55 protein-coding genes, 1 other RNA gene and 1 pseudogene (1 of these 57 cut by a window edge) are annotated in these 54,486 nt (G+C 70.6%); 28 read left to right on the top strand and 29 right to left on the bottom strand.

The genetic code is table 11. The annotated features are described in order from the left end of the window. Positions 1 to 266: 266 nt before the first annotated feature. Positions 267 to 797: a DUF1465 family protein gene (locus AKJ13_RS10665; RefSeq protein ID WP_050733323.1), complete on the top strand. Its 531-nt coding sequence runs from the start codon at positions 267 to 269 to the stop codon at positions 795 to 797. A gap of 46 nt (positions 798 to 843) precedes the next feature. Here the strand turns inward: AKJ13_RS10665 and AKJ13_RS10660 are convergent, their stop codons facing one another. Together AKJ13_RS10660 and rpmE are read right to left on the bottom strand one after the other, a co-directional pair. Continuing rightward, positions 844 to 1,623 carry a MetQ/NlpA family ABC transporter substrate-binding protein gene (locus AKJ13_RS10660; RefSeq protein ID WP_050733322.1) on the bottom strand — a complete coding sequence of 260 codons (780 nt, stop codon included), beginning with the start codon at positions 1,621 to 1,623 and terminating at the stop codon, positions 844 to 846. A gap of 446 nt (positions 1,624 to 2,069) precedes the next feature. Further along, positions 2,070 to 2,318: a 50S ribosomal protein L31 gene (gene rpmE / locus AKJ13_RS10655; protein ID WP_007565880.1), complete on the bottom strand. Its 249-nt coding sequence runs from the start codon at positions 2,316 to 2,318 to the stop codon at positions 2,070 to 2,072. A 242-nt stretch (positions 2,319 to 2,560) separates the two neighbouring features. Between rpmE and AKJ13_RS10650 the strand changes: the two genes are divergently transcribed. Beyond that, positions 2,561 to 4,405 (top strand): ABC transporter transmembrane domain-containing protein, encoded by a 1,845-nt coding sequence (locus AKJ13_RS10650; protein WP_050733321.1) that lies wholly within the window; start codon positions 2,561 to 2,563, stop codon positions 4,403 to 4,405. A 45-nt stretch (positions 4,406 to 4,450) separates the two neighbouring features. After that, a complete protein-coding gene (locus AKJ13_RS10645) occupies positions 4,451 to 5,482 on the top strand; it encodes a D-cysteine desulfhydrase family protein (RefSeq protein ID WP_050733320.1) in 1,032 nt (343 codons plus the stop codon). 22 nt (positions 5,483 to 5,504) lie between these two features. On the opposite strand, the gene AKJ13_RS10640 is transcribed toward AKJ13_RS10645, so the two are convergent. The 9 genes from AKJ13_RS10640 to AKJ13_RS10610 form a co-directional block, all read right to left on the bottom strand. Further along, on the bottom strand, positions 5,505 to 6,227 hold the full coding sequence (locus AKJ13_RS10640; RefSeq protein ID WP_050733319.1) for a hypothetical protein: 723 nt from the start codon (positions 6,225 to 6,227) through the stop codon (positions 5,505 to 5,507). A gap of 310 nt (positions 6,228 to 6,537) precedes the next feature. Further along, positions 6,538 to 7,551: a peptidoglycan -binding protein gene (locus tag AKJ13_RS10635; protein WP_050733318.1), complete on the bottom strand. Its 1,014-nt coding sequence runs from the start codon at positions 7,549 to 7,551 to the stop codon at positions 6,538 to 6,540. Next, entirely contained in the window at positions 7,551 to 8,528 is a 978-nt protein-coding gene (locus AKJ13_RS10630) for a MotA/TolQ/ExbB proton channel family protein (RefSeq protein WP_050733317.1), read from the bottom strand. The genes AKJ13_RS10635 and AKJ13_RS10630 overlap by 1 nt, the downstream gene beginning before the upstream one ends. 242 nt (positions 8,529 to 8,770) lie before the next feature. After that, positions 8,771 to 8,902 carry a hypothetical protein gene (locus AKJ13_RS33075; RefSeq protein ID WP_280137109.1) on the bottom strand — a complete coding sequence of 44 codons (132 nt, stop codon included), beginning with the start codon at positions 8,900 to 8,902 and terminating at the stop codon, positions 8,771 to 8,773. A gap of 84 nt (positions 8,903 to 8,986) precedes the next feature. Next, a complete protein-coding gene (locus AKJ13_RS10625; RefSeq protein ID WP_007565887.1) occupies positions 8,987 to 9,805 on the bottom strand; it encodes a TIGR00282 family metallophosphoesterase in 819 nt (272 codons plus the stop codon). A 3-nt stretch (positions 9,806 to 9,808) separates the two neighbouring features. Beyond that, positions 9,809 to 10,426, bottom strand: a complete 618-nt coding sequence (locus tag AKJ13_RS10620; protein WP_050733316.1) for a 5-formyltetrahydrofolate cyclo-ligase — start codon at positions 10,424 to 10,426, stop codon at positions 9,809 to 9,811. Next, positions 10,416 to 10,572: non-coding RNA, 6S RNA (gene ssrS / locus AKJ13_RS29990), on the bottom strand. The genes AKJ13_RS10620 and ssrS overlap by 11 nt, the downstream gene beginning before the upstream one ends. A 99-nt stretch (positions 10,573 to 10,671) precedes the next feature. Beyond that, a complete protein-coding gene (locus tag AKJ13_RS10615; RefSeq protein WP_050733315.1) occupies positions 10,672 to 10,920 on the bottom strand; it encodes a hypothetical protein in 249 nt (82 codons plus the stop codon). A 221-nt stretch (positions 10,921 to 11,141) separates the two neighbouring features. Beyond that, the gene (locus tag AKJ13_RS10610) at positions 11,142 to 12,662 is read right to left on the bottom strand and encodes a hypothetical protein (RefSeq protein ID WP_050733314.1); all 1,521 of its coding nucleotides are present in this window, start codon (positions 12,660 to 12,662) and stop codon (positions 11,142 to 11,144) included. Positions 12,663 to 12,917: 255 nt separating this feature from the next. On the opposite strand from AKJ13_RS10610, the gene AKJ13_RS10605 reads away from it, so the two are divergent. Both AKJ13_RS10605 and AKJ13_RS10600 read left to right on the top strand, forming a co-directional pair. Further along, positions 12,918 to 15,023 carry an exopolysaccharide transport family protein gene (locus tag AKJ13_RS10605; protein WP_050733313.1) on the top strand — a complete coding sequence of 702 codons (2,106 nt, stop codon included), beginning with the start codon at positions 12,918 to 12,920 and terminating at the stop codon, positions 15,021 to 15,023. Between the two features lie 62 nt (positions 15,024 to 15,085). Further along, positions 15,086 to 16,315 (top strand): VpsF family polysaccharide biosynthesis protein, encoded by a 1,230-nt coding sequence (locus tag AKJ13_RS10600; protein WP_244471581.1) that lies wholly within the window; start codon positions 15,086 to 15,088, stop codon positions 16,313 to 16,315. A 44-nt stretch (positions 16,316 to 16,359) separates the two neighbouring features. Here the strand turns inward: AKJ13_RS10600 and AKJ13_RS10595 are convergent, their stop codons facing one another. Then, a complete protein-coding gene (locus tag AKJ13_RS10595) occupies positions 16,360 to 17,604 on the bottom strand; it encodes a cellulase family glycosylhydrolase (RefSeq protein WP_050733311.1) in 1,245 nt (414 codons plus the stop codon). Further along, complete coding sequence (locus AKJ13_RS10590; RefSeq protein WP_050733310.1) at positions 17,601 to 18,788, bottom strand: DUF1972 domain-containing protein; 1,188 nt, start codon at positions 18,786 to 18,788, stop codon at positions 17,601 to 17,603. Before AKJ13_RS10590 ends, AKJ13_RS10595 begins: the two co-directional genes overlap by 4 nt. Positions 18,789 to 18,944: 156 nt before the next feature. Between AKJ13_RS10590 and AKJ13_RS10585 the strand changes: the two genes are divergently transcribed. The 3 genes from AKJ13_RS10585 (at position 18,945) to AKJ13_RS10575 (ending at position 22,629) form a co-directional block, all read left to right on the top strand. Beyond that, a complete protein-coding gene (locus tag AKJ13_RS10585) occupies positions 18,945 to 20,246 on the top strand; it encodes a glycosyltransferase family 4 protein (RefSeq protein WP_050733309.1) in 1,302 nt (433 codons plus the stop codon). Between the two features lie 266 nt (positions 20,247 to 20,512). Beyond that, positions 20,513 to 21,502 carry a sterol desaturase family protein gene (locus AKJ13_RS10580; RefSeq protein WP_050733308.1) on the top strand — a complete coding sequence of 330 codons (990 nt, stop codon included), beginning with the start codon at positions 20,513 to 20,515 and terminating at the stop codon, positions 21,500 to 21,502. Positions 21,503 to 21,504: 2 nt separating this feature from the next. Then, a complete protein-coding gene (locus AKJ13_RS10575; RefSeq protein WP_050733307.1) occupies positions 21,505 to 22,629 on the top strand; it encodes a GNAT family N-acetyltransferase in 1,125 nt (374 codons plus the stop codon). A 76-nt stretch (positions 22,630 to 22,705) separates the two neighbouring features. Here the strand turns inward: AKJ13_RS10575 and AKJ13_RS10570 are convergent, their stop codons facing one another. After that, on the bottom strand, positions 22,706 to 24,007 hold the full coding sequence (locus AKJ13_RS10570) for a hypothetical protein (RefSeq protein WP_050733306.1): 1,302 nt from the start codon (positions 24,005 to 24,007) through the stop codon (positions 22,706 to 22,708). A gap of 150 nt (positions 24,008 to 24,157) precedes the next feature. Continuing rightward, positions 24,158 to 25,312 carry an aminotransferase class V-fold PLP-dependent enzyme gene (locus tag AKJ13_RS10565; protein WP_050733305.1) on the bottom strand — a complete coding sequence of 385 codons (1,155 nt, stop codon included), beginning with the start codon at positions 25,310 to 25,312 and terminating at the stop codon, positions 24,158 to 24,160. Positions 25,313 to 25,458: 146 nt separating this feature from the next. On the opposite strand from AKJ13_RS10565, the gene glp reads away from it, so the two are divergent. Together glp and AKJ13_RS10555 are read left to right on the top strand one after the other, a co-directional pair. Further along, the gene (glp, locus tag AKJ13_RS10560; protein WP_050733304.1) at positions 25,459 to 26,697 is read left to right on the top strand and encodes a gephyrin-like molybdotransferase Glp; all 1,239 of its coding nucleotides are present in this window, start codon (positions 25,459 to 25,461) and stop codon (positions 26,695 to 26,697) included. Between the two features lie 66 nt (positions 26,698 to 26,763). Beyond that, complete coding sequence (locus tag AKJ13_RS10555) at positions 26,764 to 27,639, top strand: 4-(cytidine 5'-diphospho)-2-C-methyl-D-erythritol kinase (RefSeq protein ID WP_050733303.1); 876 nt, start codon at positions 26,764 to 26,766, stop codon at positions 27,637 to 27,639. Between the two features lie 17 nt (positions 27,640 to 27,656). On the opposite strand, the gene AKJ13_RS10550 is transcribed toward AKJ13_RS10555, so the two are convergent. Further along, positions 27,657 to 29,471, bottom strand: a complete 1,815-nt coding sequence (locus AKJ13_RS10550; RefSeq protein ID WP_050733302.1) for a chloride channel protein — start codon at positions 29,469 to 29,471, stop codon at positions 27,657 to 27,659. A 151-nt stretch (positions 29,472 to 29,622) separates the two neighbouring features. On the opposite strand from AKJ13_RS10550, the gene AKJ13_RS10545 reads away from it, so the two are divergent. The 3 genes from AKJ13_RS10545 to AKJ13_RS30335 all read left to right on the top strand — a co-directional run bounded on the left by AKJ13_RS10545 (position 29,623) and on the right by AKJ13_RS30335 (position 31,572). Continuing rightward, a complete protein-coding gene (locus AKJ13_RS10545) occupies positions 29,623 to 30,051 on the top strand; it encodes a helix-turn-helix domain-containing protein (protein WP_050733301.1) in 429 nt (142 codons plus the stop codon). Positions 30,052 to 30,094: 43 nt separating this feature from the next. Then, a complete protein-coding gene (locus AKJ13_RS10540; RefSeq protein ID WP_050733300.1) occupies positions 30,095 to 30,973 on the top strand; it encodes a methyltransferase in 879 nt (292 codons plus the stop codon). 212 nt (positions 30,974 to 31,185) lie between these two features. Continuing rightward, entirely contained in the window at positions 31,186 to 31,572 is a 387-nt protein-coding gene (locus tag AKJ13_RS30335) for a helix-turn-helix domain-containing protein (protein ID WP_082316914.1), read from the top strand. Here the strand turns inward: AKJ13_RS30335 and AKJ13_RS10530 are convergent. After that, on the bottom strand, positions 31,479 to 32,498 hold the full coding sequence (locus AKJ13_RS10530) for a polyprenyl synthetase family protein (RefSeq protein ID WP_050733298.1): 1,020 nt from the start codon (positions 32,496 to 32,498) through the stop codon (positions 31,479 to 31,481). The two genes, AKJ13_RS30335 and AKJ13_RS10530, sit on opposite strands and share 94 nt — an antisense overlap. Before the next feature lie 168 nt (positions 32,499 to 32,666). Between AKJ13_RS10530 and AKJ13_RS10525 the strand changes: the two genes are divergently transcribed. Together AKJ13_RS10525 and AKJ13_RS10520 are read left to right on the top strand one after the other, a co-directional pair. After that, a complete protein-coding gene (locus AKJ13_RS10525; RefSeq protein ID WP_050733297.1) occupies positions 32,667 to 32,891 on the top strand; it encodes a DUF2007 domain-containing protein in 225 nt (74 codons plus the stop codon). Continuing rightward, positions 32,888 to 33,637 carry a methyltransferase gene (locus AKJ13_RS10520; protein WP_050733296.1) on the top strand — a complete coding sequence of 250 codons (750 nt, stop codon included), beginning with the start codon at positions 32,888 to 32,890 and terminating at the stop codon, positions 33,635 to 33,637. Before AKJ13_RS10525 ends, AKJ13_RS10520 begins: the two co-directional genes overlap by 4 nt. Here the strand turns inward: AKJ13_RS10520 and AKJ13_RS10515 are convergent, their stop codons facing one another. Further along, positions 33,638 to 33,949 carry a hypothetical protein gene (locus tag AKJ13_RS10515; RefSeq protein ID WP_007561941.1) on the bottom strand — a complete coding sequence of 104 codons (312 nt, stop codon included), beginning with the start codon at positions 33,947 to 33,949 and terminating at the stop codon, positions 33,638 to 33,640. A 35-nt stretch (positions 33,950 to 33,984) separates the two neighbouring features. Next, positions 33,985 to 34,671: a hypothetical protein gene (locus AKJ13_RS10510; protein ID WP_050733295.1), complete on the bottom strand. Its 687-nt coding sequence runs from the start codon at positions 34,669 to 34,671 to the stop codon at positions 33,985 to 33,987. 300 nt (positions 34,672 to 34,971) lie between these two features. Between AKJ13_RS10510 and AKJ13_RS30330 the strand changes: the two are divergent. After that, positions 34,972 to 35,605, top strand: a pseudogene (locus AKJ13_RS30330) (IS5 family transposase). 3 nt (positions 35,606 to 35,608) lie between these two features. Here AKJ13_RS30330 and AKJ13_RS10505 read toward each other — a convergent pair. Together AKJ13_RS10505 and AKJ13_RS10500 are read right to left on the bottom strand one after the other, a co-directional pair. Then, on the bottom strand, positions 35,609 to 36,055 hold the full coding sequence (locus tag AKJ13_RS10505) for a hypothetical protein (protein WP_144426229.1): 447 nt from the start codon (positions 36,053 to 36,055) through the stop codon (positions 35,609 to 35,611). A gap of 968 nt (positions 36,056 to 37,023) precedes the next feature. After that, complete coding sequence (locus AKJ13_RS10500) at positions 37,024 to 38,016, bottom strand: SDR family NAD(P)-dependent oxidoreductase (protein ID WP_050733293.1); 993 nt, start codon at positions 38,014 to 38,016, stop codon at positions 37,024 to 37,026. A gap of 117 nt (positions 38,017 to 38,133) precedes the next feature. On the opposite strand from AKJ13_RS10500, the gene AKJ13_RS10495 reads away from it, so the two are divergent. The 4 genes from AKJ13_RS10495 (at position 38,134) to AKJ13_RS10480 (ending at position 40,711) form a co-directional block, all read left to right on the top strand. After that, on the top strand, positions 38,134 to 39,063 hold the full coding sequence (locus AKJ13_RS10495) for an AraC family transcriptional regulator (protein ID WP_050733375.1): 930 nt from the start codon (positions 38,134 to 38,136) through the stop codon (positions 39,061 to 39,063). A gap of 91 nt (positions 39,064 to 39,154) precedes the next feature. Then, complete coding sequence (locus AKJ13_RS10490) at positions 39,155 to 39,952, top strand: heme ABC transporter permease (protein ID WP_050733292.1); 798 nt, start codon at positions 39,155 to 39,157, stop codon at positions 39,950 to 39,952. A gap of 10 nt (positions 39,953 to 39,962) precedes the next feature. Further along, the gene (gene ccmD, locus AKJ13_RS10485) at positions 39,963 to 40,106 is read left to right on the top strand and encodes a heme exporter protein CcmD (RefSeq protein WP_050733374.1); all 144 of its coding nucleotides are present in this window, start codon (positions 39,963 to 39,965) and stop codon (positions 40,104 to 40,106) included. Next, positions 40,103 to 40,711 carry a DsbE family thiol:disulfide interchange protein gene (locus AKJ13_RS10480; protein WP_050733291.1) on the top strand — a complete coding sequence of 203 codons (609 nt, stop codon included), beginning with the start codon at positions 40,103 to 40,105 and terminating at the stop codon, positions 40,709 to 40,711. The genes ccmD and AKJ13_RS10480 overlap by 4 nt, the downstream gene beginning before the upstream one ends. Positions 40,712 to 40,714: 3 nt before the next feature. Here the strand turns inward: AKJ13_RS10480 and AKJ13_RS10475 are convergent, their stop codons facing one another. Then, on the bottom strand, positions 40,715 to 41,329 hold the full coding sequence (locus tag AKJ13_RS10475) for a septation protein A (protein WP_050733290.1): 615 nt from the start codon (positions 41,327 to 41,329) through the stop codon (positions 40,715 to 40,717). 87 nt (positions 41,330 to 41,416) lie between these two features. On the opposite strand from AKJ13_RS10475, the gene AKJ13_RS10470 reads away from it, so the two are divergent. Together AKJ13_RS10470 and AKJ13_RS10465 are read left to right on the top strand one after the other, a co-directional pair. Then, positions 41,417 to 41,677: a type II toxin-antitoxin system VapB family antitoxin gene (locus AKJ13_RS10470; protein WP_050733289.1), complete on the top strand. Its 261-nt coding sequence runs from the start codon at positions 41,417 to 41,419 to the stop codon at positions 41,675 to 41,677. Further along, on the top strand, positions 41,674 to 42,069 hold the full coding sequence (locus tag AKJ13_RS10465; RefSeq protein WP_050733288.1) for a type II toxin-antitoxin system VapC family toxin: 396 nt from the start codon (positions 41,674 to 41,676) through the stop codon (positions 42,067 to 42,069). The genes AKJ13_RS10470 and AKJ13_RS10465 overlap by 4 nt, the downstream gene beginning before the upstream one ends. On the opposite strand, the gene ftsY is transcribed toward AKJ13_RS10465, so the two are convergent. Beyond that, the gene (ftsY, locus tag AKJ13_RS10460) at positions 42,066 to 43,421 is read right to left on the bottom strand and encodes a signal recognition particle-docking protein FtsY (protein WP_050733287.1); all 1,356 of its coding nucleotides are present in this window, start codon (positions 43,419 to 43,421) and stop codon (positions 42,066 to 42,068) included. The genes AKJ13_RS10465 and ftsY overlap by 4 nt on opposite strands. Positions 43,422 to 43,580: 159 nt before the next feature. Between ftsY and AKJ13_RS10455 the strand changes: the two genes are divergently transcribed. Next, positions 43,581 to 44,255, top strand: a complete 675-nt coding sequence (locus tag AKJ13_RS10455) for an RNA pseudouridine synthase (protein ID WP_050733286.1) — start codon at positions 43,581 to 43,583, stop codon at positions 44,253 to 44,255. Positions 44,256 to 44,419: 164 nt separating this feature from the next. Here the strand turns inward: AKJ13_RS10455 and mtaB are convergent, their stop codons facing one another. Next, positions 44,420 to 45,646 (bottom strand): tRNA (N(6)-L-threonylcarbamoyladenosine(37)-C(2))-methylthiotransferase MtaB, encoded by a 1,227-nt coding sequence (mtaB, locus tag AKJ13_RS10450; RefSeq protein ID WP_050733285.1) that lies wholly within the window; start codon positions 45,644 to 45,646, stop codon positions 44,420 to 44,422. Beyond that, complete coding sequence (dapF, locus tag AKJ13_RS10445; protein WP_050733284.1) at positions 45,646 to 46,533, bottom strand: diaminopimelate epimerase; 888 nt, start codon at positions 46,531 to 46,533, stop codon at positions 45,646 to 45,648. Before dapF ends, mtaB begins: the two co-directional genes overlap by 1 nt. Before the next feature lie 198 nt (positions 46,534 to 46,731). Between dapF and AKJ13_RS10440 the strand changes: the two genes are divergently transcribed. From AKJ13_RS10440 to tam, 5 genes are all read left to right on the top strand, one after another. Next, positions 46,732 to 47,475 (top strand): GyrI-like domain-containing protein, encoded by a 744-nt coding sequence (locus tag AKJ13_RS10440; RefSeq protein ID WP_050733283.1) that lies wholly within the window; start codon positions 46,732 to 46,734, stop codon positions 47,473 to 47,475. Between the two features lie 313 nt (positions 47,476 to 47,788). Then, entirely contained in the window at positions 47,789 to 48,550 is a 762-nt protein-coding gene (locus AKJ13_RS10435; RefSeq protein ID WP_050733373.1) for a Fe-S cluster assembly protein HesB, read from the top strand. Positions 48,551 to 48,643: 93 nt separating this feature from the next. Continuing rightward, positions 48,644 to 49,708 (top strand): tryptophan--tRNA ligase, encoded by a 1,065-nt coding sequence (gene trpS, locus AKJ13_RS10430; RefSeq protein WP_050733282.1) that lies wholly within the window; start codon positions 48,644 to 48,646, stop codon positions 49,706 to 49,708. After that, the gene (locus AKJ13_RS10425) at positions 49,705 to 50,406 is read left to right on the top strand and encodes a haloacid dehalogenase type II (RefSeq protein ID WP_050733281.1); all 702 of its coding nucleotides are present in this window, start codon (positions 49,705 to 49,707) and stop codon (positions 50,404 to 50,406) included. The genes trpS and AKJ13_RS10425 overlap by 4 nt, the downstream gene beginning before the upstream one ends. Positions 50,407 to 50,431: 25 nt before the next feature. After that, positions 50,432 to 51,214: a trans-aconitate 2-methyltransferase gene (gene tam, locus AKJ13_RS10420; protein WP_050733280.1), complete on the top strand. Its 783-nt coding sequence runs from the start codon at positions 50,432 to 50,434 to the stop codon at positions 51,212 to 51,214. A 171-nt stretch (positions 51,215 to 51,385) separates the two neighbouring features. On the opposite strand, the gene AKJ13_RS10415 is transcribed toward tam, so the two are convergent. From AKJ13_RS10415 to AKJ13_RS10400, 4 genes are all read right to left on the bottom strand, one after another. Then, on the bottom strand, positions 51,386 to 52,039 hold the full coding sequence (locus AKJ13_RS10415; protein ID WP_007561889.1) for a pyridoxamine 5'-phosphate oxidase family protein: 654 nt from the start codon (positions 52,037 to 52,039) through the stop codon (positions 51,386 to 51,388). Positions 52,040 to 52,210: 171 nt separating this feature from the next. Beyond that, entirely contained in the window at positions 52,211 to 53,230 is a 1,020-nt protein-coding gene (gene ilvC / locus AKJ13_RS10410) for a ketol-acid reductoisomerase (protein WP_050733279.1), read from the bottom strand. 35 nt (positions 53,231 to 53,265) lie between these two features. Continuing rightward, positions 53,266 to 53,931, bottom strand: coding sequence for a TetR/AcrR family transcriptional regulator C-terminal domain-containing protein (locus AKJ13_RS10405; RefSeq protein ID WP_050733278.1), 666 nt, complete (start codon positions 53,929 to 53,931; stop codon positions 53,266 to 53,268). Positions 53,932 to 54,009: 78 nt separating this feature from the next. Beyond that, a protein-coding gene (locus AKJ13_RS10400) for a glutathione S-transferase N-terminal domain-containing protein (protein WP_050733277.1) crosses the window boundary here: on the bottom strand, positions 54,010 to 54,486 show its 3' portion. It continues 168 nt past the right edge of the window; only the last 477 of its 645 coding nucleotides appear in the window; its start codon lies off the right edge, out of view — the gene reads right to left on this strand; the stop codon is at positions 54,010 to 54,012.

The raw sequence follows: 54,486 nt of genomic DNA, 5'->3' as shown, positions 1-54,486 counted from the left end.
GTTGAGGGCGGGCAGACCCCGCGCGCAAGCGGTTCCAAGATCGGCCGGAGGCACCGCGTATTCGGCGGTGTCGAGGTCTCCTTTCGAATGCTTGCACGCGACGACGGGCGCCATATCTTAACCATCGGCCCGGTCGTTAAGGTTAAAAAAGATCTAACCCTGATGCGGCCGCGGTTCGGCGCTAGGATTGCTGCGTCGTCTGGGAGCCATGGCCGGAATGTCCCGGTCCGGGACGGCTAGGCCCGTCGGCGGCACAGGAGAGGCACATGAACGGCTTCGATGTCACGTTCCGGGACGATCGGGACTGGGTCGATTTCGGCAAGACCTACGTCAATTCCGTGGCGTTCAAGACGCTGTTCCGCGACGGCATGCTGCTCGTGGAGGAGACGGCGGCCTATCTCGACGGCGAGGGCCGGGACGAGTCGCGCCTCGTCTCCCGGGACGCGACGCTGAGCTACGCCGCAGAGAGCATGCGGTTGACCACGCTGCTCATGCAGATCGCGTCGTGGCTGCTGGTCCAGCGCGCGGTCGCCGAGGGCGAGATGACCCCGGCGGAGGCGCTGCAGGAGAAGCACCGGGTCAAGCTCGGCAAGGCCGAGCCGCCGAAACAGTCGGATTTCAACCTGCTGCCAGTGCGCCTGCAGCAGCTGATCATGCGGGCGCGGCGCCTGCACGCCCGCATCCTCCACCTGGACTCGCTGATCGCGGACGACCGCCCGACGCCGGTGCCGGTCGAGAGTCCGGTGGCGGCCCAGCAGGGGCTGCTGCGCATGGCGTTCCGCCTGGGCGAGGGCTGAGAGCGGCCGCGCGGCCGGACGGAGGGTCCGACCGCGGGCGCAGGGCTCAGAAGGCCGGCAATTCGCCCGGCCGGTTCTGCATGATGTAGGCCCGGATCGTGTCGTTCTGGTAGGCGTGGACGAGCTTGGGCACCCAGGGGGCGTTCTTGTCCGTCTCCCGCACAGCGATGAAGTTGTTGTAGGGATTGTTGACCGACGACTCGATCGCGATCGAGTCCTTGCCCGGCTTCAGGCCGGCTTCGACGGCGTAGTTCGTGTTGATCACCGCGGCGTCCAGATCGTCGAGGCTGCGCGCCAGCTGGGCCGCGTCGATCTCGCGGAACTGCAGCGTCTTCGGATTGGCGGTGATGTCGAGCACCGTGGGCAGGATGCCGACGGCGTCCTTCAGCGTGATCAGCTTCTGGGCCTGCAGCAGCAGCAGGGCGCGACCGCCATTGGACGGGTCGTTCGGGATGCCGATCGCGGCGCCGGTCTTCAGGTCGCCGACCGCCTTCACCTTTCGGGAATAGAGGCCGATCGGCGAGACGATCGTGTCGGCGACCGGCACGATCTTGTAGCCCTTGGCCTTGATCTGGTTCTCCAGGAAAGGCTTGTGCTGGAAGGCGTTGGCCTGGATGTCCCCGGCATCGAGGGCGGCGTTCGGCACGAGGTAGTCGGAGAACACGACGAGGTCGAGGTCGAGCCCATCCTTGGCGGCGATCGCCTTCACCTTCGCCCAGACATCCTCGGAATCGCTCATGATGCCGACCTTGATCTTCTCGGCCGCGAAGGCCGGGGTGGCAAAGGTGAGCAGGATGGCGAGGGCGGACGACAGCCAGCGTTTCATGAAAGGCGACCCCGAAAACGGCGCTCGCAGCTTTCGAGCGCCTGAGATGGTTTTGGGTCTCTCGGCGGACGCTTCGAAGACCGTCCGACGATCACCCGGGAAGAACGACCGCGACCGGATCGATAGGCGATCGGGACGGCCGATGATCGTTGCGCGGTCCGATCATCGACGGAAGCGGACATTACGACGGCGCGGCTTGGCCGGGAAAGAGGACCCTCGCGCACGCCAACCCAGCGAGAACCATCGCAGCCCGTCTTATCGAAAGACTATTTTCTTCGACGGGTGATCATATGGACCAAACCCCCCGCCCGGCCGGAAAATTTGCGATAGGATTTCGCGGGAAAAAACCGCCCCAGGCGGGGCGGCGTGACAAGCTCGCAAACAGAAACGGGCGGCCCCGCCAGGGACCGCCCGTTTTGATTCGGGTCCGCCTGATCCGTCGTGGATCAGCGCTTGCCGAGATTGCCGAACCGCGAGTTGAAGCGCGAGACGCGCCCGGCGCGATCGAGCATCTTCTGCTCGCCGCCGGTCCAGGCCGGGTGGGTGAGCGGATCGATGTCGAGGTTGAGGGTGTCGCCCTCCTTGCCGTAGGTCGAACGGGTCCGGTACTCGGTGCCGTCCGTCATCACGACCTTGATGAAGTGGTAGTCGGGGTGCTCGGTCCCCTTGGCCTTTGCGGCCGCGTCCTTCGCCATGACCTGTCGTTCCTGTTCTGGCACGCCGGCGGGGAGCGCAGGAGGCGCCGCCCGGCCCGGAATGCGGAAGGTGTCAGCGGTTGCACCGAACCGTAGGTTCGTGGCAACGGCACGTCCAAGCCGACCGTGGTGGCGGCCCGCGGCCATTGAACACGCGCAATCGGATGAGGGGCGGCGTATATCGCAGGCTCTCTCCCGGAACAAGCGCCGTGGACCGGGTGGGAAGAGACGCGTGAGGCGTGATGGCCCGTAAGACGAAAGCGGCCGCTTCCAGCCGGCCCAAGGCACCGCTGAGCGCGCTCCGGCCGCTCCTGCCCTTCGCCCTGCGCTACCGCGGGCGGATTGCCGCCGGAATCCTCGCCCTGATCTGCGCCTCGGCCTCGACCCTGGTGGTGCCGATCGCCATGCGGCGGGTGATCGACCACGGCTTCACGGCCGACGGCGCCAACGTCATCGATGCCTATTTCCTGGCCCTGCTCGGGGTCGTGGCGGCTTTCGCGCTGTCGAGTGCGGCCCGGGTCTATACCGTGGTCACCCTCGGCGAGCGCGTGGTCGCGGACCTGCGCAGCGCAGTCTTCGCCCGGCTGACGATCCTCGATCCCGCCTTCTTCGACCGCTCGCAATCCGGCGAGATCGTCTCGCGGCTCACCGCAGACGCGACGCAGATCAAGTCGGCCTTCGGCGTCTCGGTCTCGATCCTGCTGCGCAACCTGTTCCTGTTCGTCGGCGCGACCGCCATGATGGTGATCACCAGCCCGCGGCTCTCCGTGATGGTGCTGGCGGCGATTCCCGTCATCGTGTTTCCGCTGATCGTCTCGGGCCGCGGCGTGCGGCGCCGCTCCCGAGCCGCGCAGGACCGGCTGGCCGACGCCTCCGCCTACGCCGCCGAGGCGGTCGGGGCGGTGCGGACCATGCAGGCCTTCGGGCGCTCGGGCACGACGGCCGCGAAGTTCGGCGCCGCCTCCGAGGAGGCCTATGCCGCCGCCCGCGATTCGATCCGGGCCCGCGCGCTGCTGACCGGCGTGGCGATCTTCCTGATCTCCGCCTCGGTGGTCGGGGTGATGTGGTACGGCGCGCAGGGCGTCCTCAACCACACCATGACCGGCGGCGAGCTCTCGCAATTCGTGCTTTACGCGGTGTTCGGCGCGGGCGCGCTCGGCCAGCTCTCCGAGGTCTACGGCGACCTCGCGATGTCGGCGGGCGCGGCCGAGCGGCTCACCGAGATCCTGGCAGCCGAGCCGGCGATCCGCACGCCCGTCCCGGCGTTGCGGCTCCCCGAGCCGGCGCGCGGCGCCGTGACCTTCGAGGCCGTGCGCTTCGCCTATCCGACCCGCCCCGGCCACGCCGCCCTCGACGGGCTGAGCTTCGCGGCCGCTCCGGGCGAGCGCATCGCCATCGTGGGCCCGTCCGGCGCCGGCAAGTCGACGGTGCTGCAGCTGCTCCTGCGCTTCTACGATCCGCAGGGCGGCCGCGTTCTGGTCGACGGTACCGACATCGCCCAGGTCGACCCGGAGGCCCTGCGCGCCCGCATCGCCCTGGTGCCGCAGGACCCGGTGGTGTTCTCCGGGACCGTGTCCGAGAACATCCGCTACGGACGCCCGGAGGCCGGCGAGGCCGAGGTGCGGCGCGCCGCCGAACTCGCCAACGCGCACGGCTTCGTCACCGCCCTGCCGCAGGGCTACGACACCCAGGTCGGCGAGCGCGGCGTCACCCTCTCCGGCGGTCAGCGCCAGCGCATCGCCATCGCCCGGGCGATCCTCAAGGACGCCCCGATCCTGCTCCTCGACGAGGCAACCTCCGCGCTGGACGCGGAATCCGAGAGCGCCGTCCAGGCCGCCCTGGACACGCTGATGCGCGGGCGCACCACCCTGGTGATCGCCCATCGGCTCGCCACGATCCGCGCGGCCGACCGCATCCTTGTCCTCGACGACGGCCGCATCGTCGAGACCGGCACCCACGAGAGCCTGCTGGCCCAGGGCGCGCTCTACGCGCAGCTCGCGAGCCTGCAGTTCACCGACGCGCTCGACGAGACCGCCCGGGGCAAGGAGCCCCGCATCCGGGGCGAGCGTCTTCCGGCGGCCGAGTAAGCCAAGCCCGGGACAGAAATCGCGGCGTGGTGTAGACAGACCGCCATGCCGACGCTCGATCTCGCCCGCTTCCCGCGCCTGCCGCTGCTGGCGCTTCCGACCCCGATCGAACCGCTCGACGGGCTCACGGCCCATCTCGGCGACGCGCTCAATGGCGTCCGAATCTTCGTGAAGCGCGACGACGTGGCCGGGATCGGCCTTGGCGGCAACAAGCTGCGCAAGCTCGAATACCTGCTCGGCGCCGCAAAAGCCGCCGGGGCCGACACGGCCATCACCGTGGGCGCCATCCAGTCGAACCATGCGCGGCTCACGGCGGCAGCGACCGCCCGGGCCGGTCTCGCCTGCGAGTTGTTCCTGACCCGCAGCGTGCCGCGCCAGGATCCCGACTACACCGGCAACGGCAACCGCCTCCTCGACGATCTGTTCGGCGCCACGGTCCACGAATTGCCGGGCGAGGCCGATTCCCTCGAGGCCGCCGAGGCGCGGGCGGACGCGCTGCGGGCGCAGGGCCGGACGGTCTACACCTTCCCCTCCGGCGGCTCGAGCCCGACCGGCTGCCTCGGCTACGCAAACTGCGCCGCCGAGATCCTGGCCCAGGCGGAAGACCTGGGCGTGACCTTCGCGCAGATCGTCACCGCCAACGGCAGCGCCGGCACCCATGCCGGGTTGGTCGCGGGGCTCTCCGCGATGGGCCGCGACCCGCGTCTGGCAAAATCCTTCGCGGTGCTCGCCGAGGAGGTGCGCGCCCGGGCAGAGGTTCTGGAGAAGGCCAACGCGACCCTTGCGCTGATCGGAACGGAGCAGCGCGTATCGCCGGAGGACATCAACCTCGACGGCGGCCATCGCGGTTCTGGCTACGGGATCCCGACCGCCGGCATGCTGGAGGCCGTCCGGCTGATGGCGCGAACCGAGGGCAAGCTCCTCGATCCGGTTTATAGCGGCAAGGCCTTCGCGGGCCTGCTGCACGACGTCCGGGCCGGGCTCTACCCGGCTGGGTCGTCGGTGCTGTTCTTGATGACCGGCGGCACGCCCGGGATCTTCGCCTACAAGGACACGCTGGCCGGTCGCGGAGCCTGATACGGTCCCGGCTCCCGATGGCTTAGGCGGCGCGAATGCTGCTGCCGAGGCGGTAGGTCCGGCCGGACGACGGTTCGGGCCGGGGCGACTCCGGCCGCGCCGCCATGGCCGCCGGCGAGGCCGAGGCCGCGCTGAGCGCCCGGATCGGGTCCGCGATACCCTCGATACCGGACCAGTCCTGATCGGGCGCACCCGCGACCCGCGGCGCCTGGACCGTGATCGCCTCCGATACCGCCGCGGCCTCCTCGGACAGTTCCCTCGCCCGGGCGGCAGCCACCGCGAAACCCCCACCTGCCTGGGCGGCCGCGAGGGTGGCTCTCAGCGCGACCACGCTCGCCTGCGCGGTCATCTCGGCGAGCGACTCGATCGTGTCAGCGGATGTCGGCTGGGCCGGCTGAACACTCAGTGTGACCAGCCCATCCTGAAAGATCCGTACCGCCTCCGCGACCGCGTCGGCCTCCCCATCCTGCCGGAATGCGATCACCGCCCCGGATTCGTCCAAGCGCAGGCCATGCAGGTCGATCAACCCAACGTCAGAGGCGGCGGCAGACCAGAACCGCGCAAGCACCCAACCGCCGATCATCGCCAGGGCCAGAGCGATCGGGCCGGCAAGGACGCTCGGCTCGAACGTGGCTGTTGCGGACGGTGATGGCCGCCCCCAGCCGGGCCCGGCGGCGAGCAGGGCGCCGAGCACAGCGAAGATCGCGACGAGAGACGCGCATCTGGAAAGGGTCAGCTTGGACATCGGTGGAATTATCCCCGCCTCGCCGCCACGATGCGTCAAAATGGCTAATCTGCCGTTAAATGATCTGACTTTCGGTCAAATTCAACCGATCATTATTCGCGATCGTCGATCAAATAAACAATAGTTCTGCGAGCCTGTATTAAATATCGGGCGAGTCACGATGACTGCACGACTATCCTGAACGCGGAGTTGGCGATTCAAGACTGGGGCGCGGATCCTTAATTACGGATCCGGCAAGGGTCGTTCCCCGCCCGGGGCCTGACCTCACCGGTTACCAGGGCGGCCGATGGAAAGCGTCGGGCCGCTGATCCTACCGCTCCGTGAGCTTCATCTCGATCCGGCGGTTCTTAACGTAGGCCTCCTCGGTCGTGCCGCCGTCGAGAGGCTGGAACTCGCCGAAGGCGCCGGCCAGGAGATGCTGGGGCGGGATGCCCTTGCCGGCGAGGTACTGCACCACCGCAATGGCCCGGGCCGCCGAGAGCGCCCAGTTCGAAGGGAATTGCGACGTGTTGATCGGCCGAGCATCGGTGTGGCCGTCGACCCGCAGGACCCAGGGCAGGTCCGCCGGGATTTGCCGGGCGAGGTCGGCGATGGCCCCGGCGATCCGGTCGAGTTCGGGGCCGGCCTCGGACTTGAGCGTCGCCGAGCCGCCGGGAAACAGCACCTCGGATTGCAGCACGAAGCGGTCGCCGACCACCCGGATGTCGGGGCGGTTGCCGAGGATCTGGCGCAGGCGCCCGAAGAAATCCGAGCGGTAACGGGCCAGTTCCTGGACCTTCTGGGCCAGGGCGACGTTCAGCCGGCTGCCGAGCTCGGCGATGCGCACCTGGGATTCCCGGTCCCGGGTCTCGGAGGCGGCAAGCGCATCCTCGAGGGCGGCGAGCTGCCGGCGCATGGCGCTGATCTGCTCGTTCAGCAGATCGACCTGAGACAGGGCCCGCTTGGTCGCGCCGCGCTCGGCCTCCAGTTGCTTGTCGAGGGCGCCCGCGGCCCCCTGGCTGATGGTCGCAGCCTCGGCCTGGGACTTCGCCTGGTCGCGCTCGGCCTCGACGCCGGCCAGGGTGGTGCGGAGGCTGCGGACCTCGTCTTCCTGGCTGCGGCGGTTCGAGCGCTCGAGGGCCAGGAGATCGGTGAGGTCGGCGATCTGGCGGTTGAGCTTGACCAAAGTCGCGTCCCGCCCGGTCAGCTCCTGCGACAGGAAGAACTGCCCGACCACGAAGACCGTGAGCAGGAAGACCACCGCCAGCAGCAGCGTCGCCAGGGCGTCGACATAGCCCGGCCAGACATTGACGGAGCGTCGGGAGCGGGCCGCGGTCGAGGCCACTACACCCGCTCCCGGCCCAGCCGGTCGAGCACCTGCTTCAGCTCGCGCTCACGGCTCGCCTGAGCCTCGACCCAGTCGCGAATCATCTGCTGTTCGGCCCGCATATGCTGGACGAGGCCCTGGATGCCCTCGGCGAGGTTGGTCATGGCAAGCGTCGCGGCCCGGCCGCCCCCGCCCTCCGAGACGATCGCGGTCAACCGCTCGATCGCCTCCTTGAGATCCTGGGTGCCGGCGGCCGGCCGGATCGCGGCGGCGCCATCTGTCTCGGCCGCCACCGCGCCCGACAGCAGCCAATCCTGCAATTCGTTGTGGAAACGGGCATGAGCTTGGCTGGCCTGCAGCTCCAGGAAGCCGGTGATCAGCGATGAGGCGAGGCCGAACAGCGAGGCCGAGAAAGCGAGGCCGATTCCCGAGAGCGGTACCGCTAAGCCCGATTTCAGCTCGTCGAACATCACCCCGGCATCGCCGCCGCCGCGCATGCCCTTGATCACCCCGCCCACCGCGGAGAGGGTGTCGATCAGGCCCCAGAACGTGCCGAGCAGGCCGAGCAAGATCAGGATGCCCGCGATGTAGCGCAGGATCTCGCGATCCTCGTCGAGGCGCGCCGCGATCGTGTCGAGATAGCCCGAGGTTCCCGGCAGGAGGGTCCCGGTCGTCCGGGCGGCGATCATCGGCACCATGGGCGCCAGGAGGGCCGGCGGCTTCTTGGCCTGGCCGCCGCTCGCCACCGCGTTGACGTAGCGGACCTCGCGGTACAGCCGAAAAACCTGCCCGAAGGCGATCAGCACCGCGATCAGAAGCACGCCGAGGATCAGCCCGTTCAGTCCCGGATTGGCCAGGAAGGCGGGCGTGATCTGCTTGAACAGGATGAAGGCGAGGAAGCCCACCAGGATCAGGAAGATCACCATCCGCCCGAGATAAATCCCGGGCCGTGCCAGCGGCTGTATTTTATTTTCGTTGTTGTCGCGGGCGGCCATCGGTCGCTCTAGCCTGATCTCACCATGAAGCCGCCGGCGGGCGGGATCCGTCGCGGCCACTGTGGGGGTAGCCCCGCACGCGATCAAGTCTCTCCACGGTCACGCTTGTGCGGCGATCGAGCCCCCGGAAGGGGTGATGGCTCCGATCGTCCGACCCGCGCCGGCTCACGCCCCGCGCAAGCCACCTATTCGGCGTACCACGCCACCGAGGCGCGGCGCCGAAGGGCCTCGGACTGCGCGAGCTAGCGGTGCTGGTACCAATCCCAGACCAGGAAGGCCGGGAACGGGAGCATGATGGCGAAGAAGATCCAGTCGAACATCTGCGGCATGGCGCGGTCCCTTTGCGAGGTCCCTGGGTTCGGGGGTCTTTGCAATCTACGGATGCGGACTGCCGAAGTTCCGGACCTGTGCCAGACGGGGACACGCGGCAACCTGCGCACGCTCCCCTCGATGCGCCTCTACTCCCAGAACCGGGGCCAGCTCTCTTCGAGATTCGGACCGAGGCGAACCGCCGCGACCCGGGTGGCGAGGCCGTCCGCCTGGGTTTCCACGGCGACGCCGCACAGCGTGGCCTCGCCCCCGGCCACCTCCCAGCGGGAGCCCGGCGTCTTCTGGATCATCCGGCGAATCGGCTCGTCCTTCTGCATGCCGATGACCGAATCGTAGTCGCCGCACATGCCGGCATCCGACATGTAGGCGGTGCCCCCGGGCAGGATCCGGTGGTCGGCCGTGGGCGTGTGGGTGTGGGTCCCGACCACGAGGCTCGCGCGGCCGTCGAGGTAATGACCGAAGGCCTGCTTCTCGCTGGTTGCTTCCGCGTGCACGTCGACCACCACCGCGTCGGCGGCGGCCCCGAGGGGACAGGCCGAGAGTTCGCGCTCCACCGCGGTGAACGGGTCGTCCATAGCGTCGAGGAAGACCCGCCCCATCACGTTGACCACGAGCACCCGGGCGCCGCCCTGCGTCTCCACCACGGTGGCGCCGCGGCCGGGCGTGCCGGGCGGGTAATTCGCCGGCCGTACCAGGCGCGGCTGGCGGGCGATGAAGACCAGCGCCTCGCGCTGGTCGAAACTGTGATTGCCGAGGGTCACAGCATCGGCACCGGCCTGGATCAGCTCGTCGCAGATCGTCTCCGAGATGCCGAAGCCGCCGGCTGAATTCTCGCCGTTCACGACGACGCAGTCGAGACGCCAGCGCTCGCGCAGCTTGGGCAGACGCTCGCAGACGACGCTACGGCCCGGGCGACCGATCACGTCGCCGAGAAAAAGCAGCCGCATGGATCAGGACTTCCTGTCGAACCGGATCACGCCCGCTTCGGTGATCACGAACTGGAGCGGTCGGTCATGCGGCTCGGCCGGCACGCGATCAACCCGTTGCACGGAGAATCCGACCCCGACGGTCAGGACGGGCCGGGTGCGGGACAAGCGCGTGATCGCGCCATCATAGTAGCCGCGGCCGTAGCCGATGCGCTGGCCGGTCCCGTCGAAGGCGGCGAGCGGCACGATCAGGGCGTCCGGCTCCACGGGCGGCAGGGACGGGTCGGGCTCGCTGAGGCCGAAGCGGCCGGCGACCAACGCATCCCCGGCCCGCCATTCGCGGAAGATCAGGCCTTCGGGGGTGACGTGCGGCAGCGCGACCCTCTGGCCCCGGGCGAGCAGGCCCTCGGCGGCCGGGCGCGGATCGACTTCGCTGCGGATCGGCCAGAAGGCGCCGACCAGCCGCGCCTCGGCCAGCTCCGGCAGCACGAGGAGCGCCTGCACGATCCGGGCGGACCCGGCATGCCGGGCGGCGGGGTCCAGCGCGTCCCGGGCGGCAAGGGCCGCGCCGCGCAGATGGGCTTTGAGCGCCGCATCCGTCTTGGCGGGATCGGCTTCAGGAGAAGGAGAGTGCGGAGCCACGTGAGCCGTTGGAGGATCGATCCCGGGAAACCTACAGAGTAGGTGGGCGCCGTGTTGGCCAAGTCCAGGGACGAGGCCAGGGACAGCTCCCGAGGGAGTCGATAAGGCCCCGGGGAAAGTGCTCCTGACGAACTCTGCAGCCCCGCCTTCGCAATGTAGCGATCTCGTGGGGTTCCTGCCAGGGCCTGGCAGACCGAAATATCGAGGCCGGGACCGGCCCGGTGGCCTGCATCCGACGGACGCCGTCAGCGCGTCCGGTCGGCCGCCCCGGCGACGACGGCGCGGGTGCCGGCCAGGATCTCGGCCCGCACGGTTTCCGTCGGAGCGGCGTCCCACAGCCGGATCAGCTCGATCAGACCGGCATGCGCCACCGAGGTCGGCTCGGAGAAGAACGCTTCCACCGGAATGCCCGCGACCGCGGCGATCCGCACGAGCCGGGCATTCAGGGCGCTGCGCCCGTGCGTGTCGGGCTGGATCGTCGCGCTCACACTCATGAAATCGCCACTCCGATCGGTCGGGAGCCCTCAATAGCAGAGACGCTCAAGCCAAAATACAATCTATGCAATTAGTTCTGGCGAATTGAATCAGGTATAAGTTGCGTTATCCACCAAAACGGGTAGCCGTCGAGGGCCGGATACCGATTTGGCGGCTAAAGCTGCCCTCGCCTCAGGCTGTACCTTAGCAGCCGGCGCGGAGTCGGCGTCCGCCCGCACGGTCAGACGCGGCCGGGCAACCGGATCCGCGGGGCCCGCGCCGAGCCGTCGATGCACTCGATGCCGCCGCCCGTGTTCACGGTATGGAGCCGAGACCCGGGCCAGGTCGGGCCGGGCTCGATGCGACCGATGAGGGTCTGCGAAAAACCCTCCGGGTCGAGGCGGTCGATCCGCGCCAGCCCGAGGGCGCGGCCATAGCCCGTCGCGCAATTCTGGACCGGACGAATCAGGTGTCCGCCGCGCTCGACGATGCGCCCTGCGGGCCGCGCGGTGGCGGGATCGATCAGCACTGGATTGGCTGGATGCGGCGTATAGGGGCCCCGGAAATCGGGGGCCGACCAGAGGCAGAGCGCGTCGTGGTAGGATCCGGACCCGGCGGGCGCCTCAGGGACGGCATCGCGCAGGGTGGCGAAGATCCACCAGCGGCCGCCCTGTTCGAGGAGCGTCGCGTCGCTGGCGACCACGCCCGAGAGCAGCGTCGCCTCCTTCACCCAGCCGCCGGGGTAGCGGGTGGCGCGGTAGAGATCGACCGTGCCGGAGGCGGAGCTTTCCGGCACCATCCAGGCCTCGCCGTCGCGCTCGAACACGAACGGGTAGGACAGGTGATGGGGCTCCTCCAGCACCGGGACGGGCGTGCCCTCGGGGCCGTCCGGGCCGAAGCGGACCGCAGAGATGATCGCCTTGCCGGTGGCGTGCGGGAATTCCTCGACGAAGACGTGCGTGCTTCCGCCGAAGGCCAGCGGGAACGGGTCGGCGTAGAAGCGGTGGCCGTCATCCGGCAGGTCGGTCCAGCCGGCCTCGGGATGGCGCCCGAGGTCGATCAGGTCCGGCCCGTCGAGGCGCCGCCAGCCGCAGCGCCAGTGCGGGGCACGGTAGCAGAGATGGTACAGGCGGTGGACGGCAGCGCCCGCGATCATCCGCACGGCCCGGGTCCCGAGCTCGCCGCCCGACAAGGTCCGCGCCGGCTCGGAGGGCGGCAGGGGCGCGACCGAGGGCGGTTCGCTGCGCCCGGCGGCGCGGCGTCCGAGGGCGGCCGCGATCAGCGTCACCGTCCGGGCGAGCGCGTCGTCGACGCCGGCGAGCAGGATGCCCGGCCGGTCGGTGCCGAGCCGGCCCTCGGCCACGATGGTCCCCGCCGCGACGAGGGTCAGCCGGGGGACCGCCCCGGCGAGCAGGCTCGCCAGCAGGGCGCCGTCGCCGCGCCGTCCGTCATAGGCGAGCTGCCAGGTTGCCGGGCCGGTCGGGAGATCGCCGCACAGGTCGAGGATCACGTCCGGCTTCGCGTCGGTCCGCCGCCACGGGTCGAGGGCGGTCGGCGGCAGGCGCTCGGAGCCGAGGCGCGGCAGGCGGTGGATCAGCGCCTCGAGCCGGAACAGCAGCTCGATCGTGTCGGGCCACCCGTCCGGCACGACGGCTGCGTCGACGCTCACGGTCCGGATGCCGGGCGTGCCGGCGAGCCGCTGCAGCAGGGCGATCTGCCAGCGGCGCGGCTCGGCCCCGTCGAGACGAACTCTCACATGCATGATGAGCGCCTTCGCCCCGTCGATGATCCGCCGGATAACGGCCGCAGATCCGATCTAATTCCCAAACGGTAACGGGAACGATAACCCTATAGGCAGCGGACTTTGGTTGACGGCGTTTACCAGACGCCGAGTAATTGGTGGTTGCGCCGACGACCCTCGGCAGTCTTGAGGGATTGTCAGCAGTCTGCGCGACTCTTGCAGTAGGAGATGGGGCCCGCGAGGGACCGACCGAGTTCGAGACGATGGTGACCGATCGTGGCACAGATCGACCGTAACATTGCCGTCGCGACCTGGCTCGCACCGGTCCATCCGGCACAACCGGAGCGGACGGGTCCGACCCGGCCCGACACCACCGCCGAGTTCGGCGACCTGTGGCGGATCCTGTGGCGGCGCAAGCGCACCGTGCTGGGCACCGCCCTGGTGCTCGGCCTGCTGGTCCTGGCCTATGCGCTGATCACCCCGTCCCTCTACACGGCGACCGCGCAGATCCTGATCGACCCGCGCGACCGGCAGGTGGTGCTCAACGACGTCAATCCCGCCGCCCTCTCGCCGGATGGCGGCATCGCCCAGGTCGAGAGCCAGGTGAAGGTGATCGAGTCGGACGCGGTGCTGGGCCGGGCGGTGGCGCAAGCGGGGCTCGAGGGCGAGCCGGGATTCGGGGTCGCGCAGGCGGGGCTGATCTCGCGCACCGTCGCCTCGCTGCGGGAGATGGCGCTGGGCCCGAAGGCGGAGCGCCCGGTGGATGCCCGCGGCCGGGCCCTCGACCAGTTGCGGCGCAAGCTCGCGGTGAAGCGCGCCGACAAGGTGTTCGTGATCGACGTCGTCGTCACCACGACGGATCCGGACCTCTCGGCCCGGATCGTCAACGCCATCGCCAACGCGTACCTCTCCGACCAGACCGAGGCCCGTTCCGACGCCGCCAAGCGCGCCGCGGGCGACCTGCGCGGCCGCCTCGACGAGTTGCGCAACACCGTCAACGCCGCCGACAAGAAGCTTGAGGATTACAAGGCCAAGAACGGCCTGATCGCGTCGAGCGGCCGGCTGGTGAACGAGCAGCAGCTCACCGATTCGAACGCCCGCCTGGTCGCCGCCCGGGCCCGCACCGCCGAAGCGAAAGCGCGCCTGCAGGGGATCAAGGACGCACGCGGCCAGGCGATAGGCTCCGGCGCGATGCCGGAGGCCATCCAGTCCTCGGCGGTGGACCGGCTGCGCGGCCAGTATGCCGAGCTCGCCGCCAAGGAAGCGGACCTGCGCACCAATCTCGGCGAGCGCCATCCCTACATCGCCGCCGTGCGCACGCAGATGCAAGACGTCCGCCGTCTGATCGATGCCGAGCTGAACCGCATCGCCGGCGCGGCCGAGACCGAGTACCAGCGCGCCCAGGCCAACGAGCGCTCGCTCGCCGCCGATCTGGAAAAGCTGCAGCGGCAATCTGCGGTGACCTCGCAATCCTCCGTCCAGCTGCGCGAGCTGGAGCGGGAGGTCGAGGCGGCCCGCACCGTCTACAACACGTTCCTGGTCCGTACCCGCGAGATCAAGGAGCAATCCGGCATCGACAGCTCGAACGCCCGGATCATCACCTCGGCCCGTCCGCCGCAGGATGCGAGCTGGCCGCCGCGCCTGATCCTGGTCGCCGCCGCCCTCGCCGGCGGCCTCGGCCTCGGCGCCGGCATCGCGCTCACCCGGGAATATCTGGAGCCGACGGTGCTGTCGCCGCGCCAGCTCGAGCGGCTGTCGAACGCCCCCGTCGTCGCGGTGATCCCGGGCGTGCAGCCGGGTGGGGCCAGCACCGCGGCCGCGAGCTTCACCCTCGACCACCTTGCCACCGCGGAGGGAACACGCGGCCGGTCGCTGGCGCTGCTGGTGACCTCCGGCGAGGCCGAGGCGGCGGAGCGTCGGGCCGTGATCGCGCTGCTGGCCTCGGTGGCGGTGGCGCGCGGTGACCGGGTTCTTCTGGTCGATGCGGATCTGCGCGCCGACGGCGGCGGCTCGGCCGGCCTGCTCGACGTGTTGCGCGGCGAGCAGAGCCTCAACGCGGTGACGCAGATCGATCCGAAGACCGGCGCGCGGCGGATCGGGCTCGGCGACACGCAGAAGCCGATCCGCGACGCGCTGGTGCCGACCAATATCGAGCGCTTCCTGGCCGGCGTGAAAGGCCGGTTCGAGCTGGTCCTCATTGATGGCGGCGTCCTGTCGGAGAACCTGCGGCTCGGCCCGATCGCTGCGGCGGCGGACCGGCTGCTGCTGGTCGTCTGCAACGGCGCCACCCGCCAGCGCGACCTGATCGATCTCGTGGACACCTCCGAGGTCCTGGGCCGGCCGGTCTCAGGTTCCCTGCTGCTCAACCGGCGCAGCGCGTGAGCACGGCGCGGCCCGCTGGCTTCGCGCACCGACTGGCCGCGCGGTCGCGGCCCGGCGCTGGCTTGGCCCGCGCGGAATCGCTGGCCTTCGTGCTGCTGACCCTCGTGCTGGTCGGCGTGTCGGGCGGCCTGCTCTGGGCGCTCGGTCTCAATTACGACGGGATCAGCGGCTCGGCACCGTCAAAAATCCATCCGGCGACCTACATGGCGGTCGCGCTCGTCGGCTGGACAATGCTGCGCGCCGGCAACCCGGTAATCCCGGTGGCGCAGGCGCTCAATCGCCGCCCGGCCTGCGTGCTGCTCGCGACCTGCGGCGTGCTGCTCTTGGTGCTGATCGCCGCCCGCGGCGGCACGGGACTGGCCGGTTCGATCGATACCTTCGTGCTGGCCGGCCTGATCCCGATCCTGCTGATGGATCGCGATGCCGCGACCCTCAGGCGGATCGAGACCGTCTTCCACCTGATGATGCTCGCCAACGCGATGCTCGGCCTGTTCGAGTTCGCCAGCGGTCAGCGCTTTTTCCCGTTCCGGTTCGACGGCATGGCGTTCGAGACCGATACGCGCTCGGCCGCGCTTCAGGGCCATCCGCTGGTCAATGCGACGCTCACCGCCTGCTACATTTTGGCGCTCGCCAAGGGCGGCGGCCGGCTGAGCCCGGCGCTCCGGGCGGGAATGATCGCCGTGCAGCTCGTCGCCCTGGTGACCTTCGGCGGCCGCTCGGCCACCGTGACCACCCTGGCGCTCGGCGGCCTCGTCGGGCTCCTTGCCCTCAACCGGACCCTGCGGAGCAACCGGATTCCCCTGATCGGGGCGGCCTGCGCCTGCTTCGTGCTGACGGCGCTGCCGGTGATGGTCGCCGTCCTGGCCGCGGTTGGCTTCTTCGACACGCTGCTGAGCCGGTTCGTCTCCGACGGCGGCAGCGCCCAGGCCCGGGTCGACATGCTGGCGATCTTCGACGCGATCCCGTTCCGGCAATTGCTGCTGGCCCCAGACCTCCTGCAGGTGAGCACCCTGCGGCGGATCTACGGCCTGGAATGGGGTATCGAGAACTCGATCGTCTCCGACGTGCTCTACCACGGTATTCTGGTGACGACGCTGCTGGTGGTGGCGGTAGGCCTCTATCTCGGCGAGATCGCCCGCCAGTGCCGCCGCGGGGTTTGGCTGCCGATCCTCGCCTTCGTGATCCTGATCAACACCTTCGAGGGTCTGGCCGGGAAGACCACGATGCTCGCGAAGTTCGCGATGATGCTGATCGTGCTGTTTCCGCCGGGTATGGCACGAGAGCGAGGCTGACGCGTCCGCGGGCCCTCCCCCGGGTTCGCCTCGGGCGAATCTGCCTAACGGCCCCGGCCGAGACCGAGCGCGGCCACCAATGCCGGGTCGATGGCGTGGCCATCGTCCATCAGGCCGAGCCCGTCGAACAGGTTCCAGAACGACCAGGCGAAGCCCGCCCGTTCGGCCACGCGCCGCACGTCGCCGAGATAGGCCGCGCGGTCCGCGGGCCTGGATGCCGTGTACCGGGAATCGGTGCGCAGCGCTCCGAACTCCCCCATCAGCACATGCCGGGCCGGGATCCCGTAGAGGTCGGCCCAGGTCGAGACCGGAGCCATCGCCTGCGCCAGATAGGCCGGGCCAGGCTCGGCCGCGCCGTATTCGCGCAGCTTCGCCTCGATCACCGCGAAATCCCGGTCCTTCTCGGCCTGCGGGACGGCACGGTCCGCCGCCATGCGGGCTTGGATTGCCGCGAGGGTCTCGGGCAATCGTGCCGCCGCGCCCGGCCAGGGCACCGCCTTCAGCCAACGGTAGAACGGCTCCTCGGTGAGCCAGGTCGCCCCCTGGTGGGAGAACAGGTACGGCTCGTAGAAGTGGAAGGTGTAGAGCAGCGGCGCGAACCGGGTAAGGGTCGCCGGGTCGAGGGTCGTGAGCCCGGAGACGAGGCTTCCGCAGGCCCCGGTCGCGACCAGGGTCAGGTCCGGCGCGGCATTGCGGGCAGCGGTGAGCAGCCCGGTTTGGACCCGATTCCAGGCGCCAGCCCCGCAGGCCTGCGGCGGCTCGTTGACCGGCTCCAGCGCCACCCGGTCGGGACCCTTCCGGGCGCAGAGCCGGGCCAGTTCGGCGATCAGGCCGCGATAGGCGGGGTAGAGCGGCGCTTGCTCGGAGCCGTAGAAGGCGCCGGGCGTGTAATGGTGGGTGGCGGCGTTCGCCTGGACGTTGAGCAGGACACGCATCCCGGTTGCCAGCACCGCGTCGATCGCATCCGACAGGGTGCCGAGAAGCTCGGCCCGTCGCGCGCCGGTGAGCGCCACGAACGGCCCCGGATCGAGCGGAAGCCGGGCGAAGTCGAAGCCGAGTTCCGCCAGCCGGCGCAGGTCGTCCCGGCTCGGCACGGGACGGTCAGCTTGGAACGGCGGCCAGGCATAATCGGTCCGCGGCGCCGGAAACTCGGTGGTGAGCGAGAACCACGGCCACAGGGCGATGCCGCGGCGGAGCCGAAGCGGCTCCGGGGCGGCCACGACCGGGAGCGCGCCCGTACCGGCGACGGCGAGCCCACCGGCCAGCACGGACCGCCGGCTCGCCCTCATCCCTCCGTCCCGGCCGTGGCGCGTTGCGGGCTTGCATGGACCCTGACACGGGATTCCGGAGCCGGCAGCCGCGGGTAGCCGCCGACCCGGCGCAGCTCGTCCTCATAGGCGGCCAGGACGTCGTCCCAGCGAAACCGTTCGGCCTGGGCACGCGCCGCGGCCCGGGCGGCCGCGACCGCCCCATCGTCGGTGAGGACCCGCTCGATGGCGGCGGCGCAGCTGTCGCCGTCGGTGAAGTAGAACTGGCCGTCGCCCGCCGTGCCGCGATTGAACAGGTTGTCGTGCGCGATCACCGCGTTGCCGGCCCATAGCGCTTCCACCAGCGACGGGTTGGTGCCGCCGACCGTGTGGCCGTGGAGATAGGCGCGCGCGTGGACGCGCAGGCTCTGGACCATCTCCGGCTCGTAGATCGCCCCCGGCATCAGCACCTCGAGCCCGGCGGCGTCCTCGACGGCGCGGTGATAGGCGTTGCCGACCTTCAGGGTGCCGAGCACCACCAGCCGCATACCCCTGGGCTTGCGTGAGAACGCCTCGACCAGGGTCAGGATGTTGTTGTCGGGTTCGATGCGGGCGATCGACATCAGGTAGCGCCCCGGCTCGAGCCCTAGGGGCGGAGGCCGCAGATCCGCCGGCGGCGGATCGCCCCCGTAGGGAATCGTCGCGATGGCGCGTCGCGGGCGGCGGCGGGCCAAATGGTCGGCGATGGCCGGATGGTCGGCGACGAGCCGCTGCGACGACCAGGCCGCGATCCACTCGCTCCCGTAGAAGAACACCCGCACTGGCAGCGGCCATTTCGGCCGGCGCCACTCGATTCCATCCATGTTGGTCAGGATCCGGCCGCCGCGCGCCCGCAGGTAGGGCAGGAACGCCGCGCCGTTATAGCCGAGGACGAGGCAGACGCCGCCCCGCCTCGCCGCGTCCTTCACGCAGAACGCATCGAAGGCCAGCGTCGCGGCCGGGCCGCGCTGGGCCACCTCCACGGTGATCAGCGTGATGCCGTTCCAGGTCCGGGTCGAGACCCGGTCCCGGACCCGCTCGACCTCCGCCTGACAATAGACGCCGACCCGCCAGCCGCGACTGGCGAGATGCAGCGCGAGCCGTTCCGCGAAAGTCTCGAAGCCGCCATGGGCGGCCGGAATCCCGCGCGTCCCAAGAATAAGTAGTGTGGGCGCATCGACGGGCACGGCTCTTCCTTTCCTGTTATCGGCTCATATTGTACAGCGACAGGAATAACGGTCGCCTAAATAGGCGATACAACCCTCGGTTGTTATAGATCGATAAGTTTTCATCTTATGGTAGATCGTTCGATACTGGCTCTCTCTTCTAGCCCAGTTGGCGGCGTGGCACCGCGTCCCTCGGCTTTACGACCGGATGCGCCCCCCGCCCTGCGGCGCGACACCACCACCGAGGCGGGGGCGACGGCGACGTCCGGCACGTTCGCGTTCGGGCGCCAAGCGGGAAGCGCGCCGGTCACGCGCATCACCTGCGTGCATCAGGGCTTTGAGCTCTATGGATCGGACCGCTGCTTCATCGAGACGGTGCGGACCATCCGGGCCGCCCATCCGACCGCGCGGATCGAAATCGTCCTGCCCCGGCGCGGCCCGATCGTGGCGGCGCTCGAGCCCTATGCCGACGCGATCGTGATCGAGCCGCTGTGGATCCTGCGGCGCAAGAACCTCGCCCGCCTTGCCACTTTGGGGATGATGGCCCTGCCCTTCGCGGTGGCCCGGGCGCTCCGGCGGATCCGCGACAGCGATCTGGTCTACATCAACACCACGGTTGTGGCCGATTACCTGCTCGCCGCCCGCCTGCTGCCGGGGCGCAGCATCGTGCACGTGCACGAGATCCCGGAAGGCGCCGTGCTGAAGGTCCTGCGCGGGCTGATCCGCTGGAGCGGCGCGAACGTCGTGTTCAATTCGCGCGCCACCGAGCGTGCCTATGCCCTGCCCGCGGAGGCCACGGCGCGCGTGGTCTATAACGGCATCGCCGGACCGGCGGAACCGAACGGGCGGGATTACGACGGCACGCGGCCCCTGCGGATGCTGATGCTCGGCCGAATCAGCCGGATCAAGGGTCAGGACGTGCTGGTCGAGGCGCTGGCGTCGCTGCCGGAGGCCGTCCGCAGCCGGATCGAGTTGAAGATCGTCGGCAGCGCCTTCGAGGACGCCGCACGCGAGGAAGCGCTGGCCGCGCGGATCGCGGAGACCGGCCTGTCGCAGCTTGTCACCCTCCAGCCTTTCGTGGACGATCCGTCCGCGCTCTACCGTTGGGCCGATGTGGTGACGATGCCCTCGCAGCGTCCGGAATCGCTCGGCCGGGTGGCGATTGAGGCGATGTCCTACGGCGTGCCGCCGCTGGTCACGGATATCGGCGGCCTTCCTGAGGTGGTGGCCGACGGCAAGACCGGCTGGATCGTGCCGCCCGGCGGCCCGGAGCCGATCGCCACGGTTCTCGCCCGCATCGCCACCGATCCAGCCAGTTGGCGCGGCTTCGGCCGGGCGGCCCGGGAACGCTACGAGACCCTGTTCTCGGAGGCCTCGGCTGCCGAAGGGATCGACGCCATGGTGCGCGCGACCCTGCGGCGCGCCCGGAGCCCCGAGACGGCGGTGGCCACGGAACGGACCGCGCGCCCGGCGGCCTGACCAGCGTGTCTTCGGTCCCCGCCTATACAGGACGGGGACCGACCTTTGTCCACGGTCGATCTTCGGTGGACAATCACCGGCACTGTCAAATTCGGTAAGCACCGCGCGACGATAATCGCCGCCGCGCAAGTCGCCGACGATGCCGAGGCTCGCGCAGCGCCGCGTCGGCATGGCGCGACCTGCGCTCCGGCGCGTTGAGCGTCTCAGGCGAATCCGGCGGTTTCCGTCGGCGTGCAGGCCGGGCTGGCGGAGGGAAACGCCTCGTCATGGATGTCGTCCAGTTCATCACGCGGATCATCGACCGGGTCTCGGCCGAGAACCTGGTCGCCGCCGGCCTGCTGTTCGCGACGGCGTTCGGCTGCGCGCTGATCGCGTATCTGCGGACCGCGGAACGCTACTCGTTTGCCGAGTTCTTCGAGTTCGCGCTGCCGCACGAAGTGATGACCCACCCCTCCGCCCGGGCGGACCTGCTGTTCTACGTCACCCGCAAGGCGATCATGCCGTTCCTGCTGATCCCGGCGGGCGTGACGTTCGTGGTGGCGGTCGGCTACGCGACCAATCGGGTGCTGGGCGCCCTGTTCGGCATCGACCAGCCGATCTTCGGCGAGCCCGGGCCGGTGACCGTGGTGCTGTTCACCCTCACCATGCTGCTCGCCTACGACCTGTCCTATTACCTCTACCACACGGCCCAGCACCGCTACCCGTTCTTGTGGGAGCTCCATAAGGTCCACCACTCGGCCGAGGTGATGGTCGGCATCACCAAGGACCGGGTCCACCCCCTCGACGAACTGATGAACCGGGCCTGGGACGGGGTGATCCCCGGGATCTGCTTCGGGATCTGGAGCCTGCTGGCCTTGAACCCAGTCGAGCTGACGGTGTTCGGGATCAACGTCTACATCATGCGCAACATCCTGATGATGGACTTCGTGCGCCACACCCATTTCAAGATCTCGTTCGGCCGGCTCAACGCGGTGATCCTCTGTCCGCACTGGCACCAGCTCCACCACTCGACGGCGCCGCAGCATTACGACAAGAATTTCGGGCTGCTGTTCTCGTTCTGGGACCGCCTGTTCGGCACCCTCCACGTGCCGGAGCCGAACGAGGATTTCACCTTCGGCCTGGTCGATCGCGATGTCGCGGATTATCAATCCCTTTCGGGTCTCTACGTGCTTCCTCTCAAGAAGATGGGCCGGCGGATCGCCCGGCAGGTCCGCCGCCTGCGTGGAATCCCCGCCCAGCCTCGCTCCGGCGCCTGACCATGTCCCCTGAACGTTTCGAGATCGTCCGCACCGCGGAGCGGCTGGCCGCCGTCGGGCCGGCCTGGACCGCCCTGTGGGCCCGCAGCGGCGCCCTGGTGTTCCAGAGCCACGCCTGGATCTCGGCCTGGTGGGCCAGCGCCCCCGACCGCGACCGGCGGGCCCTGGCGATCGTGCTGGCTTGGCGCGGCGACACCCTGGTCGGCGTGCTGCCTCTGGCCACCCTGCGCCGGAAAGGCTTCCGCGTGCTCGAATGGGCCGCGAAGGATTGTTCCGATTTCGGCGACGCCCTGATGGCGGACCGGGCCAATGCCGGTCTCGTCCGGCGGATGTGGCAGCAGGCCAGCCGGGCCGGCGGCTTCGACCTCGCCTATCTTAACCGCCTCCTGCCCGACGCCGCCGCGCGGGCGCTGCTCACCCCCATCTCGGGCAGCACGAGGCTGCGCCTCAACCACCGCGACGAGGCGAACTGGCGGGTGCGGGGCCCCTGGCCGACCGGGCAGGCGTGGTTCGACGCGCAATCGAAGAAGACCCGCCAGAATTACCGGCGCGGCCAGAAATCCCTGGGCGAGCACGGCCCGCTGACCTTTCGGCTGCTCGGACCCGAGGAACCGCTCGGGCCAGTTCTGGACAAGCTCACCCACTTCAAGCGCGCATGGCTCGCGACCCACAACCTGCCCTCGACGGCCTTCTACGACGAGGGCTCGCAGGCGCTGCCCGCCATGGTGGAGGTGCTGGCCGGGACCGGACTCCTGCACGCCTTCGTGCTCGAATGCGGCGGCGCGCTGGTGGCCGTCTCGATCAATTTCGTCCAGGCCGGCACGATGATGGCCTTCGTCACAACCTACGACCCGGCCTTCGAGCGCGGATCGCCCGGCATGGTGCTGATGATGGACTACATCATGTGGTCGATCGACCAGGGGCTGCACACGGTCGATTTCCTGTGCGGCGACGAGGGCTTCAAGGGCCGCTTCGGCACCGAGAGCCTGACCCTCGCCTCGATGATGGGCGGGCGCACCCCGCAGGGCGCCGCGGCCCATCTGGTCGACCGCACCGGGCACGTCCTGAAGCAGCGCTTCGGCAAGACGGACAACGCGGCGACCCACGCGGCCGAAGCGGCGGCGTGACTCGCGAACCCGTGCTGGTTGCGAGGAGAGCGTGCCGTCGGGGCGCTGAGCGTTCCGACGGCAGCAGGCAGCCCCGCTAGGGCGATCCCGTCGCCGAAACGCCCGCGCCGCGCCCGCCCCGCGACGACGCCCGAAACGCCCCCACCGACCAGATCAGCGTCGCGATCTCGGAGGCGAGAAGCCCGAGAAGGGCCGTGTCCGGCGGCATCAGCAGCAGGAGCGGCACCATGAGGGCGAAGCCCAACGCGGCGCTCGCCACGGCCCCGGCCGTGATCGTCCGGAACGCCGCGGAGGCTTCGAGATAGGCGCGCGGGATCGCGTAGAGCAGCGACGTCGTCACGACGGCCCAGACGCCGAGCCCGATCCAACCCATGGGCTGGGCGGCGAAACGCCCCTTGAACAGCACCTGCTCGATCAGCGGCAGGGTCGCGGCCATCACCAGCCCGTAGACCAGGCAGGCACAGCCGATCAGCAGGACGTGGCGCATCACGAGCCGGCGGGCGGCCTGGACCTGGCCGGCGGCCAGCAGGCCGCTGATCTCCGGCAGGACCATGTTCATCAAGGCGCTCGTGGGGATGCGCAACGGCGCGTAGAGCACCAGCGTCGCGGCGATCGGCGCGTAGGCGGCGGGACCGGCCAAAAGGGCGAACAGGAGTGTCAGGCCCTGGCCCTGCACGGTGAGGCTGGTGACGCCGGCGAGCGACCAGGCCAGGGTCCGCCAGATCGCCCGGTAGCGCGCCCGCGCCCGGGCGTGGAGCGAGATCCGCAGGCGTTGCCGCAGGGCCCCGTAGGCCACCGCGATGGCGATGGCATGGGCCAGCGCGATCGCGAGGAACGCCCGGTCGAGCAGAGCCGCGCCCTCCCCGCTCACCCCGCGCCACACGAAGGCGGCACCGCAGACGGCGTAGACGAGATCGCTCAGACCCGCGATCCGCGGCCGCCCGCGCGCCAGCAGCACGATCCGGAGATAGCTGCGGAAGCCGTACAGGCCCACGAACGCCCCGGCCGCCAGGGCGCCGAGGCCGATCACCGGGATCAGCGCCACGGAGGTGACGACCGCCATCAGCACGGAGACCAGGGCTGCGCCGGAGCCGAACATCACGTCGTAGCCCAGAGCCGCCGGGCGGCCGAGGCTCCGGGCGAGGTGGAGCGTCGCCGGCACCGCGACCAGGGCGCGGATATAGGTGATGCCGACCGCGCCGACCGTGAACACGATCGCGAACAGCCCGTAATCGTGCACCCCGAGTTCGCGCACCAGCAGGATGTTCAGCGCGAAGTGGAACAGGCTCTGGATCAGCTCGCCGGAGAGGATCACGGCGAACCGTCCGGAGAGGCCGGCGCGCGCCGTCGCGATCAGGTTCAGGCGGCGGGCCGGCATGGAAAGGGTCTCACCGGGTCGCGGCATCGGTCTCGGCATGATGGTGTGGGGCGGCCTTCTTCCGGTGACGACGGCCGCGCTTCGATCCGGTCATCTAGGGGCGGGGTCCGGGACGGCATCCGCATTCGCCCGGGCACGGCCCGGAAACTCTCAACCCTGCGCGTCCGTTCGGTCTCCGGCGCCGCGGCCGAGAACGTGTCCGAGTGCGCTGACGCAGCGGGCGACATCCTCCGCGTCGGCCCAGACATGGGGGCTCAGGCGCAGTGCCCCTGACCGCTCGCTCACGAAAACGTTTGCCTCCTGCAGACGATCCACCAGGTTTCCGGGCAGGCCCCCGGGCAGCCGTGCCCCGAGGATGTGGCCCGCGCGCAGAGGCTCCGGCACGACGGCCAGGCCCAGCCCCGCGACGCCTTCGGCCAGGTGGTCGGTGAGGTCGCGCAGCCTGGCCGCGACGGCCGGCATGCCCCACCCGGCGATCAGGTCCAGGCCCGCCGCCGCCATGGAGAGCGCCACGGGATCGTTCAGTTCGCCGCGATCGTAGCGTCGGGCTCCGGCCACCGGCGACCGGTTCCCGGTATGCTCCTCGATCGGCACCCCGTCCTGCCGGCCGGGCGCGGCGTACAGGAAGGCGACGCCGTAGGGGCCGAGCGCCCATTTGTAGGTTGGAAAGGCCAGGAAATCGGGCCGCCAGCGGGCGACGTCCACCGGCATCGCCCCGACGGCCTGAGTGGCGTCGATCACCAGGGCGGCGCCGGTGTCGCGCACCGCCGGAGCGAGCCGGTCGAGATCGATCAAGCCGCCATCGGTCCAGTGCAGGGGCGTCAGGGTGGCGACGGCGAGGGGCTTCGCCGCGGGGCGCCGGATGGCTTCCAGCAGGGCCGCCGTCCAGTCGCCGTCCGCCGGCCGGGCGACCTCCTCCACGACGAGATCATGAGCTTCCGCCAGCCGGTCGAAGGCGTAGCGCAGGGATGGGAACTCGTCGGCCACCCGCAGCAGCCGGCCGCCCGGCGCAGGGGCGAGGTTGCGGGCGGCCGTCGCCATAGCGTGGCTCACGGACCCGACGATCGCCACGTCGTCGATGCCCGCTCCGATCAGCCGCGCCGCCGCCGCGCGGGTCCGCTCGGCGAGAGCCGGGATCGCCGTCCGGGGAAAGGTCCAGGGCTGGCTCTTCACCAGGATCCCGGCCTCGCCCGCCGCCCGCACGGCCCGCGGCAGTGGCGACCACGCCGCCGCATCCAGGTAGACGACATCCGCGGGCACCTCGAACAGGTGGCGCTGGCTGGGAATCGGTTCGACGCGCGGCATGATGGCCGGGACCGTAGGAGATCGCGCGGGCCGCCGCCATGGTCCGGACTTGATCGCTCAGCCCCGATGCCGCAAGCCGGCAGGCTACAGCCCCGCGAGGCAACCGTGCCGACCTGCTCCCTACCCAAGACCGATATCGCGTCCCGATGGGACGCCTGAGCCGCGACTGCTTCGATGCCGGGCCCGCGCCGATGCGGGTCGCCGAGGCGGTGGCGCTGCTGCGCGCGCGGCTGCCGATCCTGTCGGGGATCGAGTCGGTCCCCGTCGAGCGCGCCGACGGGCGTGTGCTGGCGGAGGATCTGATCGCCCCGATCGATCTCCCCCCGTTCGATAATGCCGCGGTCGACGGCTACGCGGTGCGGGCCGGCGACCTTGCGCGGGCGGGCGAGACCCGGCTGCCGCTCGGCGGCCGCGTCCCGGCCGGCCACGCGCCGGCCGATCCCGGGCCGGGCTTCGCGGTGCGGATCTTCACCGGGGCGCCGATGCCGCCGGGCACCGATACGGTGGCGATGCAGGAGGATGTCCGGCTCGACGGCGACGCCGTGATCCTGCCGGCCGGCCTCGCCCCGGGCTCCAATCGCCGCCGCGCCGGGGAGGATGTGGCCCGCGGCAGCCGCGCGATCCCGGCCAGGACGCGGCTGGGGCCGCGCCACCTCGCGCTCGCCGCCGCGCTCGGCCTGCCCGCGCTGCGCCTGCGGGTGCCGCTCAAGGTGGCGCTCTTCTCCACGGGCGACGAGCTGACCCCGCCCGGCCACGAGCTGCCGCCCGCCGGCATCCACGACGCCAACCGGCCGATGCTGGCCGCCCTGCTGCGGCGGCTCGGCGCCGAACCTGTCGATCTCGGCATCCTGCGCGACGCGCCCGGCCCCCTGCGCCAGCGCCTCGAAGCGGCCGCCGCCGCGCATGACCTGATCCTCACTACCGGCGGCGTCTCGGTGGGCGAGGAGGATCACGTCCGCGCAGCCGTCGAGGCCTCGGGCGCCCTGACCTTCTGGCGGCTGGCGATCAAGCCCGGCCGTCCGGTAACTCTGGGCCAGGTGACGGGAACCCCCTTCGCCGGCCTCCCGGGCAACCCGGCCGCCGCCTACGTCACCGCCCTCGCCGTGCTCCGCCCCCTGGTCCTGCATCTCTCGGGCGCGCACGACGCGGCGCCGACGCTGACCATCCGCAGCGGTTTCGACCGGGAGAAGCGTCCGGGCCGGCGGGAATATCTGCGCGTCTGCCTTCGCGCCGGAGCGGACGGCGTACCCGAGGCGGTGCCGGCGCCCGGCGGCGCCCTGTCCGGCCTGGCGGCCAGCGACGGGCTGGTGGAGCTGGCCGAGGATCTGAGCGCCGTGCGAGTCGGCGATGCCCTGCCGTATCGACCGCATGGCGATTGGAGTTGAGCTGTTGTTCCCTCTCTCGAGCCTGTAGAGCGTCAAGCCCGATCACGCCGCCCTGTTCGAGACACCGTGTCCCTGCTCGCCGACCGCGCCCCCGCCAAAGTCAACCTGACGCTCCACGTCCTCGGGCGGCGCGCCGGCGACGGCTATCACGAACTGGAGAGCCTGGTGGCCTTCGCGGGCAGTGCCGACCGCCTGGCCCTCGACCCCGACGCACCGCTCGGCCTCACCGTCAGCGGCCCGACCGCCGGTCCCGCCGGCCCGACGCAGGACAACCTCGTCCTGCGCGCCGCCCGCGCGCTCGCCGCGAAGGTGCCGTCGCTGCGGATGGGCGCGTTCCATCTGGTCAAGCGGCTGCCGGTCGCGGCCGGGATCGGCGGGGGCTCCTCCGATGCCGCCGCCGGCCTACGGCTGCTCGCGTGCCTCAACGGCCTGGCGCTCGACCACCCGGCCGTCATCGCGGCCGCGCGCGAGACCGGGGCCGACGTCCCGGTCTGCCTCGACCCGCGGGCGCGGATGATGCGCGGCGCCGGTGAGGCGATCGGCCCGGCCCTCGGTCTCGCGCCGATGCCGGCGGTGCTGATCAATCCCGGCGTGCCGGTGCCGACCGCCCCGGTCTTCAAGGCTCTGGGCCTCGCAGTCGGCCAGAGGCTCGACGGCGCGCCGCATCCCGCGATCGCCGAGGGGCTCGGCGCCGACGCCCTCGTGGCGGCGCTCGCCCCGGCCCGGAACGATCTGGAGGCGCCGGCGCTCACGGTCGCCCCGGTGATCGGCGAGGCCCTGGCGGCCCTGCGCGACCGGGGCGGATGCCGCCTGGCGCGGATGTCGGGCTCGGGCGCGACGGTGTTCGCGCTGTTCACCGATCGGCGCGCCGCCGTGCGGGCGGCCGCCACTCTGCGGGCCGCGCGTCCGGGCTGGTGGGTGGCGCCGACCTTCCTGCGCTGAGCGAAGGACGGCTCCCGTCAGCTCCCGGCCGTACCGGCGCGCACCCGGCCGCGGCGGAAATACGCCCGGCGCTCGGCCTCGGCCCGGACCGTCGTGGCGCGCACCTGCAAGAGGTCCTTGCGGGTGAGAAGCCCAATCAGCGCGCCGCTCTGCGGATCGGTCACGGGCAGGCGCCCCTGCCCGGCCGAGAGCATTACGTCGAGGGCGTGCGAGACCACGTCGCCCGGATGCACGACGGCAAGGTCGGCATCCGAGACGCGCTCGGCGAGGGTGCCGTCAGGCCCGTCGCCCTCCCCCGTCTCGACCGTCCAGCGCAGGGCATCGTTGCGCGTGACCAGCCCCATCGGCCGCCCGGCGCTGTCGACCACCGGATAGGCGTGATGCTCGCCGGCACTGATCGCCGCCAGGGCCTCGCCGAGCGAGAGCTCTCCGTCGAGGGTCTCGACCGCGCGGGTCATCACCGCCTCGACCCGGGCGAGGTCGTAGGGGTCGATGCCGTATTCCCGGGTCACGTGCTGGCCCCGCCGGGCGATCTTCTCGGTGAGGATCGAGCGCTTGAGCAGCAGCACGGTCACCGCATAGGCCGCCATCGTGGCGGCGAGCAGCGGCGCCAGGGCGGCGACGTCCCCGGTCACCTCGACGGCGAACACCACCCCTGTGAGCGGCGCCGGCAGGGTCCCGCCGAGCATCGCCGCCATGCCGAGCAGCGCCCAGAAGCCGTGCGCGCCCGGCAGAACGAGCCCGATCAGCCAGCCGATGGCGCCGCCCAGGATCAGCAGCGGCGCCAGCACGCCTCCGGATGTGCCCGACGACAGGGCCGCGAGCCAGATCACCGCCTTCACCACCAGGATCGTCAGCACGGCGCCAGCCACCAGATGCCCGGCGAGGAGATCGCGGATCACGTCGTAGCCGACGCCGAGCGCCCGGGGCTCCACGAGGCCGCCGAGGCCGACCACGAGGGCGCCGAGGGCCGGCCACCACATCCAGTGGATCGGCAGCTGGCCGAACCCGTCCTCCAGCGCGTAGAGCGCGCGGGTCAGCACGCCCGAGATCAGTCCGCAGGCGACGCCGAGCAGGGCGCAGGCGGGCAGGCCCCACCACGGCAGGGCCGGGTTGTCGGCGAAGGGGAAGAGCGGGCCGGCCTCGAATAGGGCTGGGCGCCAGCAGGCCGCCGTCACCGCCCCGACCGTCACCGGCACGAGGCTGCGCGGCCGCCACTCGAACAGCAGCACTTCGACGGCGAGCAGCACGGCCGCCACCGGCGTCCCGAAGATCGCCGTCATGCCGGCGGCGGCGCCCGACACCAGCAGGGTCTTCCGCTCGGCCGCGCTGAGATGGAAGAACTGCGCGAACAGCGAGCCCACCGCGCCGCCCGTGACGATGATCGGTCCCTCTGCGCCGAACGGGCCGCCGGTGCCGATCGCCACCGCCGAGGAGAGTGGCTTGAGCACCGCCACCTTCGGTGACATCCGGCTGCCGCCGATCAGGATCGCCTCCATGGCCTCCGGGATGCCGTGGCCGCGGATCTTCTCCGAGCCGTAGCGCGCCATCACGCCGACGATCAGCGCGCCGATCACCGGGATCGCGATCATCCACGGCCCGGGCGTCGCGCCGGCCAGGGAGGTGAGTGCGGTGTCGAGCCGGCCGTACCAGACGGCGTTGGTCACGAGACCGATCAGGGTCAGCAGGATCCAGGCTGTGCCGGAGGCCGCCGTGCCGGTGATCACCGCCAGCCCGGCCAAGGTGAGCACGCGGCGATCCGCGCTGAAATCGCCGAGCGCCCGCCGCAGGGGCCTTTCTTTCGAACGCTCGATCCCTGGTCCGCCGTCCATCCGATCCTCCAACCGCCTGCGGTTAATTACATCGTGATACGATATATTAAATGACCGCACGTCTGCGCGACGGTGCGACGGGGACGGCGAGCGCCTATGGATCGGTACGCGGTTGCGCTGGGCGCCGCGCGGGAGCGGCCGGAAGACAACCATGGACGCCGACGATCCTGAGACCGGGTCGCTCTCTCAAGAGCAGTACGCCGCGCTGGCCGAGTTCCGGTATCGACTGCGGCGCTTCCTGGCCTTCAGCGAGGCGGCCGCAGCCCGGGCCGGTATCCCGCCCCAGCAGCACCAGGCCCTCCTGGCCCTGGCCGGCCATGCCGGCCGCGCGCCGCCGACGGTCGGATTGCTGGCCGAGCAGCTCCTGATCGCGCCACACAGCGCGGCCGAGCTGGTCGCCCGGATGGTCGAAGGCGGCCTGTTGACCAAGGAGCGGTCGATCCAGGATCGCCGGCGCAGCGAGCTCGCGCTGACGCTCCGGGCCGAAGCGTTGCTGCGGGCCCTGACCGCGGCACATCTGGAGGAGCTGCGCGGCTTGGCGCCAGCTCTAGCCGATGCGCTGACACCCGCGGCATCTTGACGCGCTGCGGGACCGCTGGTTTCCTCCCGCATGGAGTGACCGGATGGCGGATCGAGTCGGTTCGGACGCGCACAGCGTCAAACTTCGCGGCTTCTACGCGTCCCTCGTGGCGGGCCAGAGCGCGGCAGCCGACAGGCGTATCGAGGAGGCCTTCGCGGCGGTCCCGCGCGAGCCGTTCGCCGGGCCGGGTCCCTGGTCGATCCTGGCCGCCAATGTCTGGCGGTCGCGGGACCGCGGGTCGCCCTACGTGACGACCCCGGACGACGATCCGGCGTTTCTCTACCAGGATGTGCTGGTCGCTCTCGACGCCGCCCGCTCCATCAATATCGGCCAACCGAGCCTGCACGCCCTGTGCCTCGACGCGCTAGCGCCCCAGCCTGGTGAGACCGTGATCCAGGTCGGCACCGGCAGCGGCTATTACACGGCGCTGCTCGCCCATCTGGTCCGACCGGAGGGCCAGGTCCACGGTTTCGAGATCGATCCCAATCTTGCCGAGCGGACGGCGCGCAACCTGGCGCCCTGGCCCTGGGCCCGGGTCGAGGCGCGCTCCGGCGCGTCGGACGGGCTGCCGCAAGCCGACGCGATCTACGTCAATGCCGGCGCACCGCGCCCGGCGCGCGTCTGGCTCGATGTTCTACGGCCGGACGGGCGGCTGCTATTCCCGCTCCAGCCTCGCTACGGACGGGGCGGCATGCTGCTGATCTGCAAGGTCGCCGGTGCCGCCGCATGGCCGGCCCGGTTCGTCTCGCCCTCGGTCTTCATTCCCCTGCAGGGCCTGCCGGAGGCTGACACGGAGGGGTTGTCGGAGGCCTTCGCCCGGGGGCCGCTGATGGCCGTCCGCGCGATCCGCTTCGGCGAGAAGCCCGATGCGAGCTGCTGGTACGATGGCGGCGATTGGTGGTTGTCCACCCGTGCGCCGTGAGGCCGCCGACGGCTATCTGAACGGGCACGCCGCGAAAGCCGGGAGCGCAGATCGTCAACCGGGTCGCCCGCCGCATGGTGGTCCATGCTCATCGGGACGGCGGTCAGGCACAGTTCGTCCAGCGGCCCGTGCCGAGGCGGGTCGGCGCCAAGCTGGGGCTCCTGTTCGATCGCGTGCGTGAGAAGCTCGGCTAGACTTGGACAATCGAGCGCATGGCGGCCGAGGCCGGGCTCAGCCTGCGCAGCCTCCACCGCCACGTGCGCGACGCCACCGGCCAGGCGCCGGGGACTTGGCTCATTGCCGAGCGGCTGGCCGAGGCGCGGGCGATGCTCGAGGAGACGACCCGCTCGGTGGACGAGATCGCCCGGCTGGTCCGGTTCGGCTCCGCGCCGGCCCTGCGCAGCCATTTCCGCAGCCTCTTGGGCGTGACGCCCACCGCCTATCGCGGCGCAGCTTCACCACCGGACCCGCGAGGGCTCTGCAGGACGCCGCCTGAGCCGCCGCCTCAGCGCGCGCGGGCGACGCAGAACTCCACCGCGCCGTCGAGCGCGGCCTTCACGGGCCCGTCCGGGAAGATGTTCAGAGCGGCGCGGGCCTGAGCGCCGTAATGGTGTGCGCGGGCCACCGTCTCCTCCAGGGCGCCGTGGCGCTGGAGCAGGTCGAGGGCGGTGCCGAGGTCGTCCGCGCCGATCTCGCCCTGCTGGAGGGTCCGCCGCCAGAAGCCGCGCTCGCCCTCGCTTGCCCGGCGGTGGGCCAGGACGATCGGCAGCGTGATCTTGCCCTCGCGAAAATCGTCGCCGACATTCTTGCCGAGCGCGGCCGAGGTACCGCCGTAATCGAGCACGTCGTCGATGAGCTGGAAGGCGATGCCGAGATTCATCCCGTAGGCGCGGGCGGCGTCCTGCTCGGCCTTCGGCCGGCCTGCCAGAACCGGCCCGACCTCGCAGGCGGCGGCGAACAGCTCGGCGGTCTTGCCGCGGATCACCGCCAGGTAGGCGGCCTCGTCGGTCTCGAGGTTCTTGGCGTTGGTGAGTTGCATCACCTCGCCCTCGGCGATCACCGTGGCGGCGGCGGACAGGATGTCGAGCGCCCGCAGGGAGCCGACCTCGACCATCATCCGGAAGGCCTGGCCGAGCAGAAAGTCGCCGACCAGCACCGAGGCCTCGTTGCCCCACTTGATCCGGGCGGCGACGCGGCCGCGGCGCATGTCGCTCTCGTCGACCACGTCGTCGTGCAGCAGGGTCGCGGTGTGCATGAACTCGACGCTGGCGGCGAGCTTCACGTCCCCGTCGGCGTCGCCGGCATAGCCACAGAGCTTGGCGCAGGCCAGCGTCAGGATCGGGCGCAGGCGCTTGCCGCCGGACGCGATCAGGTGGTTAGCCACCTCAGGGATCATCGCCACGTCAGAGCCGGTCCGCGACAGGATCGTGGTGTTGACCCGCGCCATGCCGTCCGCCACCAGCGCGACGAGGTCGTTCAGCCCCGCCTCGGCCTCGGGCTTCGGATTCTCGATGGAGAGGGCCATACCCAAGATCCGCGACCTCCAGTCCGGTTCCCCCGCGGGGAGCGGGCGATCCCTTCGCACGCGCCTCGCGGCGCCGCAACATCGGCGCCGCTGGGATATGGTGCGGGGAGCCTGCGCAGCGAACGCGACGAATGCGCCGGAAGCCCGGCCTCCCGCCGAAGAATTGCGATGATCGTGCTGATTTCTGCGAATGACCCGGTTCTGATCGGCTTCGCCCGCGCGGTGCTCGAGGCGGCCGAGATCCCGGTCCTGGTGGCCGATACCCATATGAGCGTGATGGAAGGCTCGATCGGGGCGTTCGGCCAGCGGCTGATGGTGCCGGGGGATTGGGCACCCCAGGCCCGCCGGTTGCTGAAGGATGCCGGGCTCGCCCACGAGTTGCGCGACCCGTGAGCGATGCGCCGGACGCGTTCCTGGGCGGGATCCTGCGCCTGCACCAGCCGCAACGGGGGGCGCACCGGGCGGGGACCGACGCGGTGCTGCTCGCCCGATGGCTGGCGCCGGCGGTGGGGGAGCGGCTCTGCGACGTCGGCGCGGGCACCGGCGCGGTGGGCCTGGCCTGCGCCGCGCTCAACCCCGGCAGCCGCCCGACCCTGGTGGAGCGCGATCCGGACCTAGCCGGGCTCGCCCGGGCGAACGCCGCCCTCAACGGACTCGACGCGACCGTGATCGAGGCGGACATGCTCGCCGCCGCGGCCGAGCGCCGCGCCGCCGGGCTGGAGCCCGACAGCTTCGACCTTGTCCTGACCAACCCGCCGTTCTTCACCGCGGGCCGCCACCGCCCGTCCCCGCATCCCGGCAAGGCGACGGCGCACACATTCCCCGAGGGCAGCCTGGATTTCTGGATCCGCGCCTGCACGGCGATCCTGCGGCCGGGGGGGCGGTTCGGGCTGATCCACCGGGCAGATGCCCTCCCGGCCTGCCTGGAGGTGCTCCAGGGCCGCTACGGCGGGATCGCGATCCGCCCGGTCCATGCCAGAGCCGAGGCCCCGGCGATCCGGGTGCTGATCGCCGGGACACGGGGCAGCCGGGCCCCGACGAGCCTGCGGCCGCCCCTGGTGCTGCACGGTGACGATCCCCGGACCTTCGCCCCGGAGGCCGAGGCGCTCCACCGGGGCGCCCCCTGGCCGCCGGCCTGATCAGGCCGCCAAAGCGGTCGGCGCCACGTCGCCGATGCCGAGGAACCGCTCGACGGCGGGCAGATCCGAGAACCCCAGAAATTCCGGGCGCAGGGGCTCGGGCAGCCCGTCGAAATTGAGCCCCGGGAACGTGTCGGGATGCGGGTAGAGCTGCCACTCGGCCCCCGGCTCCACCGGCGGGAACAGGATCGCGACCTTCTCCTCGCCCAAGCGCACGATCCGGGTCGGGCTGTAGGACAGGGTCTCGATGCTCCAGTTCCGGTGATGGTCCCGGCGGGCCTTCAGGGTACGGCGGCTCGGCGCGCGATGCATGGCGGTCTCCTGCGGTTGGGGGATGGTATGGGGGTTCAGGCGGCGCTGCGGCGGCCGGTGCGCTTCGGCCAGCCGAGGGACACGAGGCGCGCCTTGGCGTAGTCGCGCACCTCGTCGCGGGTGCCGGGCGGCATCGCCGCCAGGATCGCCTGCGTCGCGCCGTCGAGCATCAGGTCGGTCACCGCGTTGATGGTCTCGGCCTCGTCGATCCGGCGCTTGAGGTCGCCCTCAGCCTCAGTGACCTCGTCGAAGGGCTGGGCCTCCTCAAAATCCTCGTCCACCGCCCGGACGGTGGGCAGCTGGGCGCGGAACTCGTCGGCCTCCTCCTCCGAGTAGACCAGGCCGTGGAGCTCGATCAGCTTGAGGATGACGCGGTCCTTCCCGCGCTTCTCGGCCATGGCGTAGACGTAGGCCGCCTGCTTGCCCGAGACGCGGTAATTCACGTTGACCAGCGCCTCGCCCATCGACCACTCGATCCGGTCGGGCGTCTGTTTCGCGCCGGCCTTGGCGCCGGGCAGGCGCCCGGTCACCAGCAGCACGGCCTCGTCACGCTCGGCCCGGATGATGGTCGGCGGGTCGAACACGATCCCGGCCTGCGCGGCGATGCGCTCCAGGGTCTTGTGATAGATCACAGCCGTGCCCTGCACGCGCCAGACGTTGCCCCCGAAGGGCTCCCCGTAGCGCACCAGGATGTCGGCGATCTGCTTGTCGGCGGTTCGCATGCGGGGCTCGTTCCGGTGTGAGACAGCTGCGTCATCCACAGCTTTCTACGGCGACGCTCTTTGTTCCTGTTTTGTTTCACCGTATATGCGTGATCGCGGGGGCGTGCGCAAGGGTTGCGGCGCGTTCGCCCTGTCGATTGGGGGGCTGCGTCAGTGCGTGCGGGCGTGCCGCGGGCACGCGGAGACGGTTCGGTCGCAGGGTCGATCGGCTTGAGGCGGGGGCGGTGATGGTGCGATCGTTCGGATGTGCTTCGGGGCTCAAAGCGTGAGACAAAACCGCGGTGAGCGGGTTGGCCAGGTATGGACGTTCTCGTACCCGACGACCGCTGGGCGAGGATTGAGCCGCTGCTGCCATCCGAGCCTGAGAAGCCGAAAGGTGGCCGGCCACGCGCCTCGGATCGGGTGGCACCGGCGGGGATCATCCCTGTGCTGCGCACCAGCATGCAGTGGAAGCATCTGCCGCGTTCCCATGTCGGCTGCAGCGGCAAGACGAGTTGGCAGCGGCTGGGCGCGTGGCAGGCAGCTGGCTTCTGGGCGGGCCTGCGTCGCGCGATGCTGGAGCAACTTCAAGATGCGGACGCGCTCGATCGGTCGCGCGCTGCTCTCGACGGCGTGAGCCTGCCGGCGAAAAATGGGGTTCCGCAACGGGGCCGAACCCGACGGACTGGGGCAAGCCGGGCACAAAGCGCCACCTCGTCGTGGGCGCCAGGGGTACGCCGCTCGGCCTGACCCTCACCGGGGGCCAACTGCAACGACAGTCGTATGCTGGCGGCTACCCGCGACGCGGTGCCGGGGGTACGCACCGGCCGCCGTGGTCGCCCGCTTCCGCCGGCTGACCATCCGCTACGCGCGGCGCGCCGGCCTCCACCTCGCCTTCCCCACGCTCGCCTGTGCCCTCATCTGTAGGGCACAGCTCGAAAGGTCTTGTCCCTGACTCTCAATGGTTGTTGTGCGCAGCAAGATAATTGCCAGATGTCGCTGCCCCCTCCGGCTCGGAAAGTGAAAGGGCGGACTCCACGTCCGGCTCGTCATTGGAAACCCGAAGACCGTCAGCCGACCGGGTGAACGTCACATGCATCGCCGGTTGGCCAGCAGCGCGGGGCGCCGAGAGCGTGACGGATTGTTCGGGCGTTCCGAGCAGAGTCTCAAATCGCGTGGCCGCCCCACCCTCCGCGGCCGTCGTGACGACGAGCAGAAATCCGTCTCTCTGATCCGTGAAATAGGCAATGCCGCGAGTCAGGCCCAAGGTAATGGAATAGGCCTGCAGAGATTTTATACGCCTGTCCATGGCATAAACGGTATCCGTCAGCCAGAATTGCGCGCAGATCGCAGCAATCGAAGACATGCAGACGCGATATCCGATTTTTGACCAGGTCTTAGTCATATTCAATTCCATCTTAGAATTAGACCGTCGCATCACCGCCTCCGGGCGATCCCGTATCGACTACGATTGTGTGCGACACTGGACTTTATTCCACCGATCTACGCCGCAGAGGCACGTCGATTTGCCGCCGCGGGGATTGCATCGCCATGACAAGTCCGCGGAACCGCGCTTCAGATGAAATATTCGGCATCCGCGCGTGGGCTATCGCGGCTGTGCCCGGCTCGGTCGCGTGCGGTCACCGGCGTTCCGACGCGCATCCTGCCGCAACAGGTGCGCGCACGAACCGCGCCCGGACAGCCGCGAGGCCGGCCTCGTGGCTGTCCGGGCGGCGCATGGCTGAGCCGTCATGAAAAGCTGCGCGCCCGGGACCGACCGACCGCGTCGCGTTCGCCGCCCGGCGCCGCGTGGCAATCAGATTCCGGAGGTCCGCTTCAGAGATCTTCAGAGATCTTGCGCGGGCAGCTTGAGCGATCGCGTCGGGGGCAGACCCTTTGAAACTCGTTGTGCGAGCTGATCTTCCGAAACCGGGCGCGCCCAGATCCACCTGGCCCGGCCGTGGAGTCGGTCGCCGTCCCCTCGCGACGAACGGCGGTTCGCGCAAGGCGGGTATAGCGCCGGCTATCGCAGATGCTCGGCAAGGGACACGGCCCAAGGCGCCAGCAGCCCTGCCTGTGCTCGTAGACATAGGCCTCGGGCGGGCCGAACGTCGCGCACCCCCATCCTCGGCCCGGCCAGCCCTGTCCAGGGGACTAGCTCATCGCCGACCCACGGACGGACCCGCCTGCATCTACCCAGGGCCTTGATGGCGCGCGAAGCCGCCTCCCGGAACCGGTGCCCCCCACGACGCCCGATCTCTGACAGACGGCTGACCATGCGCGCCGCTCTTAAGTCATTGAGGGACCAGAATACCCGCCTCGCTATGCCCAGGCGCTGCCGGAGGAAGATAGAAATCCCCCTGGCAGATGGCGTCACGCCTCACGCGATCCGGAGGCGGGACAACCGGACAGTCCGAAAAGCCCGGTCCCGGTCAGGTCAACGGATAGCGCCCAGAGCCGCTCAGCCGCTCCGAGATCCACGGCATAGGCCTTGACACCCACGAACGGCTCGCTGGCCGCTTCCGCCCGCACGGCCACGTCGCAATCCTCGCAATAGAGGCCGCCCAGCCCGTCGAGCAGCGGCGCGGTCGCGGCCCAAACCTGGGTGGCGGCGCCCTGGGCCGGCGTCTTGAAGGTTGGGTCGGCCAGCGCGCCGGACGCGTCGAGCCAGCCCTCCGCGATCATCTCGGCCCGGGTCAGGTGGCGCTGGAGCGGCGTGAGGATTTTCCCCGGATGCAGCGAGAAGGCACGGATGCCCCGGTCCCGGCCGAGCCGGTCGAGATGGACCGCGAACAGGGCGTTGGCGGTCTTCGCCTGGCCGTAGGCGCGCCACTTGTCGTAGCCAGACGCGAAGTGGGGATCGTCCCAGCGGATCGGCGAGAGGTGGTGCCCGGCCGAGGAGACCGCGATCACCCGAGCACCGGGCCGGAGCAGCGGCAGGAGGCGGTTGGTCAGGGCGAAATGACCGAGATGGTTGGTCGCGAATTGCGCCTCCCAGCCGGGCCCGACCCTTCTCTCCGGGCAGGCCATGAGGCCCGCATTGTTGATCAGCCAGTCGATCGGCCGGCCGGCGGCCAGGACGCCCTCGGCGAAACGCTGGACGCTCGCGAGGTCCGACAGGTCAAGGGCACCGACCGTGACTCCGGGGATCGCCTGGGTCGCGATCCGAGCGGCGTCCGGATCGCGGGCGCCGACCAGGATCGTCGCGCCCGCTCCCGCGAGCGCCCGGGTGGTCTCCAGGCCGAGGCCCGAATGGCCGCCGGTGACGAGGGCGTGCCGCCCCGTCAGGTCGCGTCCGACCAGGACGTCGGCGGCGGTGCTGCGGGGGCCGAAGCCCGATCCGAGGGGCTTCTGGTGATCGATCATGGTCCTGCTCCGCGGCGGCGAAGCGATGCCGCCGTATCCCCGGGATGATCGACCCGAGGTGCCGGACGCTCCATGCTGCGCCGTCCGCGAATCCTACGCGGGCGTCCGGTCGTCGCCATGGATCCGCTTTCCGACGTGCTATCCCTGCTCAAGCCCCAGAGCGTGCTCAGCGCCGGGCTCGATGCCGGCGGCGCCTGGGCGATCCGCTTCCCCGCCCATGACGGGATCAAGTTCAACACGGTGATGCGCGGCGCCTGCTGGGTGTCGGTGGAGGGTGAGGCCGAGCCGGTCCGGATCACGGCCGGCGACTGTTTCCTGCTGACCCGCGGGCGGCCGTTCCGGCTCGCCACCGATCCCGGGCTGCCGGCGATCGACGCGGCCACGATCTACGATCAGGCGGTTGACAATGTCGCGACCTGCAACGGCGGCGGCGCCTTCTTCCTGATCGGCGGGCGGTTCTTCTTCGAGGGCGCTCCGGCCGGCCTCCTGTTCGACGCGTTGCCGGCCATCGTGCATGTCCGGGACGCCACCAACCAGGCCACGATCCTGCGCTGGGCGCTGGAGCAGCTGGCGGCCGAGCTGCGCCTGAGCGCGCCCGGCGGCACCCTGATGGCCGACCATCTCGCGCAGATCATGCTGCTCCAGGTGCTGCGGCTCTGGCTCGCTTCGGGCCGGCCGGTCGGCTGGCTCGGGGCGATCGCCGATCCGCGGCTGACGCGGGCGCTCACGGCCCTGCATGCCGAGCCGGCGCGGCGCTGGACGCTCGCGGCGCTGGCCGGCCGCGCCGGCATGTCGCGCACGACGTTCGCGGAACGGTTCAGGGCGGTGGTGGGGCAGCCGCCGCTGGCCTATCTGGCCGGCTGGCGGATGCAGCTCGCGGCCGACCGGCTGCGCAGCTCGGATGCGCGCGTCGCATCCATCGCGTATGCCGTCGGCTACGAATCCGAGACCGCGTTCCGCACCGCCTTTCGCCGGCATATGCGGTGCACGCCGATGCAGTATCGGCGGAGAATGGCCGCATTGTTGCTGCACCGCACCCTGCGCTAAAGCTCGTCCGGAAAAGGTGGAGGCCGGTTTTTCGGGCGCGATGACGCGACCGAGACCGGACCGCCGGGACGCTGTCCGAGACCGAGCCGCGATGACGCCTTCCCTCTGGACCCGCCTGTCGAACCCCAGCCACTTCATGCGCTGGTCCGGCGCCCTGGTGCCGTGGCTCGCCGCCCTGTCGGCGGCCCTCGTCGGCCTGGGACTTTACCTGACCTTCTTCGTCGTGCCGCCGGACTACCAGCAGGGCGAGACCGTGCGGATCATGTACATCCATGTCCCGGCGGCCTGGCTCGGGGTGTTCTTCTACGGCGCCATGAGCCTGTCGGCGATCGGCACCCTGGTCTGGCGCCACCCCCTGGCCGACGTCGCCCAGCGCGCCGCCGCGCCGATCGGGGCGGCCTTCACGCTGATCTGCCTGGTCACCGGCTCGCTCTGGGGCAAGCCGATGTGGGGCACCTACTGGGTCTGGGACGCGCGCCTGACCTCGATGCTGATCCTGCTGCTGATCTATTGCGGCATCATCGCCCTGTGGCGCACCCTCGAGGAGCCGAACCGGGCGGCCCGCGCCGTGGCGATCCTGACGCTCGTGGGTGCGGTGAACCTGCCGATCATCAAGTTCTCGGTGAACTGGTGGTCGACCCTGCACCAGCCGGCCTCGATCCTGCGCATGGGCGGCTCGACCATCGACCCGTCGATGCTCTACCCGCTGCTGATCATGATCGGCGCGGCGACGCTCGGCGGCACGACGCTCCACCTCTACGCGATGCGCACCGAGATCATGCGCCGCCGGGTGCGGACGCTGACGATCCGCGAGGCCGAGCGGCTGGACCGGACCCAGCCGCGCCTCGCGCCGAAGCCCGCCGGGATGCCGGTCGGGCAGCCGGTCTAGGATGTTTCCGATGGATCTCGGGTCTCACGGCGGCTTCATCGTCGCCGCCTACGCGTTCACGGCCCTCGTCATGGTGGGCCTGATCGGCAACGCCATCCGCGACCGGCGGGCGCAGCTGCGCGCCCTCAGGGGCTTCGGGGAGGAACGGCGGTGACCGGCGACGACATCACCGACCGGCCGCCCCCCGTCCGACGGTCGCTGCTGCTGGTCGTGCCCGTGCTGGCGTTTGCCGCGCTGGCCGCGGTGCTGTTCCTGCGGCTGCGCTCGGGCGCCGACCCGGCCGCCCTGCCCTCCGCGATGATTGGCAAGCCGGTGCCGAGCTTCAGCCTGCCGGCGGTGCCCGGGCTTAAGGCCGGGGACGCCCCGGTGCCGGGCCTGTCCAGCGCCGACCTGAAGGGCCAGATCACGGTGATCAACGTGTTCGCCTCATGGTGCGCGCCCTGCCAGGTCGAGCACCCGATGCTGATGCGGCTCGCCCGGGAGCCCGGGATCCGGCTGGTCGGCATCGACTACAAGGAGCCGAACCCGGCCGCCGGCCAGCGCTTCCTGGCCCGGCACGGGGTGCCGTTCAGCGCCGTCGGGGCCGATGCCGACGGGCGTGCGGCGATCGATTTCGGCGTCTACGGGGTCCCTGAGACCTTCGTGGTCGGGCCGGACGGGGTGATCCGCGACAAGCTCGTCGGCATTTTGACGCCGGAGAATTTCGCCAGCGTGCTCACGCGGATCCGGGCGGCCGGAAAGGTCGCAGAGGCGCGCTGACCCTTATTCGCCCGGCTGCGGCTCCTTGCGCTCGTAGCGGCTGAGCAGCGGCGTCTGGGCTAGGGCGAACAGCACGGTGATCGGCATGATGCCGAACACCTTGAAATTGACCCAGAAATCTTCGGTCTGGGTCCGCCACACGATCTCGTTCAGGGCTGCCAGGACGAAGAAGAACAGACCCCAGCGGAAGGTGAGCTTGCGCCAGCCCTCCTCGGTGAGGCTGAACATCGAATCGAGCACCACCGACAGGAGCGAGCGCCCGAAGGCGAGGCCGCCGAGCAGCACGGTGCCGAACAGCGCGTTCACGATGGTCGGCTTGACCATGATGAAGGTCTTGTCCTGCAGGGCCAGCGTCAGGCCGCCGAACACCACCACGACCACGCCGGAGACGAGCGGCATGATCGGCAGGCGCCGCACCAGCACGAAGTGAACCGCCAGCGCCACCACGGTCGCCGCGATGAACACCCCGGTGGCCACGAACAGCTTCTGGTCGGGCGCCACGCCGAGGCGTTCCGAATAGGCGTTGCCCAGGAAGAAGATGACGAGGGGCCCGAGCTCCAGCGCCAGCTTCACGAGCGGCGGCAGATGGCGGCGGGGGGGAACGGATTCGATCTGCATGCGTGTCAGTTGGCTCGGATGCGGCCCTCGCGTTAGGCTGGAGGCCGGGCTGGCGGTTTCGGGGCTGTGTGGAACGCGGGGCTTACGATGTCCATCACGATCGACAATGCCGAGGTCGAGGCGCTCCTCGCCGACCTCACGGCCACCACCCACCGCGCCGCGCCGGATCTGTTGCTCGAGCTGCTCCGGCGGGAGCGGGCGCGGGTGGAGGAGGATCGACAGCGCGACCGCGCCGCCGCCATTGCGTCGGGACGATTGCTGCACGAGCGCACCTACGCAAGCCAGCTGGTCGACCCCCGGCCGATCGAAGAGATTCTGGCCTATGACGAGAACGGCCTGCCCGTGTGAGCACCGTCGTCATCGATAGCTCCGTCTTCATCGCGATCCTGAACCAGGAGTCGGATGCGGTCAGCTTCAGCGTCGCAATTCGCGCTCACCGGTATCGCGCGATGGCCTCGGCGACGTATCTCGAATGCGCCATCGAGATGTCACGCTGGGTGATAGGCCGTGTCGAACTCGACGATTGGCTCCTCCGCGAAGCGATCACAGTCGTACCGGTCGACCACACCCTCGCCCAGATCGCCGCCGACGTTTTCGCGCGCTACGGCAAGGGCCGGCACCCAGCCGGCCTCAACTTCGGCGATTGCTTCGCCTACGCGCTGGCCCGGTCGTTGAACGCGCCGCTCCTGTTCAAGGGCGACGACTTCGCCCGGACCGCCGTGCTGCGCCCGACGGCCTAATCCTTCTCCAGCCCGGCGATCGCCCGCGCGAAGTCCCGGGCCGCGAAGGGCTCCAGATCCTCCACGCCTTCGCCGACGCCGATGAAGTGCACCGGCAGGCCGAACTTGGCCGCGAGCGCCACCAGGATGCCGCCGCGGGCCGTGCCGTCGAGCTTGGTCATCACCAGGCCCGAGACCGGCGCCGCCTGGGAGAACAGCTCCACCTGCGAGATCGCGTTCTGGCCGACGGTGGCGTCGAGGACGAGGATCGTGGCGTGCGGTGCCTCCGGGTCCTGCTTGCGCAGCACGCGGACGATCTTCTCCAGCTCCGCCATCAGCCCGGCCTTGTTCTGGAGCCGTCCGGCGGTGTCGATCAGCAGGACGTCGGTCCCCACGGCACCCGCCTGTTTCAGGGCGTCGAAGGCGAGGCCGGCCGCGTCGGCCCCCTCCCCGCCGCTGACCACCGGGGTGCCGGTGCGTGCGCCCCAGACCTTGAGCTGCTCCACCGCTGCCGCGCGGAACGTGTCGCCGGCCGCCAGCATCACAGTCCGACCCTCCGCGCGCAGCTTCGAGGCGAGCTTGCCCAGAGTCGTGGTCTTGCCGGCACCGTTCACGCCGACGGTAAGGATCACGAACGGCTTCTTCGTGCTGTCGATGACGAGCGGCACCGCCACGGGATCCAGCGCCCGCTCAACCTCTGTGGCCAGGATCGCCCGAACCTCGTCGGGCGAGATGCCCTTCTCATAGCGGCCCTTGCCGACGGCGTCCGAGATCCGCGTCGCGGTCTCGAGGCCGAAATCGGCCTGGATCAGGGCATCCTCCAGATCCTCCAGGGTGTTGGCGTCGAGCTTGCGCTTGGTGAACAGGCCGGTCACCCGGTCGGTCAGGGCCGACGATGTCCGCTTCATCCCGGAGGTGAGTCGGGTCCACCAGCCCTTGGCCTCGGGCTCCCGGTCCGGCCCGGCGCCGGCATCGTGGGCCAGCGCGGCGGCGGAATCCACGGGCTGGATATCGGGCATCGGCGCGACCACCGGCTCCCGGTTCGCGTCCCCGGTATCGACCGGATCGGCACCGTGCGCGGGATCGTCCCCGGCCGTGCCGGCGGGCGGCCGCTCGGGCTCGCCTTCGATCGGCAGCAGGTCCGCCCCCTCGACCACGTCGGCGACGGGGGCGTCCGTCTCCTCGGGCGGCAGCGGGATATGGGCGACGTCCTCGGCCCCGGTGGCGTAGTCGGGCTGACCCTCGGAGGGCGAGGCCGGCGCATCCGCAGGCAGCTCCGTCTCCGCCTTGTGCTCGTCCGTGCCTTCGCCCGTGCTCTGGCCCTTGCGCCCGAACAGGCGCCCGAACCAGCCGGGCTTGTCCTCGCTCGCCATGAAACCTCGTCCTCGCCCCAGCTTGCCGACCCGATGCCGAACCCCTAGAGCCGTTGCCGACCGCGTTGCAAACGGCAACGGCTCCAAGTCCTTGGTTTGACGCGCTCGCCTGCGCCGAACCGGCCGCCGCTTCGGCGGCGCGCGCCCTGGCCCGACCGGATGTCCCTCACCTTCGACATAGGTGCCCGCCTCCTCTACCGCGATGCCCTGCTGCTCGTCATCGACAAGCCGCCGGGCCTGCCGGTCCATCCGGGCCCGCGCGGCGGCGAGACCCTGACCGACCATCTCGACGGTCTCCGCTTCGGCCTGCCCCGCCGCCCCGAGGCCGCGCACCGGCTCGACCGCGACACCTCCGGCTGCCTGGCGCTCGGCCGCCACGCCAAGGCGCTCGCGCGGCTCGGCAAGCTGTTTGCCGGCAGCGCCGTGGACAAGACCTACTGGGCCGTGGTCGAGGGCGGCCCCGACGCGGAATCCGGCCGGATCGACCTGCCGCTGGCGCGCCGCTCCGACGATCCGCGCTCCTGGTGGATGAAGGCCGACCCGGCGGGCGACCCGGCCCTGACCCATTGGCGCGTCCTCGGTCGCGCCGACGGCCAAACCTGGCTGGAGCTGAAGCCGGTCACCGGCCGCACGCACCAGCTCCGGGTCCATTGCGCCGCCTCCGGCTGGCCGATTTTGGGAGACTCGATCTACGGCAGCGGCCCCCGAGGCGGCAGCCTGCACCTGCACGCAAGGACGCTGACGATCCCGCTCTACCCGAAGCGGGAGGCGATCAGCATTGAGGCGCCGCCGCCAGGGCATATCGCGGACGCCGCGGCGCGAATGGGCGGCTAGACCGGCATTCGGTTTCTGGTGACGGTTTCGCAGCGCCAGCCGTCATTGCGAGCGTAGCGAAGCAACCTAGGGATACGCCTCGTTCGGAAATCGTGCGGTGCACTGGGTTGCTTCGCTACGCTCGCAATGACGGTGCGGATAAGAATGCTGCGGTGTGAGGGGCTTCACGCAGCGATCAGTCGCGCCCCGTCATGCCCCGTGATCGTGACCGCGAGAAACGTCCCCGCCTCCGCATCTCCGGCCAGCCGCACCGGCGTGAAATCTGCGCTTCGGCCGGTGCCGCCGCGCTCGGCCAGGACCGTCAGCGTGCGCCCGACCTGGCCGTCGAGGTGCCGACGCAGGGCGGCGGCACCGGCCGCGCGCAGGCGGGCGGCGCGGTCGCGGATCGCGTCGGCGGCCACCGGGGGCATGCGGGCGGCCGGCGTCCCGGGGCGGTGGGAATAGGGGAAGACGTGCAGATGCGTCAGCCCGCACTCGGCCACGAGGTCGAGGGAGCGGGCGAACTGGTCCTCGGTCTCGGTGGGGAAGCCCGCGATCAGGTCGGCGCCGAACACCACGTCCGGGCGCAGGGCGCGGACGGTCGCGCAGAAGCGGATCGCATCGGCACGCGCGTGCCGACGCTTCATCCGTTTGAGGATCAGGTCGTCGCCGGCCTGGAGGGACAGGTGCAGGTGCGGCATCAGCCGCTCCTCCTCGGCGAGCGCGGCGAGCAGCGCGTCGTCGACTTCCACCGAGTCGATCGAGGAGATGCGCAGGCGCGCGAGCTCCGGCACCGCCCACAGGATCGCCCGCACGAGGCCCCCGAGGGAGAGCAACGGTTCGGGCAGGTCGCGGCCATAGGCGGTGAGGTCGACGCCGGTGAGCACGACCTCGCGGCCGCCCTGGGCCACGATGGTCTCGACCTGCTCGATGACGTCGGCCACCGGCACCGAGCGCGACGCGCCCCGGCCGAACGGGATGATGCAGAAGGTGCAGCGATGGTCGCAGCCGTTCTGCACCGGCACGAAGGCCCGCGTATGGCCGGCGATCGCGTCGATCCGCGTCGGCGCGACGGTACGGGCCGCCATGACGGCGCCCGGGCCGGTGCCGGCGGGCGACCAGCCCGCGGGGCTCAGCTTCTCGGCATTGCCGACGAGCCGCGCGACTTCCGGCATGGCCGCGTAGGCCTCGGTCTCGACCTCGGCGCCGCAGCCGGTGACCACGATCTCGGTGCCGGGCCGCTCCCGGGCGATCCGCCGGATCGCCTTGCGGGCCTGGCGGCCGGCCTCCCGGGTCACCGCGCAGGTGTTGACCACCACCCGGTCGCGCCCGTCGGCGGCCGCGTGGACCCGCAGGGCCTCCGATTCCACGGTGTTGAGCCGGCACCCAAAGGTCAGGGTCTCGACGCCCATCAGGCGGCGCCGGAAAACAGCTCCGGCGCCAGGTTGCCCTCGGCGACGAGCGCGACCGGGCCGGTCATCAGGACGTGGTCGTCGGCGCGCCATTCCACGAACAATTCGCCCCCGGGGAGCCGGACCTGGGCCTGCCGGCCGATCATCCGCAGGCGAGAGGCCGCCACCACGGTGGCGCAGGCGGCGGTGCCGCAGGCGAGCGTCAGCCCGGCACCGCGCTCCCAGACCCGCAGGGTGATCGCCTCGCGCTCGGTCACCTGCGCGATGGAGATGTTGGCCCGCTCCGGGAAGAGCGGGTGGTTCTCCAGCATCGGCCCGATCCGGGCGAGGTCGTAGGAGGCGGGATCCCGGTCCACGAAGAACACCGCGTGCGGGTTACCCATGTTCACGGCGGCCGGCGAGTGCAGGAGCGGCTCGTCGATCGGGCCGATCTGCAATTCGATCCGCCGCGTGTCGGGGAACGGCTCGGACAGGGGGATCTCGTCCCAGGCGAGCTTCGGACGGCCCATATCCACCGTGAAGGCGCGCTCCGAGATCCGACGCACGCCGACCCGCCCGGCCACGGTCTCCAGAACCAGCCTGCCGCCCTCGGCGGGGCGGGCCATGGCCGGGTCGTCGAGCATCGCGTAGGCGACGCAGCGCGTGCCGTTCCCGCAGGCGCCGGATTCAGAGCCGTCGGTGTTGTAGATCCGCATGAACGCGTCGGTGCCGGGGCTTACGGGATCGTGCAGCACCATGAGTTGGTCGAAGCTCGAGCCGGGATCCTGCGCGATCGCCCGCGCCTCCTCGGGCCGGACCTTGGCGGTCGAGCCGCGCAGGTCGAGCACCACGATCGCGTTGCCGGCGCCGTGCATCTTCAGGAAGCGTCTATGGGCAAGTGCGCTCATGCGGCCAGAAGCTTTGAGGGGATCGAGCGGCTATATGGCAAACCCGCTCGCCCGAAGCGAGGGGGGCCGGCAGCGTGGCAGATGCGCCGCACCCGCCGCTCTCGTGCCCCGTGCCCTCGCGGCCAGGCCGGATCGCCACTAGGTTAGCCGGCGGGAGCCCACGCGACGATCCGCCGGGACCCGACCGGAGCGCCACCCGTGATCCGCCTTCGTTCTCTCGTCGCTCTCTCGACCGCCCTGCTGCTCGCAGCCGGCGGTCCCCTGGCCGCGCAGCAGCAGCCGGCTCCGCCACCGTCCACGGCGCCGGCGCCCGCCCAGACCAGTCCGCTGCCGACCACCACGGCACCCAACCCGGTCGCCGACCCGACCAAGAGCGCCGCCCCGGCGCCGCAGCAGGCAGTGGCCCCGCCCCCCGCCGGCCAGGCCGCCGTGGGGACACCCGGGCGGCCGACGCTGATCGAGAAACCCGGCGAGCCCGGCGACGTCGACGAGGTCACCCTGCCGGCCAAGCCCACCGCGATCGTCTCGGGCAAGACCAAGTGGGAGGAGGCCATCGTCAACCTGACCCAGGCCTTCACGCGGATCGAGGCGGATCTCGCCAAGCTCGGCATCGCCCCCGCGGGCCGGCCGCTGGCGGTGTTCACCCGCACCGACGATGACGGCTTCGAGTTCGAGGCGATGATTCCGGTGGCCGCCGCCCCGAACCCGGCACCCGCGGATGCCGACGGAATGCGCTTCGGCACGACGCCGTCCGGCAAGGCCCTGCGCTTCCCCCACCGGGGCTCCTACGAGTCGATCGACGGCACCTACGAGACGCTGACGGCTTATCTCGACGCCAAGGACATCGTGGTCCAGGACCGCTTCGTCGAGGAATACGCCACCGACCTCAAGGACGGCACCGACGACAACCTCGACGTGAATATCTTCGCGCTGGTGAAGTAGGCTGCTGGAACACGGCCTTAAAAAGAGCTCATGTTCTCTTCGGCAACCGAAAGGTCGCCGGGGGTAATCATCCGCCCCGTCATCCCGGGGCCGCGAGGCAGAGCCCCGGGATGACGATGTGAGTCATTCGGCCATGGGTCCATCACCGATCGTAGAATGGCTGTTCGGCAGCGCCTTGACCTGCCGAACAGCCATTCCCTCGTGCGATGATCCAATAATCCCATGCGCACGTCGCGTGGCCTCGGCCGATGGACAGATCGCCGCTGGTTTCGGCGCCCTGGAACAGCGGCGGCGGCTTGCGGATTCCCCGTGCATGCCGACGTCCTTGTTCCCGACCACCTCCGCCCCGCCGTCGCGCCGTAGGGCCGCGCCCTCGCCGGCCGACCCGGCTTTCGCCGACAAGGCGCTCGCGATCCATGCCCGGCTCTGCCCGGTCTATGGCTGCCCGATCCCGTATTTCCACAGCCTCGATCCGGTCAGCGAGCTGGTCTCGTCGCTGCTCTCGCACCGGACGCGCAACGCCGAATCCGGTCGGGCCTTCAAGGCCCTGCGTGCTCGTTTCCCGGACTGGGAGGCGGTGATCGACGCGGATGTGCCGGAGATCCAGGCGGCGATCGCCGGCGTGACCTGGCCGGAGCTGAAGGCGCCCCGGATCCGCGAGGTACTCATTGCCGTGCGCCAGCGCTGCGGCAGCCTGGACCTCGCCTTCCTGGGCGACATGGATGTCGCGGCGGCCCGGGGCTGGCTGGAGGCGATCCCCGGAATCGGCCCCAAGACCAGCGCGGCGGTGCTGTCGTTCTCGACCCTGCGGATGCCGGCCCTGCCGGTGGACAGCCACCATCACCGGGTCGCCCAGCGCCTCGGCTTGATCGGGCCCCGGGTCGATGTCGGGCCCTCGCACGCGATCCTGCGGGCGCAGCTGCCGGCGGATTGGAGCGCGCAGGCGCTCTACGACAATCACGAGATCCTGATGCTGCACGGCCAGCAGGTCTGCCATCATCGCCGCCCCGCCTGCGGGCGCTGCGTCCTGGTCGATCTCTGCCCGAGCGCGGCCCTCGGCGCGCGGGAGCCGTGACGGCATCCTTGACCGGTCCGGGCCGCGGGTGCGAGTAACCCCGCGCCCGGCAGGCGCGGAGCCCCGGCGTCTTCGTTTTCAGGATCGGCGCCGATGGCCGCGTTCACCGAATTGGTCTTCTCGGGCGTCCAGCCCACCGGCAACCTGCATCTGGGCAATTACCTCGGGGCGGTGAAGCGCTTCGTGGAGATGCAGGGGCGCGAGGCGCAGTGCCTGTACTGCGTGGTCGACCTGCACGCGATCACCGTCTGGCAGGACCCGGAGGCCCTGCGCGGCCAGATCCGCGAGGTCACGGCCGCGTTCCTGGCCGCTGGCATCGATCCGACGCGCTCGATCGTGTTCAACCAGAGCCAGGTGCCCCAGCACGCCGAGCTTGCCTGGGTGTTCAACTGCGTCGCCCGCCTCGGCTGGCTGAACCGCATGACCCAGTTCAAGGAGAAGGCCGGCAAGGACCGGGAGAACGCCTCGATCGGGCTCTACGATTACCCGGTGCTGATGGCCGCCGACATCCTGGCCTACCGGGCCACCCACGTCCCCGTGGGCGAGGACCAGAAGCAGCATCTGGAGCTGACCCGGGACATCGCCCAGAAGTTCAACACCGACTTCGCGAAGTCGATCGCGGCCCACGGCCACGGCGAGGCCTTCTTCCCGATCACCGAGCCGCTGATCGGCGGCCCGGCGGCTCGCGTCATGTCGTTGCGGGACGGGTCGAAGAAGATGTCGAAGTCGGACCCGTCCGACAACGCGCGCATCAACCTCACCGACGAGGCCGACACCATCGCCCAGAAGATCCGGCGGGCGAAGACCGACTCGGAGCCCCTGCCCTCCGAGATCGCGGGTCTCAAGGAGCGGCCGGAGGCCGACAACCTCGTGGGGATCTACGCCGCGCTCGCCGGCATCACCCGCGAGGAAGTGCTGCGCGATTTCGGCGGGGCGCAATTCTCGACCTTCAAGCCGGCTTTGGCCGACCTCGCGGTGACGAACCTCGCGCCGATCGCCGGGGAGATGCGCCGGCTGACCGCCGATCCCGGTCATATCGATGCCGTGCTGGCCGACGGCGCCGGGCGGGCCGAGACGATCGCGGCCCAGACCCTCGACGCGGTCAAGGACATCGTCGGCTTCGTGCGCCGGAGCCCGAACCTCCAGGCGATCCGGTGACGGTCCGGGCGCTCGTCTTCGACGTCTTCGGAACGCTCGTCGACTGGCGCTCCGGGGTCGCTCGGGAGGCCGCGCGCCTGCTCGCCCCCTACGCGCCGGCCCTGGATGCCGGCGCCTTCGCGGATGCCTGGCGCGGCCGCTACAACCCCTCGATGGAAACCGTCCGCTCCGGCGCCCGGCCCTTCGTCGACCTCGACACCCTGCAGACGGAATCCCTGCCCGGCGTTCTGGCGCAGTTCGGCATCGCGACCGTACCCGATGACGTGCAGCGCGAGCTTGTCCAGGCCTGGCACCGGCTCGACGCCTGGCCCGAGGTGCCCGACGCCATGCGCCGGTTGCGGGAGCGGCACCTCCTGGCGCCGAACTCCAACGGCCATGTCCGGCTGATGGCCGACCTCGCCCGGCGCAACGGCTTCGTCTTCGACGCGATCCTGGGCGCCGGCTATTCGCGCGACTACAAGCCGAAGCCCGCGCTCTACCGCGACGCGGTGGCGGCCTTCGGCTTCACGCCGGCGGAGACCCTGATGGTCGCAGCCCATTCGAACGACCTCGCGGCGGCGGCGAGCCACGGCCTTTCCACCGCCCACATCGCCCGGCCCCACGAGCACGGGCCCGGCGGTGGCGAAACCGCGCCCGGCGTCCCGGTCACCTACGCGGCCCGGGACCTGGCGGACCTGGCCGACCAGCTCGGCTGCTGACGAGAGACGAACAGGGGGGAGCACGATGGCCGATTGGAACCCCGCCCTCTACACCCGTTTCGAGGACGAGCGCACCCGCCCGGCGGCCGAGCTCCTGACCCGCGTGCCCCTCGACGCCCCGCGCCTCGCCTACGATCTCGGCTGCGGCCCCGGCAATTCGACGGCCCTGATCGCGGCGCGCTTCCCCGAGGCCGAGGTGATCGGCCTCGACACCTCGCCCGCGATGCTGGAGAGCGCCCGGACCCGGCTGCCGGGCCTCGCCTTCGCGCTGGCCGACGCCGCGACCTGGACACCGGAGCGGGCGCCGGACCTGATCTACGCCAACGCCGTGCTGCAATGGCTGCCCGACCATCCGGTGCTGCTGCCCCGATTGTTCGGCCTGCTGGCGCCCGGCGGGGTGCTGGCGGTGCAGATGCCCGACAACCTCACCGAGCCCTCGCACCGGCTGATGCGCGAGACCGCCGCGTCCGGTCCCTGGGCTGAAGCGATCGGCAATCCGGCCGTGGCCGGGCGTGTCGGGCGGATGCTGGATCCGGCCGGCTATTACGACCTGCTCGCGCCGCTCACTGCCGACCTGGACGTCTGGCGCACCGCCTATCACCACCCGATGGCGGATGCCGCCGCCATCGTCTCCTGGGTCCGGGCCACCGGGCTGCGCCCGTTCCTCGACCCGCTGGACCCGGACCAGACGGCCGGGTTCCTCGCCGCCTACGAAACCGCCATCGACGCCGGCTACCCGCCGCGCAGCGACGGCCGGCGGCTGCTGGCCTTCCCGCGGGTGTTCATCGTCGCCCGCAAAGGCGGGTAGCGGCCCCGGTCTCTGCGAGCCCGGCTGACATCGCGCGCTTCGTCGGACCGCCCCGCAGCGTCGCTTTGTGCATCGCGCGGCAACCCAGGGACACGCCCTTCCTGTGGTCGCGCTTCCCCGGGCCGCTTCGCGCGCGCTCACACGGACGGTGAGCGTGCGCGGGGCGTCCGTTCAGGCCTCGCCGCGGGCGACCAGCGCCTCGTACTCGGCCACCTCGAGCTTGCCCTCCTGGGCGACCCGGGCCTTGTCCGCATCGCTGATCACGTCGCCGGCGAGGTCGAGGCGCTTCCAGGAGGCGAGCGGGGTCTCGCGACCGGGCGTCGGAACGTATTTGTTCTGCTCGAGCTTCTGGTACTTGTGGATGTAGCGCGGGCAATTGACCCAGATCTTCTTCACCGCGACCTTCACCAGGTACTTGGCCTCGGTGTACTCGGCCATCAGGGCGTCGTCGCGCAGCAGCGTCGCGTGGCCCTGCACCCGGATCCGGTGTGGCGTCTCGAAATCGATGAACAGCAGGCCGACCTTGGCCTGACCCTCGATATTGCCCATCGAGTAGAACATGCCGTTGCCGTCGAAGCCCGGGAACACGAGCGTGTTCTCGTCGAGCACCTTCACGAAGCCCTGGGGTCCGCCCTTGTACGAGACGGTCGGCATGCCGTCGGGATCAACGGTGGACAGGAAGAACATGTCCCGGGAGCCGATGAAGGCGCCCTCGTCCGGCCGGATGCTCTCGTGGACCCAGTCCTCATCCAGGCGCACGGCGAGCTTGGTGGTGCCGAATTCGGTCTGCAGCGCCCGGTGGACGTCCGAATAGAGCGATGCCATGGCGTGTCCTCTCCAACCCTCTCCGGTCCTCATGCAGGCGGGACCGCTGGGGCGGTTATCGCCGGGAATGGCAGCGGTCGGCAACCGGCAATAGAGAAGGCCGGCCTCGCTTTCGCGTGACCGGCCCGCGCAGGCGCGGCCGAGCAGAGCCCGGCCGCGCGATCCGAACGATCAGTTGCGGGTCTTGTCGACCAGCGCCTTCTCGGAGATCCACGGCATCATGGCGCGGAGCTTGGTGCCGACCTCCTCGATCGGGTGGGTGGCGAGCTTGGCGCGGGTCGCCTTGAACGAGGTCTGGTTGACCTTGTTCTCCAGCATCCAGTTGCGGGTGAAGGTGCCCGACTGGATGTCGTTCAGCACGCGCTTCATCTCGGCCTTGGTCTCGGGCGTGACGATGCGCGGGCCGGTGACGTACTCGCCGTACTCCGCCGTGTTGGAGATCGAGTAGTTCATGTTGGCGATGCCGCCCTCGTAGATGAGGTCGACGATCAGCTTCACCTCGTGCAGGCACTCGAAATAGGCCATCTCGGGGGCGTAGCCCGCCTCGACCAGGGTCTCGAAGCCGGCCTTGATCAGCTCGACGAGGCCGCCGCAGAGCACGGCCTGCTCACCGAACAGGTCGGTCTCGCACTCTTCCTTGAAGGTCGTCTCGATGATGCCGGCGCGGCCGCCGCCATTCGCGGAGGCGTAGGACAGGCCGAGATCGTGGGCGTTGCCGGAGGCGTCCTGGGCGATGGCGATCAGGGTCGGCACGCCGCCGCCGCGCAGGTACTCGGAGCGCACGGTGTGGCCCGGGCCCTTCGGGGCGACCATCAGGACGTCGAGGTCCTTGCGCGGCTCGATCAGGTTGAAGTGGACGTTGAGGCCGTGGGCGAACAGGAGGGCGGCGCCGTCCTTCATGTTCTTCTCGAGCGATTCCCGGTAGATGTCGCCCTGCAGCTCGTCGGGGGTGAGCATCATCACCACGTCGGCCCACTTGGCGGCCTCGGCCACCGACAGGACCTTGAAGCCCTCGGCTTCCGCCTTCTTGGCGGTGGCGGAGCCCTCGCGCAGCGCGATGACGATGTCCTTCACGCCGGAATCGCGCAGGTTGAGCGCGTGGGCGTGGCCCTGGCTGCCGTAGCCGACGATGGCGACCTTCTTGCCCTTGATCAGGTTCAGGTCGGCGTCGCGATCGTAATACACCCGCATGTCGGTTTCCTCTTCGGTGTTGGTTTCGGGTTGGGTTAGGCCTTCGCCCGGCCGTACAGGGCCAGGAACTGCTCCACGGCGCGGTCTGCGTCGCGCCGGATTTCATCCTCGCCGAGGTCGAGCGCCTCGCCGAGCAGCAATCGGATCTGAATATCGCGGCCGACAAGGCCGAAGAAGGTCCGGAACGCCGCCTCGCTGTCCGCGAAGGCGAGGAGCCCGGCATCGCGCCCGGCCTCCAGCACCGGCTTCACGCGCTCGCCGATGGCGAACCGGCCGTTCGCGAGCACGATGCCGCCGAGATTGCTCTTGCGCGAGCCGGCATGGGCCACGGCGATCCGGTTCAGCGCCACCGAGGTGCGGCTGGTGATCACCGTCAGCCAGGAGACCGCGAAGTCCTGAAGATGCTCCCGCAGGGTCGCCCCATCGAGGGCCTGCACGGCTGCGCCTCCGGCATGGACCCGGGACGCCTGCCACCGCACCGTCGCGGTGAGCAGGCCGTCGCGGTCGCCGAACCACTTGTACAAGGTCTCCTTGGAGCAGCTCGCCCGGCGCGCCACAGCGTCCATGGTGAGCTGGTCCCCGTCCTCGACCATGAGGGCGAGCACGGCGTCGAGCACCGCCTGCTGACGCACGGACGGCGTCGCCGGCGCCTCGGCGCCCGCCTCCACCGTCTCCTGCCGCTCTGCGAGGCTCGACCGCATCGTTTCCAGTACCGTACCGTACGGTACGGTCGATAGAGCGATTCGCTGAGCGCCGCAAGGGGCCCGGCGGGGCCGGATTCAGGCCGGCAGGGCCAGCCCTTCGCGGGCGAACGCCGCCTGCACGGCCGGCCGCTCGGCGACCCTGCGGGCATGGGCGTGCCAGGCCGGGAAGCGCGCGGGCATGTCGAAGCGCAGCGACGAACCGGAGGCCCAGACCCAGAAGACCATAAGGTAGGCGTCGACCACGCCGTACCGATCCCCTACGGCCCAGCCGCCGTTCGCGAGATGGACTTCGGTCATGGTGCAGAGATCGCCGTAGGTGTCCGCGGCCTTGTCGCGGATGCCCGGAAACGCGTCCTCGTCCGCGGTGTAGCGCTCCGGCCGGCGCACATGCGCGTAGGCGACGTGGTGGTTGGCGGCGAGCCAGCCGAGCCATTCGTCGGCCCGGGCCTGCTCGCGCAGGTCGGTCGGCCAAAAGCCCTTCTCGGGCACGGAGCGGGCGACGTGGCGCAGGATCGCGGCGCATTCGGTCAGCACCCAGCCGTCCTCGACCAG

This window comes from Methylobacterium sp. ARG-1 (genome assembly GCF_001262595.1).
GTDB lineage: Bacteria > Pseudomonadota > Alphaproteobacteria > Rhizobiales > Beijerinckiaceae > Methylobacterium > Methylobacterium brachiatum.
Note: the sequence above shows the minus strand (reverse complement) of the source record. Positions and strands in the feature narration are given on the sequence as shown.

What these genes read in the sequence shown, in the direction of transcription:
- AKJ13_RS10665 (WP_050733323.1), top strand. Translation starts at nt 267, where the DNA reads ATGAACGGCTTCGATGTCACGTTCCGGGACGATCGGGACTGGGTCGAT.
- AKJ13_RS10660 (WP_050733322.1), bottom strand. Translation starts at nt 1,623, where the DNA reads ATGAAACGCTGGCTGTCGTCCGCCCTCGCCATCCTGCTCACCTTTGCC.
- rpmE (WP_007565880.1), bottom strand. Translation starts at nt 2,318, where the DNA reads ATGGCGAAGGACGCGGCCGCAAAGGCCAAGGGGACCGAGCACCCCGAC.
- AKJ13_RS10650 (WP_050733321.1), top strand. Translation starts at nt 2,561, where the DNA reads ATGGCCCGTAAGACGAAAGCGGCCGCTTCCAGCCGGCCCAAGGCACCG.
- AKJ13_RS10645 (WP_050733320.1), top strand. Translation starts at nt 4,451, where the DNA reads ATGCCGACGCTCGATCTCGCCCGCTTCCCGCGCCTGCCGCTGCTGGCG.
- AKJ13_RS10640 (WP_050733319.1), bottom strand. Translation starts at nt 6,227, where the DNA reads ATGTCCAAGCTGACCCTTTCCAGATGCGCGTCTCTCGTCGCGATCTTC.
- AKJ13_RS10630 (WP_050733317.1), bottom strand. Translation starts at nt 8,528, where the DNA reads ATGGCCGCCCGCGACAACAACGAAAATAAAATACAGCCGCTGGCACGG.
- AKJ13_RS10625 (WP_007565887.1), bottom strand. Translation starts at nt 9,805, where the DNA reads ATGCGGCTGCTTTTTCTCGGCGACGTGATCGGTCGCCCGGGCCGTAGC.
- AKJ13_RS10615 (WP_050733315.1), bottom strand. Translation starts at nt 10,920, where the DNA reads ATGAGTGTGAGCGCGACGATCCAGCCCGACACGCACGGGCGCAGCGCC.
- AKJ13_RS10610 (WP_050733314.1), bottom strand. Translation starts at nt 12,662, where the DNA reads ATGCATGTGAGAGTTCGTCTCGACGGGGCCGAGCCGCGCCGCTGGCAG.
- AKJ13_RS10595 (WP_050733311.1), bottom strand. Translation starts at nt 17,604, where the DNA reads ATGAGGGCGAGCCGGCGGTCCGTGCTGGCCGGTGGGCTCGCCGTCGCC.
- AKJ13_RS10580 (WP_050733308.1), top strand. Translation starts at nt 20,513, where the DNA reads ATGGATGTCGTCCAGTTCATCACGCGGATCATCGACCGGGTCTCGGCC.
- AKJ13_RS10575 (WP_050733307.1), top strand. Translation starts at nt 21,505, where the DNA reads ATGTCCCCTGAACGTTTCGAGATCGTCCGCACCGCGGAGCGGCTGGCC.
- AKJ13_RS10570 (WP_050733306.1), bottom strand. Translation starts at nt 24,007, where the DNA reads ATGCCGGCCCGCCGCCTGAACCTGATCGCGACGGCGCGCGCCGGCCTC.
- AKJ13_RS10565 (WP_050733305.1), bottom strand. Translation starts at nt 25,312, where the DNA reads ATGCCGCGCGTCGAACCGATTCCCAGCCAGCGCCACCTGTTCGAGGTG.
- glp (WP_050733304.1), top strand. Translation starts at nt 25,459, where the DNA reads ATGGGACGCCTGAGCCGCGACTGCTTCGATGCCGGGCCCGCGCCGATG.
- AKJ13_RS10550 (WP_050733302.1), bottom strand. Translation starts at nt 29,471, where the DNA reads ATGGACGGCGGACCAGGGATCGAGCGTTCGAAAGAAAGGCCCCTGCGG.
- AKJ13_RS10545 (WP_050733301.1), top strand. Translation starts at nt 29,623, where the DNA reads ATGGACGCCGACGATCCTGAGACCGGGTCGCTCTCTCAAGAGCAGTAC.
- AKJ13_RS10540 (WP_050733300.1), top strand. Translation starts at nt 30,095, where the DNA reads ATGGCGGATCGAGTCGGTTCGGACGCGCACAGCGTCAAACTTCGCGGC.
- AKJ13_RS30335 (WP_082316914.1), top strand. Translation starts at nt 31,186, where the DNA reads ATGGCGGCCGAGGCCGGGCTCAGCCTGCGCAGCCTCCACCGCCACGTG.
- AKJ13_RS10530 (WP_050733298.1), bottom strand. Translation starts at nt 32,498, where the DNA reads ATGGCCCTCTCCATCGAGAATCCGAAGCCCGAGGCCGAGGCGGGGCTG.
- AKJ13_RS10525 (WP_050733297.1), top strand. Translation starts at nt 32,667, where the DNA reads ATGATCGTGCTGATTTCTGCGAATGACCCGGTTCTGATCGGCTTCGCC.
- AKJ13_RS10515 (WP_007561941.1), bottom strand. Translation starts at nt 33,949, where the DNA reads ATGCATCGCGCGCCGAGCCGCCGTACCCTGAAGGCCCGCCGGGACCAT.
- AKJ13_RS10510 (WP_050733295.1), bottom strand. Translation starts at nt 34,671, where the DNA reads ATGCGAACCGCCGACAAGCAGATCGCCGACATCCTGGTGCGCTACGGG.
- AKJ13_RS10505 (WP_144426229.1), bottom strand. Translation starts at nt 36,055, where the DNA reads ATGACTAAGACCTGGTCAAAAATCGGATATCGCGTCTGCATGTCTTCG.
- AKJ13_RS10500 (WP_050733293.1), bottom strand. Translation starts at nt 38,016, where the DNA reads ATGATCGATCACCAGAAGCCCCTCGGATCGGGCTTCGGCCCCCGCAGC.
- AKJ13_RS10495 (WP_050733375.1), top strand. Translation starts at nt 38,134, where the DNA reads ATGGATCCGCTTTCCGACGTGCTATCCCTGCTCAAGCCCCAGAGCGTG.
- AKJ13_RS10490 (WP_050733292.1), top strand. Translation starts at nt 39,155, where the DNA reads ATGACGCCTTCCCTCTGGACCCGCCTGTCGAACCCCAGCCACTTCATG.
- ccmD (WP_050733374.1), top strand. Translation starts at nt 39,963, where the DNA reads ATGGATCTCGGGTCTCACGGCGGCTTCATCGTCGCCGCCTACGCGTTC.
- AKJ13_RS10475 (WP_050733290.1), bottom strand. Translation starts at nt 41,329, where the DNA reads ATGCAGATCGAATCCGTTCCCCCCCGCCGCCATCTGCCGCCGCTCGTG.
- AKJ13_RS10470 (WP_050733289.1), top strand. Translation starts at nt 41,417, where the DNA reads ATGTCCATCACGATCGACAATGCCGAGGTCGAGGCGCTCCTCGCCGAC.
- ftsY (WP_050733287.1), bottom strand. Translation starts at nt 43,421, where the DNA reads ATGGCGAGCGAGGACAAGCCCGGCTGGTTCGGGCGCCTGTTCGGGCGC.
- AKJ13_RS10455 (WP_050733286.1), top strand. Translation starts at nt 43,581, where the DNA reads ATGTCCCTCACCTTCGACATAGGTGCCCGCCTCCTCTACCGCGATGCC.
- mtaB (WP_050733285.1), bottom strand. Translation starts at nt 45,646, where the DNA reads ATGGGCGTCGAGACCCTGACCTTTGGGTGCCGGCTCAACACCGTGGAA.
- dapF (WP_050733284.1), bottom strand. Translation starts at nt 46,533, where the DNA reads ATGAGCGCACTTGCCCATAGACGCTTCCTGAAGATGCACGGCGCCGGC.
- AKJ13_RS10435 (WP_050733373.1), top strand. Translation starts at nt 47,789, where the DNA reads ATGCCGACGTCCTTGTTCCCGACCACCTCCGCCCCGCCGTCGCGCCGT.
- trpS (WP_050733282.1), top strand. Translation starts at nt 48,644, where the DNA reads ATGGCCGCGTTCACCGAATTGGTCTTCTCGGGCGTCCAGCCCACCGGC.
- tam (WP_050733280.1), top strand. Translation starts at nt 50,432, where the DNA reads ATGGCCGATTGGAACCCCGCCCTCTACACCCGTTTCGAGGACGAGCGC.
- AKJ13_RS10415 (WP_007561889.1), bottom strand. Translation starts at nt 52,039, where the DNA reads ATGGCATCGCTCTATTCGGACGTCCACCGGGCGCTGCAGACCGAATTC.
- ilvC (WP_050733279.1), bottom strand. Translation starts at nt 53,230, where the DNA reads ATGCGGGTGTATTACGATCGCGACGCCGACCTGAACCTGATCAAGGGC.
- AKJ13_RS10405 (WP_050733278.1), bottom strand. Translation starts at nt 53,931, where the DNA reads ATGCGGTCGAGCCTCGCAGAGCGGCAGGAGACGGTGGAGGCGGGCGCC.